Origin of the sequence: Desulfacinum hydrothermale DSM 13146 (genome assembly GCF_900176285.1) — a bacterium.
Lineage (GTDB): Bacteria > Desulfobacterota > Syntrophobacteria > Syntrophobacterales > DSM-9756 > Desulfacinum > Desulfacinum hydrothermale.
In genome coordinates, this window is the sequence record NZ_FWXF01000001.1 from 363,489 (window position 1) to 421,159 (window position 57,671).

Here is a 57,671-nt window from a genome sequence, read left to right on the forward strand (position 1 = left end):
GCTGGTAATCGGGGATTCTTCGGTACACATCCGGGTGGACCTCCACGTAGATCGCCCCGTCTTTTACCCCCAGCTTGATGGGCTCATAGATGATTTCCAGCCGCGTGCCGATCGGGACCTGGGGATAGAGCAGGGCGATGTGTTCCGGGTAGCATCGGATGCAGCCGTGGCTGATGAGGCGCCCAACCCCCCAGGGCATGCTGGTGCCGTGAATGCCGTAGGCCCCCAGAGAAAGTTTCAAGATGTAGTCCCCCAAGGGGTTTTCCGGGCCCGGGGGCATGGTCTTTTGCCCGTATTTTTCCTGGAGGGATGGGGGGATGTACCAGGTGGGGTGGGCCCTTTTTTCCGAAATGCGGCAGGTTCCCAGCGGGGTTTCCCAGCCTTCGTCCCCGATGCCGATGGGATAGGTCTGGACGGTCTTTTCCTTTTTGTTGAAAAAGTAGAGGCGCAGCTCCGGCAGATTGATCACCAGTTCTTCATGCTGGGTCGGCGGGAGCACCCACAGGGTTGGAACCATGAGGTTCTTCCGCTTGGGCGGCAGCCAGGGGTCCATGCGCGGGTAGAGGAGCACCATTTCGTTGTAGCCCAGCCCGTAGAGGCGGGCGATGTCCAGTAGCGTCTCCTTGGGTCGGACCTGGTGCCAGCGGGGGGCGCCCACGACGGTGAGGGATTCCAAGTCGTAGGGATATTTGACGATGGCAGCGGAAGGAAGTTCCTTTTCCTCCGCTAAAGCCGTAAGGTTCCATGCCAAAACGCCTGCCAGAAGGGCCGTGAAAAAGGCGGTCGCCATGCCGCCTGCTTTTCTTTTCGCCATGCCGCGTCGTCTGCTCCGTGACCGTTCCAGTCTGTGTCTTCTCAGCCGGTGCCGAGCCCGCCATGGAGGTTGTGCGAAAAAGGAATCCGGGGCCGTCCTTCGGAAATGGCTGTGCCATGTTGTCAGGTTCCCTAAAAAAGGCCCCACCCGGTTGTTTTCACCCATCCCCTGGGAGATTACGATCGATGCTTCGGCAATGCAAGCCGGTAGGCCCCTGTGGGAAGATCTGGAGGGTGCTTGGGTCAACCCGCCCCGACGCCCGGGGTCACCCGCGCTTCAGCCGCCACGGATCACGGATGACGGCTCCGTTTTCTTGAAAGGTAAAAGAGCACATCGTTTCGCCGGATCCTTTTTCGATCCAGCCGGGGCCACAGCAGGGGCATGTGAAGAGGTTGGTTCCAACCGGTGGCGATGGTCTCTTCATCACTCAGAACCCAGTGGACGCCCACGTCCGTTCTTTTCATGGGCAGTGGGGAAACGATCTGGAACGGAGCCACCACGGTGACGATCCGGGTGCCTTTTTTCAACCATCCCAACTGGGACAGGCAGGCGACCAGGAGGTCCAGGTGGCCGCTGCCGTCTCCCAGGCGGCTTCCGTCGCGGGCGACGGCCAGGCTGGAGGTCAGGATGAGATCCACGCGGGGAGGGCGCTGGGTCCGGTAGTCGATGCGCTGAGCAAAGGGATTGGACCGGTGCGGATAGACCGCCTGGGGGCGCTTGTGGGGAGGCACCGCGCGGGGATCCACCAGGGAGAAACCGCTCTGAAGCTGGGGGGTCGTCAAGATGAGGCGCTTGCCGTCCGTGAGGGCGTTCAGGGCGATCTGGCGAAACGCCTGGAGCGGAGGGATCAGAAGGCACGGGGCGGTCCGGTAGGAAGGCAAGCGCCGGAGCCGTTCCGCCGCCTTGCCCCATCGGGGCGGAGGCGCATTGTGGAAAGCCTCTGTCTGGAGCAGCTCCCGACGGATCTGTTCTTTTTGTCGCGCGATCGTGGTATCGTCCATGGAACAGACACTCCCGGGGCGGCGGGCCGCCTTGAAGTTTGGCAAAGGATTCTCTATAGATCAGAAGAGGGATGGAATGTCCAGACGTATCTATCTGGGAAAATGCACTGGAAGAGTCTTAGTCGAGAAGACAATCGGGGAGGAATGAAAAGATGAGCCGAAAGGATTACCGGCCTGAAAACGTAAAAAAACGTTTCCCTGACAGTGTGGTGCCGCTGGTGAACGGCAAGGCACTTCTCAAAGCCGCCAAGAAACACAAGGCCATGATCATGGCCACCAACATCCGGTGTCGGCTGCCCGTGGAAGGGATCGTGCGGGCGTCCATGGCCACGGGCGCACCGGTCATGTACGAGATCGCCCGGTCCGAGCTGACCTATACGGAATTCACTCCAGCCTCCTTTGTGGACTTCATCGTGAAGGAAAACGAACGGCTGGGTAACACCCAGGTGCCGTTCGCCATCCACGGGGATCACATCACGGTGAAGAGCCCCGAGGACAAGGAACCGGTGGCGGCGCTCATCGCCGAAGAGATGGAGGCCGGCTACACGTCGTTTGCCATCGACGCCTCCCACATGGAAAACGAACTGAACCTGGCGGCCACATCCGAGTTGGCCCGGCCCATCGTGGCGGCGGGGTTGAGCCTGGAGGTGGAACTGGGCGAGATCGGGGCCAAGAGCGGCAGCGCTGAAGGCTTCACTCAGCCCGACGAGGCGGAATGGTTCATCCGGAATTTGACGGAAAAGGGCGTCCATCCGGATCTTTTGGCCATCAACAACGGATCCATCCACGGGACCTACTTCGGTACGGCCCAGGAAGGGATCCAGCTGGACCTCACGCTGGAGATCTGGAAGGCCATCCAGCCTTGGGAGGTGGACATCGCCCAGCACGGTATCACCGGCACGTCCCTGGACAAGATCACCTCCTTCATCAACTACGGCATCCGCAAGGGCAACGTGGGCACCTTTTGGCAGAATGTGGCCTTCGGATTCGCCATGAACCAGAACGGCAACGCCATCACCACGGAAGACAAGGGGTACGTGAAGCGGCCCTATCGGGGCATCCCCGATGAGCTGTGGCAGGAGATGTGGGCCTGGGCCGTGGAGACGGGAAACGTGGGCGGCAACATCAAGAAGGCCAACCTGCCGTTTGCCGGCAAGCTCAACGCCATTGCGGCCCAATACAAGGAACGGATCACGGCCCACGCCTACGAGGAGGCCGTGCGGCTTTTCGAAGCCACCCATTCCATCGGGCTGGCCGACGCCGTGTGGGCGGAATTGGAGGCCATGGCCTAAAAGCCTGGCTGCAAACGCCCGGGTTGCTCTCTTCTTGTTGGGACGGAAGGTGTGGAACCGGCAGACGGGCCCATCCTGCCGGCCTGGAGTTGCTGCAGTAGGGGCGGGTGCGGAACCCGCCCCTACTCGTCCGGCCGGGAGCCAATCCGTCTTGCTCTTGATTCTTGTGGGAACGGATGCCTTTGGCCTTTTCCGTTCGACGGCCAAGGGGGCTGGAGGAAGACAAGCGAGGTGGATAGGGTGGTCTTTGACGAGGCGCCCAGGATCCCTGGCCCCGGTGAAATGGAAAGGGGACTTTCCGTCACCTTGAAAGCCCATGCGGATTTGGTGGTTTTCCGCTCCGGCTCGAGTCCTCTCCGGTATCAGATGCTTGGATCCATCAGTGGTCGTCGAACCGGTAGCCGAAAAGCTCGATGTCGCGTCGGAAGTGGCGTTCTACGAGCTCGGCCGTTTCATCTGTGTAGTAGACCCGGTAGTCCCTCCGATCCGTAGCCTTTCGCTTGTGGGGCAGCGCCGGCGTCCGGATGCCCATGCGCCGGCAGGCTTCGTGGAAGTCTTGTTCCAGTCGTTCGTAGCGTCCCACGAAATCCACAATCAGACTTCCGTCCAGATCCACCAAATAGTCCGACTGGCGTTCGATGGAAACGTCGAAGTGGAAGACGTAGGGGCGTTCCGGATCCAGCTTGTACTTGAGAAAATCTTCGAACGTTTCCAACCCCTTCATCAGATGGGGGCGTTCCCGGCGGATGTGATGGAACGAGCTGACCTGCAGATCCCAGGGGTTGCGCACGAAGGCGAACTTGAAGAGGCTTTGGAAATAATCGCGCGGTAGCATCTCCTTGGCGGCGATCACCTTGGCATGGCGGGGGAGTTTGCACGCCAGTCGGTGCCCCGAAAGGGCGCTCAGGCGGCTGCATACGAACATGGGGATCCGCCAGGGATCCTTCCACTTGTAACCCCTCAGGGCTACCCGGATGCTGGTTCCCCCCGTCTTGGGGATATGCACGAAGAGGAACTGGTATTTGGGCGATAGCAACACCGCTGTCATCCTTTCGAAGTACTCGTTGAAGGCGACCACGATCGTCAGATCGGTCTTTTCAGCAAGACCTCCAGATAGCGTCGCGCGCTGTTTTCCGCCGTGTAAGGCGCCGCAGCCTCCTGCAACCGCTCCTTATGGGGCGGATGATCCAGCATGTCAAGAACGGCCTGAGCCATGGCATGGGGGTTGCGCATGGGAACCAGCGGCGCCACCCTTCCTGCTTGAAGGATTTCCCGGGGACCGCTGGGACAGTCCGTGGCCACCACGGGAGTGCCCAGGGCCAGGGCTTCCGTGAGCGCATTGGGAGATCCTTCCCAGATGGACGAAAGCACAAAAACGGACGCCTTCCGGAGAAAAGGGTAGGGGTTGGGGACGAATCCGGGCAGATCCACGTCCTCTCGGATTCCCAGCTGGGAGGCCAGGGCCTCCAGGCTCACCCGGTCCCGGCCTTCGCCCAGGATGACCAGACGTGACAGTCGGCGGGACCTGACGATCTGGAACGCTCGCAGAAGGGTGGGAAAATCCTTCTGTCGCGTGAGCCGGCCCATACCCACAAGGACCGGTGTCTCGCCGCCGTTGAACCAGGGATGGGATATGGGTGCTGCCGCCGACTCAAAGAGTTGGGGGGCGATCACCGGGTTCGGAACGACCGTGAGGGTGTCTTCCGGGATACCGGCGAAACGGACCAGATCTTTGGCCACTCCGCGCGAGACGGCCACGATGGCATCCGCTTTCGGGTAGAGCCATCGGATGGGCAGGGCCCATGCCAGCCGGTGGATCTGCCCTTTGGATTTGAGCGCTTCCGATACCGTGGTGCCCATGCGAACGACCACCCGCGTGTCCGTTTTCGCCATCATGCGAGCCAGAATCGCCGTCTGATTGGCTCGGTCCTTGGCGGCCAGAAGGGCCGTGGGTCGATGGGTTTTCAGGTAGCGCACGAGTTCTGGTAGTGCGGAATAGGTGTGCTCGGTTCCCAAGGGAACCGAGCGGACCCGAGGTGAAAGTTGTTGAAGGTAGGAGCTCCGAGTCTTGACCATCAAGAGATCCACCGCAAAACCAGATTCGGCCAGATAGGAGCACAGGTGGCTGAGCATTTTCTCCACACCCCCATGGCCCGAAAACGAAGCAAAAACGGCAATCAGAGGTCTTCCGGCGTTGTTCACTTCACTTTTCCTTCCAGAAAGTGCCAGGAGCTTGTCCGAAACCGTGCTTCCGGAAATGCGACTCCGCTACGCACGCTCTCTGTAGGGGCGATCCGCCGGGTCGCCCCTGGAAACCAGGGCAAAGCCTGCCGACCTCAGGCCGGCAGGGCGCTGTGTCATGGCAGTCCCAAACGGCGCGGTTCGAACGAAAAGGGATCAACTGGTCCGTTCTCACACAAGCAACTGCTCCGGCATGTCTTTTCTCATGTCCACGGATGGAAGAAGTATACTTCACGCATCCCTCATCCCGGTGGCACCGCGTCGGGTCTTGATCCCCAACGCTGTCATGTAACGGGTTGCGCAGTGATGGACATGGTAGCGTTCAGCCGCCCGGCGGAGTTCCTGGGGCGATGGGGCCGAGCGCAAGGTTCGTCGAATGGCGTCGGCCAGACGCTCGGGATCACCCACCGGCACAAGAGGCCCATATCGGCCGTCTTCCAGTATTTCTCGAGGTCCACTGGGACAGTCCGTGGACACCACCGGAACGCCCAAGGCCATGGCTTCGGCCAAGACGTTCCCAAATCCTTCCCATTTGGAACTCAGGACGACCAGGTCCGCTTTGGCCATTTCCGCAAAGGGATTGGAAACGAAGCCGGGGAGACTGACCTGGCCGTTCAATTCCAGGCGGTGGATCAGTTCTTCAAGACGAGCGCGGCGTCGTCCTTCGCCGAAGATGACAAGTCTGGATGGAATGTCTTTTTGCACCTTGACGAAGGCGCGAATGAGCGTCTCAAAGTCCTTCCTCGCGCACAGTTCTCCAAAAGCGGCAATGATCCGAGTCCCCTCTTTGTGTGCCAACCATGGATGAGATGCTGGCAGGCGGGCCGAATCGAGGATGTCATCGGTGAGGATGGGATTGGGTATTACCCAGAACCGATCCTCGGGCATTCCTGTGATAGAAGCAAAGTCTTGGGCGGCACCTCGGGATGGAAAGATGATCCCGTCGGCGTGGGGGTAGAGACGGCGCATGGATAAGAGCTGGATGGATCTGTCCACGACGCCTCTGGAATGGAGGTTGGTGCTCACGGTCGTTCCCAATCGCAACATGACACGGCCGGAAAACTTGGCAAGGCGGGTTGCGACAATGCAGGTCCTGTTGACGCGGTCCTTGTCCGTGAGGATCGTCCCGGGCCGAACCCTTTTGAGGTACTTCACCAAGTGAGGCGCACAGGACAACACATGGCTTACGGGAAGCTCCAGCGTTCGAATGTTTGGATGGAGCTTGTGCAGATAAGGGCCATGATTCCTGATCTTCAACAGATCAATGGTGACTCCCGCTGATGCCATCGCCGGCAACAGGTTGGAAAAGAGGCGGTTGACCCCGCTGTGCGGCGATGTGGCGCAAAAGACGGCAAGATCCATGCCATTGCGGCCTTCAAGTCCCGCCGGCGGGGTCGAAATCCTCGGGTGGGAGCGGCTGCTTTGAAAGGTGTTCATGCAATTCGTCCTTTCATTTCCCCGACAGGCCCAAGGCCTCTAGATATCGAGGAGCCATCTTCTCCACCGTATAGCAAGATACCGTTCGTTGGAGAACGTCCTGATCCGGTGGGTTTTCCATCACGTTCATCATGGCCGATGCCAAGGCTTGCGGGTTCCCCACGGGAACCAGCGGGGCGGCCGTGCCCTCTTGTGTGATTTCTCGGGGACCATTGGGACAATCCGTTGCCACCACGGGGGTTCCAACGGCCATGGCTTCAACCAACGCGTTGCCAAAGCCTTCCCATCTGGACGATAGGACGAAGAGCGCCGCCCGTTTCATGTAGGCATAGGGATTGTCCACATGACCCGGCATACTGACATGGGAGTCGATATGAAGGCGTCGTGCAAGATCTTCAAGGGAGGCGCGTTGATTGCCCTCTCCCAGAATAACCAGCCGGCATGGTCTCTTTTCGCTCACGATCTTGAAGGCGTGCAGAAGCGTGGGAAAATCCTTTTGGGGTTCCAGTCGTCCCACTCCAAGCACAATGGGAAGGGAAGGATTTTTGAACCATGGATGGTCGGGTTCTGCTTCGGCCTTCTTGAAGATGTCCGGGGTGATCACCGGGTTGTGCACCACTTTGACCCGGTCCCGGGGAACATCCAGCAGCTTCAGCAAATCGTCAGCCACCCCGCGGGAAACGGCCACAAAGCCATCATTGCGGGGGTAGTAATGGTGAAACCAGGAGGCATGTTTATTGCGCTTTTCGGGTCTCAGGTTGTCGATTTCTCTCGACATGTTGGTGTGGACGCCCGCATAGACCCGGGTCTTCACACAGGCTAGAGCCCGCGCTCGCAGGGCCGCCACGTTTACCCGGATCCGTTCCGTGACCAGACATTGGGGGTGATGTTGGCGAAGATACCAGGCCAAACGAGGTACGCTCAACAGGGCGTGAGAGCCCTTTACATGAAAGACGCGGACCAGGGGGTCCACCCGATCCAGGTACGGGCTGTCCATTCTGCCAAGCAGAAGGTCCACGCGCACTCCCTCGCGGACCAGTTCCGCCATGAGATTTGTCCAGATCTTGCCGATACCGCCATGGCCTAAAGACGCCATGAAGAAAGCAACATGCCCTTGAGGACCCACGGGTGCTCCTTTTGCTAACGAAGAGGGTAACCGAAAACTTCCAGGTACTTCTGGGCACTGGCCCGTAAGGTGTAGTCTTGAACCGCATCCTTGAGGAATGGTTTGGGAATCGGTTTTTCCAATGTCTCCAGGATGGCTGCCGCCATGGCTTCCGGGTTCCCACATGGGACCAGCCTTCCGTACTTGCCGTCGTGGAGGATCTCTCGCGGACCGCTTGGGCAGTCCGTGGACACCACAGGGGTTCCAACGGCCAAGGCTTCCGTGAGGACATTGGGAGATCCTTCCCGAAGAGAGGAAAGAACAAATACGGTCGCTCTCGCCAAATAGGCGTAGGGGTTTTGCACGAAGCCGGGAAAGGAAACCCAGGAAAGAACTCCCAGATCGCGTGCCAATCGTATGAGCTTATCTTTTTGTCGGCCCTTTCCCAAAATGATGAGAAGAGCCGGTGTCTTCTGGCGCACCAGCGCAAAGGCCCGGAGAAGTGTGGGAAAGTCCTTGGCCTTTCTCATCCCCCCCATCCCCACGATAACGGGGGTTTTTTCGTGCTCGTGAAAATAGGGATGGTCTAACGGTGCTTGCGCCAGAAGATCTATTTCCGGCGCGATGACAGGATTGGGAACCACATGGATTCGAGCCTTCCTTTTGCCGAGCAGGCGTTGGATATCCTCCGCCACACCCCGGGACACAGCAATCACCCCATCCGCTCGAGGAAGGAGTCGCTTTAGTTTCCAGGTGGTTCTCAACAATTTGAAAGGAGAACGGTTGTCTCGTGCCGAAAGGGTCGTGCCGATTCGGAGAAAGGTCCGTGTCTGGCCACGGGTGAGCGCTCCGGCGGCTACCACTTCCTCGTCACTTCGCTTGCCCGAGAGCAGAATCTGCGGTCTCGCCCCAGCCAGGTAGCGGCACAGGGCGGACATGCGTTCCCTGCTCGTCCGTGCCTGGATTTCAAGAACGTTCAGCTGGTTGCCAATCGTATGCACATAGGGACTGTCGGTCTTTGCCAAGAGGAAGTCCACGGAACAGCCCAGTTCTTCCAAACCCCTGGCCAGATGCACCAGCATCTTTTCGGTGCCGCCATCTCCAAAGGAAAAGGCTGTGATGGCTATTTTAGGAGGTCTCCACTTCAACACCATTCTGTGCCTTCTATTTTGAAACCTCCAGAGTGCTTTTCGCTGACGGCCGCAAAGCGGCGCCGCACAGCACTCCGGCAAGAAGATTCCAGTAGTATCGCCAATCGGGGTGGAGTGACCTGAAGTCGAACAAGGCCCAGAGGATCATATATGTCAAGGAAGATACGGCGAACAGGGTGAAGGATCGGTCCAAGCGGCCTTCCTTCCATGCATGCCATACCATCCGATAGAGACTGGCAATGAGCCAAGCGAACAGGGCATAGCCCAACAGGCCGTAATGGAAAAGGATTTCCAAGTGCGTGCTGTGGAGATGGTCCCACCATTGGGGTTCACCTTTCCAGTTGAGCACACGCAGCGTCTCTCGGCCGCTTTCCCGTATAAAGTAATAGGATTCGGCGGGACCGTATCCCCACAGTGGTTTTTGCACAACGGACTGCAGGCCGAAAAGATAGAGTTGTGCTCGACGGCCCACCGAAGTGGAAGTGGGTTTATCGAATTCAAAGTTGGGAAGTTGCAAGATGGTATTTTTTTCTTGGATCCACCTTCGTTCTATAAAAGACCAGTTGAACGCTGTGAATGCACATAGGAGCACGACCCCAATGAGTAGGCCGATTTTGAAACGGCGCATGTTATCTGCCATCCCGACAGGTCGAATCCAGTATGCTAAGAAAATCAAAAAAAGGGAAGTTGAGTAGAAGGCCAACAAGGCTCCTCTGGACTGCGTAAAAGCTAGTCCCTGTCCGAATACAGCAGTCAGCAACAACCAAAGAATTACCTTAATGAATTTCCATCTTTTAGCATTCCAGAATTTCGGTGCAAAACATACGAGTCCAAATAGGGTGGTTCCTGAATAAAGCGCAAAGGATATAATACGATGGTGGAAACCCGTTCTCCTTCCCTCCCAGGCCTTCGCGAGAGTTGCCATGTCACTGTTCATGATCATACCAACAAGGAGCCCGAGCATGGCCAGCCACAGCATGCGGCGGCATATCTTGACGTTGCCGGCGCACAGTAGTCCCACGGCGGGAAAGAGCAAGAGCCGGCTCCATTCCCAAGCTCCTTGAAGATGCCAGGGGGCGCGGCTTCCATCGAATAAAACCGCCATTCCAGTTCTCAATAAAATGAAGGAAAGCACCAGGATCCAGGAAAGAAAAAAGGTCCGGTTGCCCGTGGGGAATTGCTTCCACGAAGTCAATATGGCGACTCCAACGGTTATCCAAAAGCAAAGCGCGGCCAAACCGGTGCTCAGAAGGGAGAAGAAGGCAAAACCGTAGATTCCCGCAGCCGACAGCATCGGCAGGATTGCCTGGAGCTGAAACTGAGAATGGGAGTCAAAAAGCCTCATAGTGTGAGCTCCTCAGCCTGTTCTGTCTTTACTTTTCTTTTCGATGAAACTTGGCATGCGTCTCGGCACTTTCCTGATTTTGTGAAGCAGGTTGGTCAAAGCGGCATAACCCACTCCGGTATCGCAAAGCCATGTGTCCTCAGAAAGTGATCCATGATCGGCGAAAACCGCCTTCCATTTTTCGGGTTGTTTGGAGCCTATGGCAAAAACATAGACAGAGCTCATGCGGTGATCGTTATAGCTCAGGTAGAGGACTTCGAGGCCGTTTTTTTTAAAAAGTCTTCTTACGGCGAGAGGGGAAAAGCGCCAGTAGTCGCCATAGTTGGTATGATACGGCTGGAGAAAAGGGACACACACGATGACCACGTCCCGAGTCATCAGGCAAATGTTTTGGAACGCTTTCCGCGCATCGAAAATGTGCTCCAACGTGGTGTGATTGAAAACCACATCAAAACGGTCTAATAGATCGTGAGGAAGGTCCTGTTCCAGATCTAAAAATATCTCGTTCTCATATCCCTGAAAACCCTTGGCTTGGCTCTTCCAGTTGGTGATCCAATAAGTATTTGCTTTTACAAAGTAATCTCGGTAATGTGTACCTTCCTTGTCTTCATCTTTCCAGGCGCTTGCATTCACCACATGCCCTTCGAAAAGTGGGGCGAATTTGGCCAACTCCCTGTTCGACCAATATCGAGGAAGGCGAAATCTACGATCAATACCCAGTTTGTAGTCAAAGATCCTCAACATGTTAGGCTCCCGAATTTCTCAGAACAACATCACGGATCGTGCAGGCCCTGTTTTCCCAACTGTATGTGGCTGCATCGTTTCGCGCCGTTTGGGAAAACCGCAGGGCTAAATCAGGGTTGGCTCGCAAGGATTGGACCGCCGCCACCCAGCCTTCGGGGTCGTCGGGATCGACGCAGAGCCCGTTTCTGCCGTTTTCGATGATCTCGCGGATGGGCTTGAGGTCGCTGACGATGATCGGGCGACCTGCCGCCATGGCTTCGAACAATTTCATGGGGCTGATGGAAGCGGCGTGGGGCAGGTGCCGCTGGTAGGGCATGACCAGGATATCCGCCTCTTCCAAGTACTTGGGGATATCGCGATGAGAGACAAACGGCACCACCTGAATGGGCGAATGTCTCGGAGGGTCCTGCAGTTCGCCGACGACCGTGACCCGGCAGCAATCCAGCGTGCTCAGGCGTTCCAGGATATCCAAGCCCCGATCACGACTGATCCGGCCCACATAGACGATATGCGGGCTTTTGAGCCGTCTTGGATCGAATGGCTGGATCTTTCGGAACATCGCTGGGTCCACACCGCTGGGGCAGACATGGATCCGTGTGGGTTCCGCGCCATGTTCAATCAGCATTTGGGCGGCGGCTCGGCTGATGGAAAAGAGGTTTCGGACGACGCCTCGTCGATAGGCGGCCAGAACTGGTTCCAAGGCACCGGTTCTGTGGATGGCCGCCACATCGTGAATCTCGAGGCTGTGAGGTATCTTTCTGCGGGTCAGGGACAAGCTGATGGGCACGGACCGGGTGTAAACAGAGGCTGCGGTTTTCAAAAGCCGGCCGTAGATCCAGAAGAAAGGGGCGAAGTGGAAGGCTTTCCAATGGGATTTGAGCCACGGTGTGGCACACACATCCAGTCTCCTGAGAACTCCCAAATAGCGCAGTCTTTCTTCCAGGGATTCTTTCCCCTGCCAAGGCGGAACAAAGAGCCGCACTCCAACCCCTATTTTGTCGAGACCTTCCACTGTTTTGAGGGTTTGAATGACGTTGGCCCGCCGGCGATGAAGTCGGGCTCTGGCAACATAAACCATATCCGGTCTTGAGGTTTTCTTTGCGCCCAATCGTTTGCCTCTTTCGAATCCAGGGAGTCTCTTCCGCAACTCGACCATGACCTTTGCAGCCGGAAGGGTGGTGTCAATGATTCAAAAGCTCATTATAAACTGAAATATTCCCCCGAACCATGGCTTCAGGGGAAAAGTGTTCGCGAACAATTGCACGGCCTTGGGACCCCATCCGCTGGGCATCAAGGGGATGCTCCAAAATCCAGACAATCTTTTCGGATAATGCTTCCAGGTCTTTGGGATCCACCAGAAAGCCGTTTCGACCGTCCTGGACGATCTCGGGAATGCCACCCGCGGGCGACGCGACGATGGGAATCCCCGCAGCGGATGCCTCCAGGAGGCAGACGCCCAAGCCTTCCATGGTGGCCGGGTGGACCACCATGTCCAGGTTGGGCAGAATCCGGGGGAGATCCTCTCGGAAGCCGAAAAAGCGCATGTTTTCTGAAATGCCCAGGCGCGCTGCCAGCTCCTTGAGATCATGGATCATGGGGCCGCGGCCGAAAAGACAAAATCGCGCTTCCGGGTGGATTCGAACAACACTTTGCGCCGCTCTCAGAAGGAACACATGGCCTTTGCGGGGGATGAGCTGAGCAATGGTTCCGATGAGGCGACTGTCCTGGGGCAGACCCGCTTCCTGCAGAAAAAAGGGCTTGGAATAGGCTTCGACAGCCGGGTTGGGGATCATGCAGCTCTTAACACATCGGAGTTTACTTGCCGCAACCCCTGCCTTCTCCAGAACCTGGTATATGGCTCTGGAAATGGAGATGATGCGATCATAGAAGGCGTACTTGATCTGCGCAAGGTGCCTATTTTCCGGATTGTCCACGCGCCGGGTGACCACCGCGGGGACCGCCAACATGCAAGCGATCATCCCTCCCCACCAGTCGGCGCCGCGGCGGCTATGGACATGAATCAAATCCGGCCGGGTTTTCCGGATGATGCGATGCAATTGAACGGGGACGCGAGGGTCCACTTCCCCTTTCATCTCCAATGGTGCGACCCGGGCGAACGCGGTGGCGGCTCGAGCGATGGCACTGCCTTTGGGGCAAACCAACGTGTTCTGAAAACCGTGCTGCGCCAGACCCTCTAAAAGGATCAGAACTTGGCGAGCGCCACCATACAAGTGCCGACCCGTTTCAATGTGCACAATACGCATTGCTTGTCACCTCAGGGCCGATGAGAGGGGCGGCGGTTCGAATCACCTCCTCCACCGTGATGGACTTCATGCAGGGATAATCCGAATGGCACACGGGACTTCGCTTGCACGGGGAGCATGGAAGGCGGTGATAAATCACCCGCCCCTGGGTCCCGCCGGTGAAAAGATACGGGCACGTGGCTCCGAAAAGGGCGATGGCCGGGCGGCGTTGAACCATGGCCATGTGGGTGAGGCCCGTATCCACGCCGATCGTGAGGGAAGCCCCTGTGACGATGGCGAAACTTTCAAGCAGGCTGCTCTTTCCGCACAATATATGGATCTTACCTCGGCAGAGCTTTTGAATCCGTTGGGCCGACGGAAGATCACCCGGGCCGCCGAGCAGGACGGGCGGAAGACCAAAGTCCTCTCTCAGGGTGTCCGCCACCCGGGCCCAGCGGTCCTCGAGCCAGTGCTTCTGGGGTCTTGTGGTGAAGGGGGCCAAGACGCAGTAGGGGCCGTGAATACCTTCTTGCGCTAGGATTTTTTCAGCCTTTTCGGCCGCTTCCTTATCGATGGGAAACTTCGAATGGAGCGATGGCTCCAACCCGAGTTTGTCCAAAAGATATGTATATTCCGAGCCGATGTGTTTGGTGGAGGGACCTCGATCAATAAGATGGGTCATCAGGAACAAGTGGGGTTCCTTGGAAGTGAAGCCGATGCGATACGGTGCCCCCGAAAGCCATGCCAAAAACCGGCTTCGAAGCAGACCTTGCACATCCAACACGAGATCCGGCTCGATTTCATGGAGACGGCGTCGAAAGGCCTTGACTTGACGCAAAAAAGAGGTCCATCGCCCCTTCCTGATCGATTGGACCCATTCGTGTTTTGGCCAAATGATGATGCCGTCCAGATCCGCATGATGACGAAGAAGATCCGCCAGGGCCGGTTCCACAAGCCAGAAAATTTTCGCATGGGGAAACGCCTTCCGAAGTCGTGGGACCATGGGAGAAGCCATGACCACGTCCCCGATGGCGCTGGGGCGAAGGATCAAGATGCATCGCGGGTTGGCGATGTCGGGGAGTCTATTGTTGCCTTTGCACCGGAGCGGTCTCATCGCAGCAGCCTGTCATAAAGCGTCAGATACTGGGTCACGACGGCATCTTTGGTATAGTTTTCCTTAAATTGCCTATTGCCGCTTTCCGCCAGGAACCTTCTCAAGTCCTCATCCTCAAGAGCCTTTCTGATGGAGGAGGCCAGATGTTGCGGGTCAGCGATACGCGCCAGAATGGCCGTATCACCATCCGACGCGATCTCTGTCGGCCCGACGGTCTCCGTGGTGACCACCGCCTTGCCATGGCTCCATGCTTCCAGGATGACATTGCCCAATGGCTCATGACGTGAGGGACAGACAAAGATGTCGCCCATGGAAAAAAAGGGCCCCGGATCGTCCTGCCAACCCAGCCATCGCACCCGCGCTTCAATGCCCAGCTGATTGGCAAGGCGAAAGAGCCTTCCTTTCAATGGGCCGTCTCCCGCAATGGCGAGGAAGATGCGTTTCGACGAAATCTTTTCGGGTAGGAGAGAGAAGGCCTTCAAAAGGTCATCGAAGCCTTTCTTTTCGACGAACCTTCCGAGGCTGAAAAGAATCCAGGCCTCATCGGGGATTTTCCAACGTTTTCGCAAGTCCTTTCTCAAGGATTCCGGGATTGGGGCGGGCGTGTCCACAAAATTGGGAACATGATGGACCTTTTGGGCGGGCAGGCCGGAGGCAATGAGGTAGTCACAGATTCCCCTGGTGTTACCGATCCAGGCATGGGCGTGCGTGTAGTATCCTTGGATTTTGTAGTATCCTCCCAAACGCGCCACGTGCACAACATCCAATCCCTTGGGGATTCGTGTCAGCCTCGTGGCGCGCCCCATGTAGGTCTGCACGATGGGACAGGCCTCCCGTTCCACGAGTTTTCTCAGTTGAAGGGCGGACAGAATGTCCCACCCGTTTCTCATGGCCACGGTATGCACCGTGACGGATGAAGCAAGGTGGCGTGGCAGAGGGCTCTGCGGGCGAAGGACCGCCTGGACGGGAGCGCCTTTCTCCACCAGGCCGTTTACCAACCTGGCGAAGAAGCTCTCTGCGCCGCCCATGGCACGACTACCTATGATGTGCAGGGACGGTACCAGCTCCATGGGCATTTTCATCCTCGACGCCTGTCCCGCCATGCAGGATGACACAAAAGAGCCCGGTTCATGCCGGGCTTCTTCTAATCTGACACTATAACTTGTCCGACAATGGCCTTTCGGCTCAAGAATTCGGAAACTCCCTTTCCCTTTGTTCCCGCGGGCAAGGGCCATTGTTACCCAAGGAAATGGCGGCAACACCCGGTGGCCCATGCCACGTCCAAGGGGGATCTCCCGCAGTCTTGAAAGGCTTTGCCAGGTGAAATGGATTCATCCCCGGCGCTTTCCGGCGGGCCCCCAGGTGCCATTATGGCCGGGCCAGCTTCCAGCCTCCGTTCACCACGCGGACGATCACCAGCGAATCGGTACCTAAACCATTGTGATCCTGGGGTGTCAAGTTGTAAATGCCGCTGATGCCCACGTAGCCCTGGGTCTGTTCGATGGCGCTGCGAAGCGTGTCCCGGTCCGTACCCACCTGGCGCATGGCGTTGGCCAGCATCATGATGGCGTCCCAGGCATACCCGCTGTGGGTGTTGATGGGGTACTGGGCGTCGTAGTGGTAGGTGTCCTTGTAGAGGTGGATGAATTCCTGGATCACCGCCTTTTGGGGATCCGTGTCGGGAAGTTGGTCGGCCACCATGAGTTTGGTGGAGGGCATGAGGCTGCCTTCCGCGGCCGAGCCGGCCAGTTCCACGTACTTGGGGTCGGGCTGGCCGTGGCACTGGAAGAGGGGGATGGTCATGGCCAGCTGTTTCACGTTCTTGGCCACGCGCGCTCCGGCCGGGCCGATGGTCCAGCAGATGAGCGCCTGGGCCGGGCTGGCCTTGATCTTGACCAGCTGGGCGGTCATGTCCGTATCGCCCACCCCGAAGGCCTCTTGGGCCACGATCTGGATGCCGTACTCGGGAGCGAGGCGCTTCAGCCAGCCCAGGCCGTCACGGCCGAAACCATCGGTGGCGTGGAGAAGGGCCACCTTGGTCCAGCCCTTTTCCTTGAGGTAGCCGTAGATCTTTTTGACGGCCACGGACGTTCGCTGGGGCGTTTTGAAGGTCCAGGTGAAGGGGCCGAATTTACCGCCCGCGATCACCGGGTCTCCGCCCACGGTCATGATGGTGGGGATCTTGGCCTTTTCCGTGTAGGCCTTGACGGCCATGCCCGTACCGGTTCGGGTAGGACCGATGAGCGCCACAACCTTGTCCTTTTCCACCAGGCGCTTGGCCACCATGAGCGCTTTGGTGGGATCGCCTTCCGTATCCCCGATCACCAGTTCCAGCGGTCTTCCGTTGATGCCTCCTTCCTTGTTGATCTTGTCCACCACCATCTGAGCCACCAGCTTGGTGGGGGTTCCGATGGAGGAGGCGGGTCCCGAAAGGTCGAAGAAGGCGCCGATCTTGATGGGATCCGCCGCCCACGCGGGCCAAAAGCAAAAGATCGCGGCGATCAGGATGAGCGCCGCCGCAGCCGTCGACTTCAAAATGCTTCCGTGCTGTTTCATGGCAACCTCCCTTTTTGGGCTAAACCATCAAACGTCGACCATGGGGTCTGCGGCAGGAAGCGCCTTTCACGGCGCACCCAACCGGCCCCTACAAAAACGACCCCTGCGTAGGGCGTTCCCTCATCCATCCCCCGTGGTGCGCCCCCCCCAGCCCCCATGGTTGGGGCTGGGAAAGCAGCGGCGGCGGGCGCCCCCCTCCCATTTCCGAAGGAAGTGGCAAACCCCGAAGGCTCCATGAGTCGTTCGACCCTGGGGCCGGCGGGCGCCTATCCGTCTTCCCGGATGCGGTGGTCGAAGACGCGCTTGCTCTTTCGTTCCGTTCGCGGCAAGGACCCGTAGTCCACCACGTCCACACCGGCGCGCACCAGGATCTGGCGGCGGATCTCCGTGGCGATCCGCTCCTTGAGTTCCTGGTCCGCCTCCGGGGAGTGGCCCCGGGCCCGTTCCACTCGGATGATCATCATGTCCCGGCCGTCTTCCCGGTGGTGGAGGTGCACCTGATATTCGCTTCCCACACCGGGGATCTGGGAAAGCACATGATCGATCTGACCCGGGTAGATGTTGACGGCGCGGAAGATGAACATGTCGTCGGAGCGGCCCAGGAGGTGGTCGTGTCGCGGAAGCGGATTGCCGCAGGGGCACGGTTCGGGAAGGAGCCGCGTGAGGTCCCGGGTGCGGTAGCGGATGAGCGGGGCGGCCTCCTTTCGAAGGGTGGTGATCACCATCTCGCCCAATTCTCCCGGGGCCACCGGTTCCAGAGTCTCCGGGTTGAGAATCTCCAAGATGTAGTAGTCCGCCCAGTAGTGGATTCCCTGGTGGGCGGTGCATTCCAGGCCCGTGCCGGGTCCATAGAGTTCCGTCAGGCCGGGGATGTCGAAGATGTGTTCGGCTCCCGTGATGTCCTGGATGCGCTGTCGCATGCGCCGGCTGTGACGTTCGGCGCCGAAGATGATCTTTTTCAGGGCGATCCGGTCCCTGAGACCCCGCCGCTCGATCTCCTCGGCCATGAGCAGGGCCATGGAGGCCGTGGCGCAAAAGACCGTGGATTGCATGTCCACGAGCATCTGGCAGTGGATTTCCGTGTTGGCCGGTCCCACCGGAACGGCCATGGCTCCGAAGCGCTCGCAGCCCAGTTGGAAGCCCACCCCGGCGGTCCACAGCCCGTAGCCCACGGCGATCTGTACCCGGTCCTCGCGGCTGAGGCCCGCCATTTCGAAGCAACGGGCGAACATCATGGCCCAGTCGTCGATGTCCTTCTGGGTGTAGCAGAGCACCTTCCTCTTGCCGGTGGTGCCGGACGAGGCATGGATGCGCACGATCTTTTCAAAGGGCACGGCGCGAAGCGGGAACGGGTACCCGGCCTGGAGGTCGTCGGCGGTGGTGAAGGGCAGGCGACGCAGGTCGTCCAGTGTGCGGATCTTTGCGGGCGTCACCCCAGCGGCGTCCAGACGCTGCCTGTAGAAGGGTGAATGGTGGTAGGCATGATGCACGGTCCACTGAAGGCCCTGGAGTTGGAGGGCTTCCAGGTTTTCCAGACTGGACCGCACCGGCATGAAACTCACGCTCATGGACGGGCTCCTTTCCTGTTCACACTTTTTCTCGAAAAACGGTCTTGAGTGTCAATCCTTCCTGTGGCATTCGCTCGGGTGGGACCTCTTGCACCCGCACGCCCAGGCCCAATTCGCGGCGAAGACGGCTTCGAATCTCTTCCAGGCGGCTGGTATGCGTCCCGTCGGCCCGGCCGGAGACGATCCGGTGGGCGATGCGTACCTCCAGGGTATCTCCCAGGCCGTAGCGGGTGCCCACCACCAGGCGGTAATCGTCGATGGACGGGTCCACGGCGCGCAGGATCTTTCCCACCCGCTCGGGATAGATGGGGATCCCCCGCACGCTCACCCTGTTGTCGGTTCGTCGGATGACCGGGGACAGTCGCAGGGTGGCCTGACCGCACGGGCAGGGTCCCGCCTCTTGACGCACCACATCCCCCGTGCGGTATCGGATCAGCGGGTAGGCTTCCGCCGACAGGGTGGTCACCACCAGTTCCCCCTCTTCTCCACGTTCCACGGGAAGTCCCGTGACCGGATGGACCACCTCCAGCAGGAAGTGGTCTTCCGCCGCATGGAATCCGTCTTGAGTGGGACATTCCCCGGCGAGTCCCGGTTCCACCATTTCCGACACACCGTACAGCCCGTAGACCGGCAGTCCCAGTGTGGAGCGGATCCGCTGTCGAAGGCCTTCCGGTGTGGGATCCGGGCCCAGAATCATGAGCTTCAGGTGCAAGTCGTGGTGATTGCGGCCGGCCTCCCGGTCGGAGTCCAGGGTGTCCAGCAGATGCAGGGCGAAGGACGGGGTGGTGGCGAGCACCGTGGAACGGAAATCGCGCATGATCTGAAGCTGCAGGCGCGCGGAAACGGTGGCCGACGGTGCCAGGGTGGCCCCGATGGCCTCGGCCGCGTGATTGAAGGTGAAGGCACCGGGAAAGAGGCTGTAGTTGAAGGCCACCTGGACGATATCCCGGTCCGTGATGCCCAGCCGTCGAAAAAGGCGGGCCATGAGGGACTGCCAAAGATTTACGTCCCTGCGCGTAAAGCCCACCACGATGGGACGCCCGTCGCGGCTGGTGGCGATCTTGAGGCGCACCACGCTCTTGAGCGGAACGGCGAAAAGGCCGTAGGGGTAATGATCCGCCAGGTCCTGGCTGGTGGTGAAGGGAAACCGGCGCAAATCCGCCTCGGTTTCCACGTCTTCGGGCACCATGCCCAGGGAATCCATGCGGGCCCGGTAGAAGTCCACGTTCAGGTAGGCCCGGTTGAGGGTCATTTGGAGCCGTTCCAGCTGGATCTGGCGAATCTCCTCCCGACCTTTCACATCCCTTTCCTTTACGGCCATAGCCGTCTCCCCGTTGGAAGGAAACCATCTGGGCCGATGCCATGCGGCTGCAGGTAAGAATCTTGGCAAAAAACCAACGCCCGCAAAACGGCATCGGGTTCACAGGGCATTTGCAGGCGCTGGAGCCCCTTATTTAGGCCGGCTCACGGGCTACCTTTCCCACTTGTGCCGGTAGTCCCTGCCCAGGTAGGCCCGCTGCACCTCGTCGTGTTCGGCCAATTCCCGGGCCGTTCCGGACAGAACGATACGGCCCGTTTCCATCACGTAGCCCCGATGGCAGACGTCCAGGGCGCCCAGGGCGTTTTGTTCCACGAGCAGGATGGTGGTGCCTTGCCGGTTGAGCGCTTCCAATGTGGCATAGATCTCTTCCACAATCAAAGGGGCCAATCCCAGGGACGGTTCGTCCAGGACCAGTAGCTTGGGCCGGGTCATGAGGGCCCGGGCGATGGAAAGCATCTGCTGTTCGCCGCCGCTCAGGGTCCCCGCCTTCTGCTTCTGGCGATCCCGCAGGATGGGAAAGAGGGTCATCATCTCGTCCATGGTGTGGCGGAGTTCTCGCCGCCCGTGGATGTAGCCGCCCAGTTCCAGGTTTTCCCGCACGGTGAGGTTGGGAAAGAGCTGGCGGGCTTCCGGCACCTGGGCCAGCCCCATCCGCACGATCTCTTCGGGTTTTCTTCCCTGAAGGGGCGTTCCTCGAAAGTGGATTTCCCCCGCCGAAAGCCGGTGCATGCCGCTCAGGACTTTGAGCAGGGTGCTTTTGCCAGCCCCGTTGGCCCCCAGGAGGCACACCCGTTCGCCTGGGTCCACGTGAAGGGTCACCCGGCGGAGCACTGGAACGGTGCCATAGTGTGCGGAGACGTTCAAAACTTTGAGCACGGCGTTTCCTTATGGCTGGACGAAAATCGCCTCAGGGGTCGGACCTTAGCCACGCTGGGAGCGACCATGGCCCCGATGCGGGTCACGGCAGGGCGGCTGCCGTGGGTTGCGCCGGCGCCGTCCCCTTGTACCTTGGCAAAAGTCCCATCCCTTGCGCCTCATGACGTTTCACTGTCTTCCTGGTGATTGTCACGGCCTGATCCCGGAGCCTCTTCCCGCCATGTCTCTTCCGATCCCTTGCGCCGTCCCGTTCCCAGATAGGCTGCGATGACTTTGGGATCTTTCTGAATCTTTCGGGGGGAGCCCTGGGCGATCACCTGGCCGTGCTGCAAAACCACCACGTGATCGGCGTATTCCATCACCACGTTCATATCATGTTCCACGAGCACCATGGCCATCCCGGCCTTTCTGTGCGCGCCGATCCAGTCCATGAGACGTGCGCTTTCATTGGGATTGAGTCCCCCCACGGGCTCGTCGAGCAAAAGGAGCTTCGGCTCCAGCGCCAAGGCCCGGAGGATTTCCAGCACCTTCTGCTCGTAGAGGGACAGGGCGGCGGCGGGAACGTGGGCCTTTTCTTCCAGTGGAGTGCCCTGGAGGGCCATCCGGGCCCCTTCTCGGAGTGCTCTTTCTTCCCGGCGTTCCGCCGGCGTATGGCACAGGGCGGTCAAAAAACCCGCCCGACCGCATCGATGAAAGCCCAGAAGCAGGTTGTCCAAGACGCTCAGGTGGGAAAACATCTGGACCGTCTGGAAGGACCGGCCGATTCCCCACCGCGCCACCCGGTGTGCCGGAAGGCCCGTGATGTCCCGGTCTCCGGCCAAGATCCGCCCCTGGTGGGGGGGCACCAAGCCGGAGATGGCGTTGAGTAGGGTGGTTTTCCCTGCGCCGTTGGGCCCGATGAGGGCCACGATCTGTCCCGGCCGCACCCTGAAGGAGACGTCCTGAAGGGCCTGCAGGCCGCCGAAACGAACGCAAAGGTGCTGGACGGTCAGAGCGTCCAATGGGGCCGATGGTGTCGAATCGGCACGGGGCGGCCGTGGTCTGCCTGCTTGGCGTGCCGGATGGGAGATGTAATTCCCTGGACGAGGGGCTTTGCCACCGGTATCCGGCGGCGTCCCGCGTCGAAAAGCCGTCTTGGCCGCGGCGGCCACGGCGGGCGCCAGTCCGTGGGGAAAGAAGACCAGGGATCCCATGAGCACCAGCCCGTAGATGAGCACATGGAGGTCCTCAAAGTGGTGCAGCAGTTCGGGGAGGCTCGTGAGTAGGGCGGTTCCCACCAGTCCACCCCACAGATTTCCCATGCCGCCCACCACCACCATGGTGACCACCTGCACCGAATAGAAGATGTCGAAGGTCTTGGGGCTGATGAAGGTGACGTAGTGGGCGTAGCAAAAACCCGCAAAGGCCGCCAGGACCGCGCTGAGCACAAAGACCCCCACCTTGTAGGCGTGGGTGGGAACCCCCAGGGTGCGGGCGGTCAGTTCCTTTTCGTGGATGGCCCGAAGGGCCCGGCCGACGCGGGAATCTTCCAGGTTGAGAAAGAGGGCGAAGACCCCAAAGAAGACTGCCCAAATGAAGCCGTAGAACGCGCGGTCCGTGTCGATGGCCAGCGGGCCCACGTGAAGGGAAGGGATGCCCGGGAAACCAGAAGGGCCCCCGGTCAGTTCTTCCATTTGATTGAGGCAGATGCTCACGATGATATTGAAGCCCAAGGTGGCCATGACCAGGTAGTGCCCTTCCAGACGCAGGGTGGGCACCGCCAGCACCAGGCCCACCAAGGCCGCCACAGCCAAGCCGGCCGTCAGACCGGCCCAAAGGGGCCATCCCAGGGTTGTGGTCACGATGGCGCTGGTGTAGGCCCCCAGGCCGTAAAAGGCGGCGTGGCCGAGAGAGATCTGTCCGGCACAGCCGATGAGGAAGTTGAGACCGAGCACCACCAGGGCGTTCAGGGCCATGATGTTAAAGAGTACGAGAAAGTAGTCGTTGGGAAGCATCCGGGGCAGTAGGGCGGCGAAGACCATCAATGCCGCCAGGGGCTTCCAGTCCTTGGGGACAAAGGGCATGTGCTGGGCCATGGTATCAGAGCCTCCGGACCCGTTCGCTGCCGAAAAGACCGGCCGGACGAACGAAAAGGATGCCCAGGAGAATGAGGAAGGCAAAGGCGTCCTTGTAGGCGGATGACACGAATCCCGCGCCCAGGGATTCCAGAAGTCCCAGGAGGTATCCGCCCACCACGGCCCCCAGTGTGGAGCCGTAGCCTCCCAGGATGGCTCCCGCAAAGCCCTTGAGGCCCAGCATGAGGCCCGTACTGTAGCTCATGGTGGTCAGGGGGGTGATGAGCACTCCGGCCAGGGCGCCCACGGCACCTGCCAGGGCGAAGGCCAGGGCCACGAGCCTTCTCACGGAGATTCCCACCAGGGCGGCTCCGTAGGGGTTGTCGGCCACGGCGCGCATGGCCTTTCCCACCAGGGTGTGACGGTAGAAGAGAAAGAGGAGACAGAGCACGGCCAACGAGATGCCGATGACCCAGAGGGTCTGAGGAAGCACGGCCGCCGAAAGGACGATGAACGGTGCATCACCGCCCATGGCCGGCAGGGTGTGCACGTTTTTGCCCCAGGCCAGCATTCCGGCGCCGCGCAGGCTGATGGACGCTCCCACGGTGATCATCACCAGCACCAACACCTCCCGGTTTCGGGCATGGCGAAGCGGTCCCCCTTCCAGCGCCAGGCCCACCAGTGCGGTGAAGGCCATGGCGAGCACAAAAGCGAAAGGCAGGGGAAGACCCCAATCCTGAAAGAGGGAGACGGCCGTGAGGCCTCCCAGCATGACGAAGTCGCCCTGGGCGAAGTTGACGATACCCGTGGCGTTCTGAACCAGGCAAAACCCCAGGGCGATCAGGGCGTAGACGCTCCCGCTGGTGATGCCGGAGACCACGAATTGAGCCAGTTGCTGAATCAGTACCGAATCCATCAAGCCTTTTCCCGCCCGGCCCACCGGGCTGACACCGCCGTTTGCGGATGGCAGATGGCCGAATCAAAGGTCCTGCGTTCGGTCCGCCACTCCAGAGCAGGCCGCGTCCTGCTGATGGCGTACCCTGTACCCTGGACTAGGCATCCCCGATTGCGGCGGCCGATCCCGCCTCCAGGGCGGCCAGGTTGGCATCGCGGCGAGGTCCGCCCAGCCGCATCAGCACCTGGCGAAGATCGTCCATGGAGCAGAAAAGAACTCCGGACGCAGCGGCAAATCCCAGCAGCACCAGGTTGGCGGCCAGGAGGTTTCCCAGTTTCCGTGCGATTCCGGTGGCGTCCACATCCCCGGGCCCGGTCGGGGAGATTCGGTTGCACACCAACGCACCGTCCGGGCTCAAGAAATGTCCGTGGGCTCGGACCCCTTCTTCGTGCAACGCCAGCAGCACATGAGCGTGTCCGGGGCGGATGAGCGGGCTCACCTGCCAAGCGGGGTCCATCGCAACGTCCCCTTGGTCCTTTTCCCCTTGCCGGTCCATCACCTTCACGTGACTGATGACGTTTCCACCTCGTTGGGCCATGCCGTGGGTTTCCGACATGAGCACCGAAAGGCCCCGTGCCAGAGCCGCTTCGCCCAGGATTTTACTGACAAAGAGAACACCCTGACCTCCCAGGCCGCTGATGACGATCTGCTGTTTCATGAGTCCTTCCACTCCCTGCTCTGCTACGGTTGAGGTGCCATCTCGATGGCGCTGTGGGGGCAAACATGGATACAGACGCCGCAACCGGTGCACAGCGCATCGTCCACCGTGACCGCTTCTTCTTTTCCGTGAAAGACCAGAGCCGGACATTCAAAGTGCGTGATGCAAAAGCCGCATCCCTGGCATTTGTCGTTGATGCGCGGCGCGGGCCGGCGGGCCGGTTGGGCCTGTTTGCGGTCCATGAGGCACGGGCGGCGGGCGATGACCACGGCCATACCTCCGTTTTCCGGATCCCGGGTGTGTTCCCTGGCTGCCTTGAGCAGATCGGTGAAGGCCTGGAAGTCGTAAGGATCGCCCACACTCACATGCCGCACGCCGCAGGCGCGGGCCAGGTCCTCGATGCGCACCCTGGGGACGGTGCGCCCGTCCAGGGACCTTCCCTCGGCGGGGGTGGGCTGGTGGCCGGTCATGGCGGTGGTGGTGTTGTCCAGAACCACCACCACGAACCGACATCCCTGGATGACGGCGTTGATGAGCGCCGGGATGCCGGCGTGGTAGAAAGTGGAATCGCCGATGGTGGCCACGATGGGCCGGCTGTTCTGACCGGAGTCTCGAAAGGCGTGGTAGAACCCTGCGGCCTGGCTGATGGAGGCGCCCATGCACAGCACGGTGTCCACAGCCCCCAGATTGAGCCCCAGGGTGTAGCAGCCGATGTCTCCCGGATAGATGCCGCGCGGAAAGACCTTGCGGATGGCGAAGAAGGCGGCGCGGTGAGCGCATCCGGGGCATAGGGTGGGGCGGCGCCCGGGGGCGTTGGCCCCTTGGGAAGCTTCGGCTTGGGGCAGACCCGCGAAGGCGCGCACGATGCGTTCCACCGTTTCCGGGAGTAGCTCACCTTCCCGGGGCACATGCCCGGAAAGGCGTCCCAGCACCTTGGCGCGGTCCCGGAATTGGGCCTCCATCACCGGCTGTGTTTCTTCCAGGACCAGGATCCGGGGGGCGTTGTCCAGCAAGCCGGTCAGGAAATCCTCGGAAAGGGGAAACGGCATGGGGGCGTCATAGAGCGGGATGCTCTGCCACAGGCCCAGGTCTTTGAGGACTTCCGCCGTATGGGCGCAGACCGCTCCGGACGCCACAATCACCCCGCCTCCCTTTTCCGCCGATGCGCCGGGATTGAGCTGCACGGGCTGCAGTCGGGGATCCCGGCCGATGGCGTCCAGCTTCTCGTTGAGTTTTTTGTGGAGCAGAAACCGGAACTTGGGCGTGGCGGCCCATCGGGCGGGATCCTTTTCGAATTGGGCAAGGGGCGCGTCCTGGCGGAAGGGACGAAGGGGCATGTCCTGGCGCGCATGGCACACCCGGGTGGTGGGCCGGAAGAGCACGGGGATTTGGTAATCTTCCGAAAGGTCGAAGGCCGTTAAGAGAAGATCCCTGGCGTGGGCGGGACTCATGGGATCCAGAACGGGCACCTTGGCGAACATGGCGAATTGGCGCGTGTCCTGTTCCGTCTGCGAGCTGTGAGGGCCGGGGTCGTCGGCCACGATCACCACCAGTCCGCCCGTGACGCCCGTGTAGGCGGCGCTCATGAAGGGATCCGCCGCCACATTGAGTCCCACCTGTTTCATGGCCGCGGCGGACCGCCTTCCGGCGTAGCTGCTGGCCAGTGCCGTTTCCAGCGCCACCTTTTCGTTGATGGACCATTCCACGTGCATGGCGATGGTGCCGGATCGTTTGAAAGCGGCCAGGGTTCCCACGATTTCCGAAGCCGGCGTACCGGGGTAAGAGGCCGCCAGGGTGCAACCGGCCTCCAGAAGGCCGTGGGCCATGGCTTCGTTGCCCAGAAGAATCTTTCTTTCCGTCAATCCTTTCTCCTCTTCGCCAAAGTCCGTACGTTAACCCTTGCTGTCCCAAACGCCCTGAGGGCGGAACCCTCCTTCTGGAGGGCTCTCCTCAAGAGGAGCGGCCGTGGGCTCCATTTTCATCACCGGCCGGCTCCTGCCCAATGGGTCGGCCGTGATGGGAGTGTCCAAGCCGGCCATGAAAAAAGGCCGTGGGGGTGAAGCCGCCCACGGCCTTCGATTTTGCCTTCACATGATATCAGCGGTGGACGGACATCCCCTGCGGTGAACGCCGCCACCCAAACCATCGACCGGGATTTTCGAGAATCTGTTTTCCTGACATGGCCTATCCGAACGCAAAGACCTTTCCAAAGCGGTCCGTTTGTAGCAAAACCGGCATGGATCGGTCAAGCGCTTCGGCCGTCGTGGGAAGCGGTCGGCGGGAGATGAGGCGCTGGACCGGGTGGGCGATCCATTTGGCGACGGGCCTTGAAAATCCCAAAAGATGTCGCATGCTTTTCGGGAAGGACCACGAAAAAGGAGATGAAAGCATGGACCAGGCGGTACGAAGGAAACTGGTGGAGCGGGTGGAACGGGAGCCCTACGCTCAGCATCTGGGGCTTCGGCTCCTCCGGGTGGATGACGGCTATGCGCTCGTGGAGATGGATTTCGATGAGACGAAGCAGAACATCTTCGGAATGGCCCATGGGGGCGCCATCTTCTCGCTCATCGATGAAGCCTTCGAAGTGGCGTCCAATTCCCACGGGATCATGGCCGTGGCCCTCAACATGAACGTGACCTACATGGCTCCCCCCCGCCCGGGCGACCTCCTGCGGGCGGAAGCAAGCGAAGTCCATCGCACGGCCCGCACCGCCAGCTACCAGATCCGGGTGACGGGATCCGACGGCACCCAGCTCGCCCTCTGCCAGGCCTTGGTCTACCGCAAGAAGGACCGGGCGATCTTGGAGATGTGATCGCCGATGGCCAGGGAAGACGTGGCGGCGGGGGAGGGGGCGTTGAGCACGTGAATGGCCCCCGGGGACCGGACGATGGCGAAGTCGTCCAGAAGTGATCCATTTCGGTCCAGAGCCTGGGCTCTCACCCCGGCTCCCCCCGGAGCCAGATCTTGTTCGGCGATGTCCGCAATGAGTCTTCGCAGGGCCTGGGCAAAGAGCGTCTTGGAGTGGGATCGGGCCAATTCCTCCAGGCCCGGGCGCCAATAGCGCAAGGCCAGCCGGAGGAACCCCGGATAGCGAATCGTTTCCCACAGCTCTTCCGGCTTTACGGTCTTTTTGCTGTAGCCTTCTCGGGCCCAGGCCAGAACGGCGTTGGGGCCCGCTTCCACCCCTCCGTGGATCATGCGTGTGAAGTGGACCCCGAGAAAAGGGAACCTGGGATCCGGCACGGGGTAGATGAGATTGCGCACCAAGTGCCGGGCGGGACCACGAAGCGTGTAGTATTCGCCCCGAAAGGGTGCGATCTGGATGCCGGGGTCGATGCCGGTGGCTCGGGCCACGCGATCGGCATAAAGGCCCGCGCAGTTCACCGCCCCTTTGGCCGTCCATGGACCTTGGGAAGTGTGAATCTCCACCCTCTGCGCTTCCCCCCGCCGGGGCAGGAGCCGCAGTACCCGGGTTTCATATTGGATGCGGCCTCCCCGCGCTTCGATCCATCGGGCGTAGCCTTGCGCCACCCGGCGGAAATCCACGATGCCCGTGGTGGGAACCCACAGGGCCCGGGTACATCGAACGTGAGGCTCGATGGCGCGCACCTCGCGGGGGGTGAGCACGGCCATGCCCGGCACCCCGTTGGCTTGGCCCCTCCGGTGGAGCGCTTCCAGGCGCTTCGCCTGGGCGCCGTCCACGGCCGCCACCACCTTGCCGCAGATTTCGAACGGGATGCCGTGTTCCCGGCAGAAAGCGAGCAGGAGACGGGATCCTTCCAGGCAAAGGCGGGCCTTGAGCGATCCCGGGCGGTAATAGATCCCGGAGTGGATCACGCCGCTGTTGTGTCCGGTCTGGTGATGACCGGGACCGGCTTCCTTTTCCAGCACGATAAGCCGTGTGGAAGGGGATGCCTTGAGGATCTGAAGCGCCGTGGCCAGACCCACGATGCCTGCTCCGATGATCACCACATCCGCCTGGTTTTCTTTCTTCGGTGCCATGGCCGGATCCTCCGGGCTGTGTCGTCGACCGCAAGCCGTTGTCCCTGTCTATCCGCCTCTTTTCGAGGGATGGAGAGCATGTTTCTGTTCCCGCCGGCTTTCCGGCCCCTCATCGCCCGTCGTCTGTTGCCATGGCTCGCCCCTCATGCTTGGGGGTCCAGGCACGGGTTGAAGTAGCCGAATTGCAAGTGAGGGAACCGTTCCCGTAGGAGCTGCATCAGTTTTCGTATGCCCTGGGGCTTTCCGGAAGGTTTGTACCCGATGGCGGCCAGAATCCATTGGGGATCCGCATTGAAGTTTCGCATCTGGATAAAATCCAGTCCGGTGGTTTCCACAAGGCGGCACAGGGCTTTCACTTCTTGGGGGTCGTCCGTGAAGCCCGGAAGGACGAAGTAGTTGATGGAAACGAAGCCTCCAGCCGCCTTCATGGCCTGGATGGAGCGGATCACATCGTCGAAGCTGTAGCCCTTGGGGCGATAGTAGGCGTGGTAGTATTCGGGCCGGGCGGAGTTGAGGCTCACGCGGATGCTGTCGCATCCGGCCTGGGCCAGCCTCCGTATCACCTCGGGCAGGCTTCCGTTGGTGTTGCAGTTGATGGTCCCGCGGCTCGTTTCCCGGCGCATGATCCGTACCGCCTCTTCCAGGGTGGGGCCCTGCAGCAGGGGTTCGCCTTCGCAGCCCTGACCGAAGCTCACCACCGCCCGTGGGGCGTGCATCAGATGGGGCACGGCCACCCCGGCAATCTCGGCCGGGCTGGGCACAAAGGTGATGCGATCCTGGGTGGCGCACAGATCCTCGCGTTCCTGAAGGCTGATGCAGCCCAGGCAACGGGCGTTGCACACGGGGGACGTGGGAAGTGGGGCTTCCCAGCGGTTCATGAAGAGATTGCGAGCCGCCGCGCACCCGTAGGTGAGGGCGCATTTTCCCAGGTGCTGGATCAGGCGGTTGTCGGATTCTTGGCGCATGCGCCGCCGGGCGTTTTGCGCAATCTTTTCCGGATCGAAGTTGGAAAAATCCTGCCGGGGGTCCGGATCCACGCGGACGGCCGTGGTGAAAAAACGCCCGGCGTGCCAGCCCACGGCGGTGTAGGCGAACAGGGGCAGCAACGGGGCGTTGGGTTGAGCCTTGTAGGCCGCCGTATAGATTTGGGTGTGGGCAGGGGACACGAAGGCCGCCATCGCCTCCACCGTCTTGGATGGAGCGTAGGGGTCGCGGGTGAGGACCTGGAAGCGCCGTTTTCTCCGGTCATAGCCCACGGGGTAGCGGCCGGGGAGCCGGAAGAGTTCGCTTCCTTCCGGGAGGGGGATCAGATCGGCCGGGGCCGGTCGTTTCCAGCGTCCGGCCTGGGATCCCACCATCTCCAGATAGGGATGATCCAGGATGTCTCCGTTTTCGTTGGCGTAAAGCAGGGCGGGCCGTGGGTTCGTCATGGGGCGATGGCAACCTTTGGAAGCGTTCAGATGAGATCCGAAAGATGGCGGCAGGCTCGGGGCTGGTTCTGCCGTACGATTTCCAGAAAGGCATCCAGAAATTCGAAGGCGAAAGATGTCATCCGTTGATGGTGGATCATGATCCCCACGGGATCCTTGCGGGTCAAGGCGGCGGAGAGTTCCCTGAGGAGCTTGTCAAAATCCTCCTCCGGATCCGGGCCTTTACGGGTGTGCAGGTCCACGAAAATCCGCAGGTTGATCAATCCCTTGGCCGCCTTGGAGTTGCGCGGCAACGGTTCGGTCGTGGAAATGGCCTTGAATCCCAGCTGTTCCAGGACCATCAGGGTGGCCTCACTGAATCGGTTCCACGGGGGGGTGAACACAGGCAGGGTCCGCTCTCCGAAAATCTCCTTCATCTTGTGGCTTCCCTGCCAAATGTCCTTCCATTGTTTGTCCAGAGGGCGCTGTTCTCCGAATTCGGATTTCTTGCCCGTCTTTTGCCAGTTCACATGGCGCCAGCCATGTTGATGCCATCCCCAAAGATCCTCTTCCAGAGGCGCCGACTGGAAAAGTTGCTCCACCCGGGACTGGCTGAGCCATGCGGGCACCACGGCCAAGGCCAAGGGAACGCCGTGTTTTCTGAATAGATCGCACAGAGCGCGAAAAGCACGACCGCCCGCTCCGATGTCGTCGGCTCGGAAGAAGAGGGCAGGTGTCTGGCCGCTGCCGGAGAAGCGGCAGGCGGCTTCCAGCCGTGTTCTCCACTCCTCGGGTGGCTTGCGCCACAGGGGCGAACAGGTTCTTGGACGAAACGTACCGGCCCTCGAGGTTTGGATCTTCACGGAATGCAGCTCCTTTGGGAATTGCGCCCCTCTGATCTTGGGTGGATGGGATCTTGCCCTCCCGGCCCAGGCGGCTCGTGCACTGTGGTCCGGGGTGCCCTTCACATATCACGCACGGCGGATCACGGGCTCCAACGTACTGGATCTCCTTCCATGGCGCGGATCATGGATCGGGGAGTCCGCCCGAAAACGGCCATCCGGTCTTTTGTGGCTTTCTGACCAGTTGAAATTTCACCGGTCCCGTGGTGCCGTTTGAATTCTCAGACATCTTCATGGGGGCGGGCTCAGAACCCGTCCCTACTCCTGAAACGCCAGGCCGACAGCGCGGGCCTGCTGCCAGTCCCCAACCTTCCGTCCACACAAGAAGGGTGCAACCCGGGCGTTCTCGAACCGCCTCCTAGTGATTGACAGGATCCCTCCGGAAGGATAGGCATCCCTTTGGTTACCTGAGGCGATCGGAAAAGACAACGGCTTTCTGAACATCTGTAATCCATGGGGAAACGGACATGACTCCTGCCGGTGGGCCAAGTTCCCGACCTAAGGCCTTGGAACGAAGGATCCGGGCCCACATTCGATCTCAAGTGCATCGTTTCGCCGCGACGACTCCAAAGGAATTGATCGGCAGTTGTCGCCGGGAACTTAAGACAATGGGGGCACAGGTGGTGGAAATTTCGGAGGCCGGCGTGGAATTCGAAGGCAAGCTGGAGCTTTGCTACCGGGCCAACTTGTGGCTTCGGACGGCGGGACGCGTTCTGTGTCGTCTGCCGGGCTTTCGCGCCGGTTCCCGGGAAGAACTCTTCGCCAGGGCGTGCAAGATCCCTTGGGAGCTGTGGCTTCCGCGGGATCTTGCCCTGGGGGTCCAGGCCTATGTGGTCCGATCCCGACTCCGCCACACGCAACGGGCCGCCCAGGCGGTGAGGGATGCCATCAGGCGGAGGCTGGAGGCCATGGGCCTGGAGGCGCGCTTCGCTCAGGAGGCCCCATCGGCGGATTCGCCTTTGGACAGTGCTAAGCCTGCGGCCAAAGAGTGGGTTCAAAGGATTTTTGTTCGGATTGAAGACAACCGTTGCGTCATCAGTCTGGACACCACGGGACCTCACCTGCATCAACGGGGCTATCGGATTCGTCATACCGGCGCGCCCTTGCGCGAGACCCTGGCGGCGGCCATCCTTCAGCGGGCGGGCTGGGACGGACGGCGACCGCTGGTGGACGGCATGTGCGGTTCCGGGACCCTGGCCATCGAAGCGGCCTGGATGGGGCGGGGGGTGGCGCCGGGTCGCAACCGGGGTTTTCTCTTTGAAAGGTGGCCGTCCTTTCAGCAAAAGACGTGGAACTACCTGCTGAAAAAGGCGGACGAAGCCGTCGATCGATCCTTGGAGATGCACATCGTGGGAATCGATCGCCATGGCGAAGCCTTGCGTACCGCGGCCGACAACGCGCGCCGGGCCCAGGCGGACGGGGACATCCGTTGGGTGAAGAGGCCCTTTGAAAGTTTTCGCCCTGAGGATTACGGCTTGTCCGGCGGCCTGGTGGTTCTCAACCCGCCCTACGGTGTGCGCCTTTCCGGTGGGGACATGGAAATGTACCGGCGGATCCTCCATCACCTGGCTGCATGTTTTGGCGGCTGGGATGCGGCGGTGATCGCCCCCGTGCGGGAATTCCTCTCGGAGAGCGGGGTGCGACCGGACCGGGTCTGGAAGGTGCGCCACGGGGGATTGACCGTCCATGTGGGATTCTATCGACTTGCCCCGCACGGGAGACCGTAACAACGGAGGGGTGAGGATGGACGGGTCAGGAAGTGGCGGAAATGGTGAGAGCTTACCGCTTTTCCGGTTTGGTTGGGGCTGCCATGGCCCTTTTTGGCAGGGCGGAAGCCCCGCGAGTTGGAAGGAAGGGATGCGCCCGGGCAAAGCAGGACTTGTGGGACCCGAAAGCCTTGACTCTGATTCTCCGGGCCTGGGGAATCGCAACATCTGGAACCTCGTAGGGATTGGAAAAGCCCATGCAGCCACAGGTGATCTTGGAAGAATCGGCACCGAGGGACGGCCTCCAAAACGAAGCCCGCATCTTTTCGGTGGAGGAACGGGTGTGGCTGGTGGAAGCCCTGGCCGCCTGCGGGTTTCCGCGCATCCAGGTGGGGTCTTTCGTCAGCCCCCGGGCCGTGCCCCAAATGGCGGACACTGAAGCCGTCTATGGGCGGATCCAAAAGAGGCCGGGCGTGGTCTATTCGGTCCTGGTGCTCAATGAGAAGGGACTGGAGCGGGCCGTGGCCTGCGGGGTGGATCATGTGGCCGTCTTCACTTCGGCGTCCGAAACCCACAGCCGAAAAAACACCGGATGCAGCGTGGACGAAGGGCTCGGGCGTGCGGCCGCGGTGGTCCGCCGGGCGCTTGAGGCGGGTATGACCGTGCAAGCGGGCGTTATGAACGCCTTCGGATGCCGCTTCGATGGTTCGGTGCCTCGGGAGCGGGTCCGGAGCCTCCTTTTTTCCCTCAGGGAGGCGGGAGCTCAAGAGTTGTCCTTGGCGGATACGTCGGGCATGGCTCATCCCCGGCAGATGGAAGAGGTTCTGGAACCGCTTCTTGCGGATCTGGACGTGCCCCTGGCGCTCCACCTGCACGACACCTGGGGGTTCGCACTGGCCAACATCTACGCGGCTTGGAAAATGGGGGTGAATCGCTTCGATACGGCCTTGGGAGGCTTGGGGGGATGTCCCTTCCTTCCGGGTGCGCCCGGGAACGTGGCCTCGGAAGACGTGGTCCATCTCTTTGAATCCATGGGGGTTTGCACCGGCGTGGATCCGAAGCCGCTGGTCCGGGTGGTGAAGGACCTGGAAAGGAAGCTGGGGCGGGCCCTTTCGGGGCACTTCTCCAGGGTGCAGCCCACTGCGGCTTGTGAGGACGTGCGACCATGACGAAAGAGCGGAAGAGCTCGGGTGGACCCCTGGGAGGGGGTGCTTCGAAGGAAGAGACGGCCAAGGTCCTTCAATGGATGCTGGCGGCCGCCCTGCTGGCACTTTTTGCGGTGTGCCTGTGGCTCTTCTGGGATATCTGGGCGGCGCGAAAGGATCTGCAGGCTTTCGTCCACCAAAGGGCGGTGCCTTTGGGCGGCGTATCAGGTTCTCTTTTGGCCGAGTTGAGGGATTTATACCGCCAGGAGATCACACTCAACCTGATCCTGGCCTCCCTCATCCTGGTCATGGGAGTCCTTCTGGGCGGCTACGTGACCTACTGGGTCCGGTTGTCCGGGCGCATGCGGGACATCCAAAACATCGATCACTACATCCTCCAAAGCATCACGCGCGGCGTGATGACGGTGGACGAAAAGCAGCGGATCACCAGTTGCAACCAAGCCTTCGGCCGGATCTTGGGCCTATCGGCCTCTCATTGCATCGGAAGGGATTTTGCCTCCGTCTTTGACCCAGACAGCCCGTTTCGCCGAATGGTGGAGTGGGCCCTTCAAAGCGCCGGCAACATGGATGCGGAAGACGAAATCGTCCACCAGACTCCCGGTGGCGACGAAAAGCCCCTGCGCCTCACCACCTGCGCCCTGCGCAACGAAAAGGGGCGTCTCATCGGTGTCATCTTGCTGGTCAAGGATCTCACGTCCATCAAGGCCCTGGAAGAGCGGCTTCGCCGCCAGGAACGACTGGCCGCCATCGGTCATCTCACCCGAAGGATCCTCCACGAGGTGCGCAATCCCTTGAGCGCCATGGACCTGAACCTCCAACTGCTCCAGGAGCACCTGGAACGGCTGGGGGTTCACGATTCCAAGGCGGAGCGCTATCTGCGGGTGGTCTTTTCCGAACTCCGTCGCCTGGACAAGGTGGTGGGCGATACCCATCACTGCGTCACGCCACCTCCCGTGCACCTCAGGCCCGTGGTGGTGCAGGACGTATTGAATCAGGTGGCCGATGGGTTGCGCGCGTCTTTCGAACAAGGCGGCCATCGTCTGGAACTGGATTTGTGGCCGGACCCCTTGGAGGTTGCGGCTGACCCGGACCGGATCAAGGAGGTGGTGATCAACCTTCTGCTCAACGCCCTGGATGCGGTGACGGGCCGCTCCGGGCGCGTGTTCCTGCGCTGCCGTTGGGATCAGCGGACAAACCGGGTCGTGGTGGAGGTGGAAGACAACGGGACGGGAATTCCTTGGGAAAATCTTTCCAAGGTCTTCGATCCCTACTTCACCACCAAGCGGCGGGGTACCGGTTTGGGTTTGAGTGTGGTACACAACATCGTGAAACAGCACGGGGGCGAGATCCACGTCTCCAGTTGGGTGAACGAAGGGACGTTGGTCGTCGTTCATCTTCCGGGTCCCCAATCCAGCGAGATGGCGTCTCAGTGACCATGGAACCTTTTTCCATTCTCATCGCCGACGACGAGCCCAACATTCGCGAGGCGCTCCATGAGGCCCTGGCCGGTGAAGGCTATTGGGTGGCCACGGCGTCCAGCGGCCGCCAGACCCTCTCGCAACTGGAAGCGCGCCGCTTCCAGCTGGTCCTTCTGGACCTGGTGCTTGGGGATATGGACGGCATGGAGATCCTCAAGGCGGTCAAGGAGAAGTGGCCCAGGACGGAAGTGGTCGTGATCACGGCCTACGGCACCATCGAAACGGCGGTGGAGGCCCTGCGGGAGGGGGCCTACGACTACATGACCAAGCCGATCAATCTGAAGCGATTGAGAAGCTATGTCCAGAAGATCTGTCGGGCCAAGCGCCTGGAAGATGAAAATATTCGCCTCCGTGAGGAACTGAGCCGCGAGAGGCAGTACCGAAACATTGTGGGCTGCAGCGACGCCCTCATGGAGGTCCTGGATCTGATCGACCAGGTGGCGCCCACCGACGTGCCGGTACTGATTCTGGGGGAGACGGGAACGGGAAAGGAACTGGTGGCCCGGGCCATCCACCAGCGAAGTTTCCGGTCCTCCGGTCCTTTCATCAGCCTCAATTGCGGGGCCCTTCCCCCCGATCTGTTCGAAAGTGAGCTGTTCGGCTACGAAAAGGGGGCCTTCACAGGGGCCCATAACCGAAAGCCGGGCCGCTATGAAATGGCCCACGGCGGGACCCTCTTCCTGGATGAGATAGCGGAAATGGCGGCGTCCAGCCAGGTGGATTTCCTGCGGCTGCTGGAAGAGGGGGTCGTGCACCGACTGGGATCAACCCGGCCCCTGGAGGTGGATGTGCGGGTGTTGGCCGCCACCAACAAGGACCTGGAGGCACTGTGCCGCCAGGGGCAGTTCCGCGAAGACCTCTATTACCGCCTCAACGTGGTCTCCATCACCCTGCCCCCTTTGCGGGAAAGGAAGGAGGACGTACCGGTTCTGGCGGTCCATTTTCTGGAAGAGTTCAAGGAAAAGTACCGACGCCCCGAACTGGTCTTCGATCCCGGTGTGTTGGAAGATCTCAAGGCGTATTCCTGGCCGGGGAACATTCGGGAATTGCGAAACGCCGTGGAACGTGCGGCCGTTCTCTGTCGGGGGAACAAAATCACCCGACGGTTCTTTCCCTTTCTGGCCGATGTGTCAGGCCCCCCAGGGCCTTCTTCGGAAACGGTCCAGGAGCCGGCGGGTTACCCGGCGCCCTGGACTCTGGCGCAAGTGGAAAAGGCGCACATCGCCCGTGCCTTGGAATTCCACGGCGGCCACCGGCGAAAGACGGCGAAAAGCCTGGGGATCAGCGAACGGGACCTGTACTACAAAATCAAAAGATACGGGATCTCTGCCTGAAAGCCTACGGGGCAACGCCTCCTCCATGGCCCTCCCTGCTGAATGCCCCTCCCAGGGATGCTCCACTCTTTTGGGACACGCTGCCAAGAAGGTGCCCGGGAGCGGAACCCCCGCCTTTTTTCATTGGACGGGCGGGTTTTTCCGCGTCGTGAAAGGTCGTCTGCAAAGAGTGCGGCCGATTCCCCGGTTTCCCACCGCCCATACTGCAAGGTTTGCAGTCCCTCCGTTGCTGTTTCTTCGTGAACTCTGTAACTGGATGAATCCATAGACAAAAAAGATTCTTTCCGCCTGGCATGGGGATTGCTCCCTCAATAGGCCGTCGTCAGCGGCAACCCATCCGTGGAGAAGGAGGAAAGGATGCATTTGTGGCGTTTTTTGGATGACGATTTGGTGGTTCTCGATCTTCAGGCTCGGGATCGCATGTCGGCCCTGCGTGAGATCATGGAAAAGATCCCGCAAAATGGGAGGATTCGAAACAAGGAAAAGGCGCTGCGGGATCTTTTGGACCGGGAGGCGCTTTCCACCACCGGGATCGGTGGAGGCTTTGCTGTTCCTCACGTTCTGAGTGAAGAAGCCAACCTGCCCACCCTCCTCTTTGCCCGATCCGAGCAAGGGGTGGATTTTCAGGCCAAGGACGGCCAACCGGTCCATTTGATTCTGGTGGCCTTCGCCAATCCGCGAAAGAAGAACTTTTTCGTCCAGTGCCTCTACCATGCCGTTCAGATCTTGAAAGACCCCGAGCAGTTCCAGCGTCTCATGCAGGCGGCCACACCGGAAGAGGTTCTGAGCGTTCTGGGCCGTCGGGAAAAGCCCTTGGACAAGGCCCTGCTGCAACCGGCGGTCACCATCCCGGAGGACGATCCGCGCTGGAAGTGGCTCGATCCTCGACGGGCGGTGGGCGGTTGCCTGGCACGGGCGGCTTCGGAAGTTCTGGCCTGAAGACGGGGTGGTTCGATCTATGAGGCGGTACCTGGATTTCGCGCGTTTTTTGCGGCGGTTTCGTGTCAGTGACCAGACCTTTCTGATCGCGGTGGCCGTGTTGATCGGTGTGGTGGTGGGCTTCGGCACCTATGTCTTTGAGTGGATGCTCAAGGGGGCCGAACTTTTCTTTTTCCATCTGCTTCCGGCCTGGTTGGGACGGGGACGTCACGCTCTGGTGCTGGCGCCGGCGCTTGGCGGCATATTGCTGGCGCCTTTCATCTTGGCCTTTCCCAAGGAAGCCACGGAAGACGGTGTTCCCGCCACCATGGTGGCGGTGGCTCTGCGAAACGGCTTCATGAAATGGTCCCAAGCCCTGCTTCGCATGGTCATGTCGGCCCTTACCCTGGGTTCCGGGGGATCAGCGGGAAGCGAAGGGCCCATCATCCAGATCGGCTCGGCTCTGGCTTCCGGTATCGGCCAGACCTTGCGGGTTTCCGGCAATCGGCTGCGCATTATCGCGGCGTGCGGGGCCGCGGCAGGACTGGCTTCGATCTTCAATGCACCCATCGCCGGGGTTCTTTTTGCCCTGGAGGTGGTCCTGGGAGAATTCAACGTCTCCTCCTTCAGCCCCATCGTGATCGCCTCGGTGGTGGCCACGGCCTTCTCCCGGGGCTTTCTCCACGAAGAATCCCTGCTTCACCTGCCGTTTCACGAAAGCTTTCGAGCGGCCGAGATTCCCTTTTACGCTCTGCTGGGAGTGGCCGCCGGCATCGTCTCCGTGGTCTTCACCAAGGCCATGCACGGCATGGAACATTTTTTCCATCACCGTGTGGGCGGCCCCAGGGCGCTCAAGCCCGCTTTGGGCGGCTTGGTGGTGGGCCTGATCGGGCTGGGATGTCCGGAGGTCTTCGGATATTCCTATGAGCCCATTTTGCGGGCCATCAACGGCGAGATGCTCTTGACCACCCTGGCTCTTCTGGTGGTGCTCAAGGTGGTGGCCACGGCCTTCACGCTGGGCTCCGGAGGATCCGGCGGGGTCCTCTGCCCGTCCCTCTTCATCGGGGCCACCCTGGGAAGCCTCCTGGGAGGGCTTTTCCAGCAAGTGTTTCCCGGGCTGGTTCTGAGCCCCGGCGCGTATGGGGTCGTGGGCATGGGGGCCTTTCTGGGGGCGGTGGTGCAGGCGCCCATGATGGCCATCATCATGGTGTTCGAACTGACCAACGAATACACGGTCATCCTGCCCATGATGGCCGCCTGCATCATTGCGGCCTTGGTGCACAAGGGGCTGGTCCGCGGATCCATCTACACCCTGGGACTGGCACGCAAGGGCATCGACATCAACGCCGGCCGGGAGATGGGCATCCTTTCCAGCCTGACGGTTCAGGACATCATGGAACCGGAGGTGGTGACGCTTCCCGTCACGGCATCCTACGACGACGTGCTCCAAAAGCTGATGAAGAGCAACGGCAATTATGTGTATGTGGTGGACGAAAAGGGGTCGTTGGAAGGTGTCATCTCCTTCACGGACCTCAAGGAGTTCGTCTTTGAGGAGGGACTGGAGGAGGGACTGAAGGGGTTGGTGCTGGCCAAGGACCTGGCCAACAAGGAACTGGTCTTTGTCACTCCGGCCGAGACCCTGGCCTCGTCCCTCAACAAATTCAGCTTCATCGACATGGAACAGCTTCCGGTGGTGGAAGTGAACGGCTCCCGGCGACTCCGGGGCGTCATCACACGAAGCCGGCTGCTCAAGGCCTACCAACAGGAGATGCAAAAGAGGTTGCTCATGCAGCCGATGGATCAGCCGGAAGAGAGCACGACCCGGCAGTCCACGGCAAAGCAGCCCTGGTCGTTGGCAAAGACCGGATTCAAATCCAGCTCGGCGATTTCGGGATGATCCATTGCCAGGCGGGAAAGGGCCAGGAGCGTTTCCGTCACGGCGGAAAGGTCCACCGGGGCCTCGCTCCGCACCCCTTGGAGAAGCGGATAGATGCGAAGAGACCGGAGCAACCTGTCTGCTTCTTCCCGTTCCAGCGGAGCGATTCCCCGGGCCACGTCCCGGAAGACCTCCGTGTAGATCCCGCCCATGCCCACGAGAACCACGGGGCCGAACTGCGGGTCCCGACTGATACCCAAAAGCAACTCCTTTCCACTCAGCTGTTTCTGTACCTGAATGCCGACCAGGCAGTCGTCGGGTGACGTTTGCCGAAAGCGTTCCAAGAGATCGGAGAAGGCCCGTTCCAGGGACGACCGGTCGGTGATGCCGGTCACCACACCCCCGCGGTCCGACTTGTGGAGCCACTGGGGGGAGAGGATCTTGAGCACCACCGGATATCCCACCGATTCCGCCCACTGTGCGGCTTGCGACGCATCTCGGGTGACAAGGCCCGGAGCGGACGCGATCCCGTAGCTGCGCAGGATCTTTTCGGCCTCCGTTCCCGTGACAATGCCTTCCGGTGCCTCAAGACGCGCCGCCCCCGGTTCTGATCTTTCTTCCAGCATCTCCACACGCGGGGGATTTTGCTGGATTTGTCGGTAGCGGTAGGTGGCCGAAAGACCCAAGACGGCCTCGTCGATGCTGGCGAAACAGGCCACTCCCTCCATGGCGTCCAGCCTGGGGGCCTCGTCCTGGGCCCCGTCGCCGTACAGCCAAAAGGCCAGCGGTTTCTTGCCGGTATTTCGCTCCTGGATGCGCCGGGTGGTTTCGGGAAGGTGCAGGTTATCGTGGAGCGAGGAGGCCATGACCGGTGCGATCACGAGGATCCCGTGGACGTGGTCGCTTTCGAAGAGGGCGTTGCAGGTCTTTTCCAGTACCTCCGTAAAGGATCCGCCCACCATGCCCAGGGGCCAAAGATCCACCGGGTTTCCCAGCCGGTGCCAGGCGATCCTGGGATTTTCCAGTGCCGATCGGGCCGATTCGGGAAAGGGCGCCGGCTGGAGTCCCTGGTCCTCGCAGGCGTCGGCGGTCATGATGCCGCAGGCCCCGGTGGCCGTGGCCACGCCCAGCGCCGGTCCTTCCATGGGACGAAAGTTCAAAAACGCCTTGCACGCGGCTCGCAGCTCCACCATATTGCGAACCCGCACAAGACCCGCCTTCCGAAAGGCCGCATCAAAGACGGCGTCTTCGCCCACCAGCGATCCCGTGTGGGATAGGGCCGCTTTCGCTCCGGCTTTGCTCCGGCCCGTCTTGAAGACGATGATGGGCTTGCGGCCGGCCATGCGGGCGGCGGCTCGCAGAAATTCCCGGCCCCTCTGGATCCCTTCCATGTGCAGTACGATGATTTCTGTCTGCGGGTCCCGCTCCAGGTAGGGCAGCACGTCGGCAAAATGCACGTCGCAGCCGTTTCCGATGTCGATGGCCTTACCGATTCGCCCCGTGAAGGATTCGATCCCCACCTGAAGGACGCCCGACTGGGCCACCAGGCTGAGGGGGGGAGGGGACGGGTCCTTGGGAAGGTCCAGGAAGGCGGTGCTGAAGTGGGAAAAGGCGTTGAGAACTCCCATGGTGTTGGGCCCCAGTACGCGTACGCGGAACCGACGAGCCGTCTCCACCAGCTCCCTCTGAAGCTCCGCTCCCGCCTCGTCGGCATCGGCAAATCCCTGGCTGATCACGATCACGTTCCGGATGCCCTTTTGGGCACACTGCTTGAAAACGGGAAGCACCCGGTCCCGTCCCACGGAGATGACCGCCAGTTCCGGGACCTCGGGCAGGGCCTCCACGGAGGGAAAGGTTGGGAAGCCCAAGATGTTCGGCACCTTGGGGTGGATCACATGGATCTTTCCCTGGTAGCCGTAGCGGAGCATCATCTCCAGGTTGTTGTAGGCGCCCACGCCCGACTGTCTGGGTACGCCGATGAGAGCCACCGATGCGGGATTGAGGAATCCGTCCACAGTCACCTCCTTGGGGATCGAACCACGGTCAGTCCAGTTGAGCGACGCCCGGAACCTTATCCGGTCGCCATGGGGGAAAGGATCGCCATTGGCGCATGTTTGAACTCTTGAAACTCTTTCTAGATGGCGGCCCGAAGGCTGTCAATGGGGAGTCCGCGACCGGGTGGCAATCGGCCTTCAGGAGGCCATAGAGCCGCTATCCCCTTGGGTTGGTTCCTATCCGTGGACCGTGGCCTTTCCCCCAGATCCCATGGGGGCCAGACAGCCCTTGCGGGGCGACATCTTCGGTTCAGCCCCATGACGCGTCTTGCCTCGGTTGTTCAGGTAACGTTGTGAAAAACTTCATGCTTGACTTGGCCTGAAAAATCCATTTTGCTGCATGTTACCGCTTGGAGGCGTCCCGCCATCGACTACCCCCGATGGAAAGAGCCTCCGACTCGAACAATCCCACGATCACCTTCACGACTGCGGAACCTGTACCAATCTCCTCTGATTCGTGCACCATCCAGGAACCTGATCCTGCTTTTCAAGAACCTGCCGGATCCGGGTGATCGCCTATCTATTCTCTTTGAGGGGCGTTCCTGTGCCGTGCCGACGAGGCCGGGGCGCCCGGTTTGTCATACGGAAGCCTGGGCTGTGGGGCAGGAAAAATGACAGGACCGGTGAGAACATGGATCGGGAGTTTGTTCGAAGCGTGCTGGCAAGAGCTTTCCCACGGTGCCCAAAGCACCGCCTGGAGCCTGGTTCGAAACGACGGGGCGCGGGTCCTCTCGCTGGTCAGGGATTCGGAGCGTTTCCGAGTGGTTCACATGGAGCCTGTTTCCGCAGGCCTGTGGATCGGTCTTCTGGGCGTGCGTTACGGGGAAAGGATCCGCTCCGGGGAGTCCGGGGGAGACGTTCGCTCACTGATGGAACAGCACGGGGACGACGGCCGCTGTTGGGTCTTTCTGCTGCAGACGGGGAGGGGCAAACGGCAATGGCTCCCGCTGGCCACTTTCCTGGAGGATGCCGAGGGTGATCAGCATCTGCTGGAAACGGCCGTGGCGGTCTCCCCGCAGGTGGCCCCGGTTTTCCTGGGTGCTCTTCAGCTTCTGGTCACCCGGCCCGTGGATTTTTCCCGGTTCGATGCCCACGGGGACTTTCTGGTGCCCGGGGGGCACAACATCGTGGAACGCCACAGCACGGAAAAACGCACCCGCCACCTTTCCCGCCGGGTCCAATTGGATGCGGCACGATGCACCCACTGTCTCCAGTGCGCCACACTGTGCGGCGAGATGAAGGTGCAGGTGGGTCCCCAGGGAGCCCGCCTGCTCGGGCCCGTTCAGGACCATTGCACCGATTGTGGGCTGTGTCGCATGCGCTGCCCTTATCTCATCTCCGTCGCCAGGCAGGAAGAGCAACTCCCGATTTCCTATCGCCGCGTCCTGCTCCAGCGAGGGGTGGGAATCCATCTCTACGGCCCCGAGGCCGAACAGTGGAAAGAGGCGCTCCATCGGTTGGAAAGGGAGCCATCGCATCAGGTGCCCATCCGGTGCACGACCGTCTTTTGCCGGGACGGCGATCCGAGTCTCTTTCCTGCGGTACGCCAGACCCTTTTCCGGATCGATCCCGAGGAATCCAGCCGGGATTCCGTCCTTTCCCGGGGACTGCTCATGACGGAACGGGAAGAGGGAACGGCCCCTCGGCTGATCTTTCGATCCCGGACCGTGGCGGGAATCCTGTGCGCCACCGATTCGGGTCGGGTGGAGCGGGATCTGGTAGGGGCGGCCCAGGGGCTGGGCTGTGAAGTGCGGGCAGCGGCCTTGCCGTTCGTTGCGGAAGATGAGGACGAGGGCGAAAACGGAAGGCCAGGACTCGAGCGGCGTTTGCGCTTTCCTTCCAACCACGTGGTGCGCGGCCTGATCCGGGCCGGGCTCTGGGACGATCGCCCCATGGAGCGGCTTTGGGAGGCGGGAGAAGTGGACATGATCCTGGCGCCGTCTTTCGACGACGTCTCGGCCGAGCTGGGACGCGCCGCGATTCGAGAGACCGGCCGCGATGCCCTTGTCATGGCGCCTCACGTGCCGGAGCGCCTGCCCGTGACACAAAGCCCCTTGTTGAACGCCCTGGCCCGGGAGCTTCGCCGGATCTTTCCGGCCCATCCCGAACTCCTGGAACGGGAGGCCCGGTTCGCCCGCCGTCTTCTTTCCGATGTGCGGCGCCATGCGTCCCTCATACACGCCCGTTACCGGCCGTTGGCCTTTGCCGGGGGGCATTCCGCCTGCCCTTCCTGTGCCGAAGCCCAAGTCTTGGCCATTCCCGTCACCATGGCCCTGGCCATGAGCCTGGCCCGGGGTGAAATTCCCCAGGTGGCCTTCACGTGTGAGACCGGCTGCATGAGCGAGACCCTCAACAAGATGAACGAAGTGGCCCAGAAGGTTCCGGGGGGCCGCACCGTCTTCGGCGGAGGGTTCGCCTTCGGCGAGGCCATGGCATCGGTGTGGGACCGGGCGGTGCGCATGGGGCTTCTTCGCAAGGGACGTCGCTACGTGGTGAGCCAGGGCGGTGACGGCGGTGCGGTCATCGGACTACCGGCATGGCTGAACGCCTTGCGCCAGCAAGCGCGCCTCATCCCGGGCCGGCATGCCAACACCCTGCACTTTGTTACCATCACGGACACCCAGGTCTATTCCAACACCGGCGGGGAGAGTTCCGCCACATCCATGCTGGGCATGGGGACGCTCACCACACCCATCGGCCGGTTTCTCCTGGGTAACCAGCGCATTCAATGGAACCTGATCAATCTGGCTTCCGAATTTCCCGGCGTGCTGGTGGGGCTGGGCCACAGCGCCGGCCGCACAACCAATCAGGCATTCTGGCACCTGGCCGATCAGCTGGGCATGTCGGCGATCCGCTGGGACGTGACCCCTTGTCCGGAGACGGGAAAGTTTTTCGGAGAGGACCCGGATGATCTGGCCCGAGTGATGGCCCAGGCGGGCCTGCTGCCGGAGGTGGTCTTCTTCGGCCGGTATCGCAAGCGGGTGGCGCCCTTACATCCCGAAGACGAGGACAAACCCTACGATCAGTGGTGCCGAACACCTCGGCCGATCCTGGACTGGATCTCCCGGGATCCCCGCTACAAGGCCCTCCTGAAGAAAAACCCGCTCACGGGAGAAGCCGAACCTCGAAATATCACGGCCCATTTCCTCATCCTGCAGCTGGAAACCTTCCGCAACCAGCTCAACTGGGAGATCGACCTGGAGACCCACCTGGTGCGCCAGGCCGAAGGCTGGGTGGACGGGTTTCTCCAAGAACTTCGCCGGGAGTGGGAGTCGGCCCGGGCCCATCCCCACGGGTTTCCCTACGGGTTTCTTTTCAACGAGCGGGGGGAATGGAAGCCGGAATTTTGCCACACACTTCGCCGAGACCTGATCGTGCGTGTGCTGGGCTGGGACGATCTCCGTCGGTATGTGGAGCTGCGGGACGCTACTTGGGACGATTCCGAGCGCCGCTGGCGGAGCGTCTCCCGGGCGCTGGAGCAACTGGAAGCCTATGAACGGGAAGCGCTGGGGGATCTGGAAGGTTCGGACCGTGCCCTGACACAGGCGGCCGCTCGGGCCAAGGAAGCCTTGACGGCGGTCCAAGGCGCCTTCCAGGAGCTTCGGGAAGCGGTGCGCCGCCAGATGGAAAAGGACTGGCTGGGTCGGGAACTTTTTGGGGGCGCTCCCGACCCGTCGGTGCGGGACGTGTCCCAGCAAAGGCGGCGTCATCTGCGCCGAACCCTGGATCGCCTGTTGGAAGAACGGGCGGTAGCCGTTTTTCACGAATTGCAACAGCATCGCTTGTCCCAACAACTGAAGAAGGAGTTTCTTGAATCCGGCGGGATCGTTCGGGCCGCCCACCGCACCGTTTCGTCGCCGGAGCGGGAAGAACTGCGCCGGAGGGTGGCTGCCTTCGGACCTTTTTCCATTGCGGTGGCCAGTCTGGCCGGGGACCGGGGGATCGCCATCAACCGGGTGTTCGCCCAATTCCTGGCAGCCCAGGGCGCCTGGGCGGGGATGGCGTGGCAGTTTGGATCATCCAAGCGGGGCACACCGGTGCTTTCGGCCACCTTCGTGGACAGCCGGCCTCTGGATCGCAAGGACGCCATGTTCGCCTTCCCGTGCGCGGTTCTGGTGAACACCAACTTCGAGGAGATGAAGCGGGATCCCGACCTGTTCTTTGGTCAGCTCCGGTTTGGGGGAACGCTCATCTTCAACCACACGGCGGATCCGGAAAAGCTGTGGCGGGAATTGGTGGGTTATTACCCGGAAGAGATCCGGCAGGTGGTGACGGCCCTTCGGGAGCAGGCATGGAGAGAGGGCGAATGGCCGCGGGAGCGCCTGGAGCGGGCCCTGGGCGAGGCCCTTTCCCAGATCCCTTCCGAAGGCTCCCTTCGGGATACCTGCCTGGCCATGGTTTCGTGCCGTGTGCTCAGTGTGGACATGGACGGCCTCATGGAACGCGCGTCGGGCCGAAGCGGCCTGGTGTCCAACCTGGTGGCCGTGGGGCCCATCTTCCAGGCGTTGGAAGATGGCGGATTTCCCCTGGACTGGGAAAAGGACCGGAAGCTGCTGATCCAGGGCTTTCCGGGAGCGGTCCTCAAAAACCCCCGGCTTCTGTCCCACTACGAAACGGCCATGGATTTGGCCCGCCGGGACTATCGTGAATTCCCATCGCCGGTGCGGGATATGTCCTCGACCGGGATGCCTTCGAAAACGGGCGGAGACGGTCAAAAAGAGCGGTGCGAGGCCGATCCGGGCGATTCCCTCATGATCATGGGCGGCACCCTCGCGGGCATGGTCCTTTCCCAGATTGCGCTTCCCGAGCACCCCCTCTTCTACGTGGGGTTTCCCATCACCCCGGCCGGAAACCCCTTTTATGCCATGGCGGAAGCCTTCGCCAACGGCCATCCTCACATTGTGGTGGACGAAAACAATCCGTCGGAAAAGGTGGCGGCGGAAAAGCTCCTGGGCGTGGCCCGAACGGGCTGTTTCCTGCCGGTCACCTGCACGGCCTCCCAAGGCTGGCGGCTCTTTACCGAGATCATCCCCCAGTTCGTGGGAGCGCGCCTGGAGGGGATCTTCGTCTTGGCCAAACGGGCCCTGGCGGCTCCCAACCTGAATATCGAGGAAAGTCACACTGATTTCATGAGCTTTCGGGACGACGGCGGGATCATGCTGGCGCCCAAAGGCATCCAGGAATATGTGCCGAGCCTGTATTTGGCACGGCTTCTGACCCATTTTGCCAAGCTTCCCGTGATCGTCTCCATCGGCGGGATCACCGACACCCACAAGATCGGCCTGGTGCGGGTGCCTTCGGACGTGCAGGTGCGCCGGTGGCTTCGGGCCACGCTGCGCGGATTCGATTTTCTTGAGGACCGCATCGTCAACCGCCAGGGAAGGCGCGTGGTCCATGGACCCAGCTGTACTGCCGCCACCTACCAGGAGACACAGTCCGAGCTGGAAAAGGCTCATGGGTTCGTCCGTTCCGTGTGGCCCCATGCGGTGAAAGCCGTGGAAGAGCTGACCGGTGTGCGGCTGGACCCCTTGGAGGTACGGGTGGCCGGGGGACCGGACGGCGCCCTTTCACAAGGGGCCCTGGAAACCCTCTTGATCCTTCAGGGATCCCTCGTTCCCAATGCCGTGGAGGCACTTCAGCAGCTGGAAGAAGAAGGCTGGCGCGGTCTGGCTTGCGTATCGGTCCGGCTCATGAACCCGTTTCCAGAAAAGGAATTGCAAGCGCTCATATCCCGCGCCTCCAGGGTGGTGGTGTTGGATCGATCCAACAGCTTCGGATCCGTGCCGCCTCTGGCATCCCGAGTCTTCAACGCCGTGGCCCGCATGGCGGGGGGATCGTCGCCAAAGCCGCTTCTTCGCTCCCTGGTGGGAGGTCTGGGAGGGCGGGAAATCACCGTGGAGGAGATGAAAGCCGTCCTGTTGTCCTCCCATCTTCTCCTGACCCCTTCCGAACCGTGGGAAGAAGAGCTCTTGAGCCAATGGGTGGAGTCGGATCCGGAGATCCGGGATATGGTGGAGGAATTGGTCGCCTTGGAGAGGCGATCCATCCGTCGTCACACCCGGGTGCCCAGGCACCTGCAGCCGGACCGGCACGGACCGGTGGAGCAGGAGCAAATCCGCCGGGCGCTCCAGGAAAAGATCCGAAAAAAGGATATCGTGGGGCTTTTGGCCCACTACGGCCAGGTGGAATTCGTCGCGCCCAGAGAGGTTCTGGGCGAAACGGAGCTGCGCCGCGAACTCGTCCTCTGTCTGGAGCGCCGCTTGGCCTTGGAAGCGTCGCAAAAAGGCCTCAAAGACTGGCGTCGGGCCCTCCTGCTGGCTCTTTACGGCAGGCCTGAGGATCTCCATGCGGCCAGAGAGCTGATGCCCCGCCAGGGCGGACTCCCCTGCTCGGCCCACCTTCTCAGACGTCATGGATTGGCGGAGGCGGCCTTGGACCGTGCGGATGGCAGCGGATCCACCCAAGTCTCTGGGCCAGGATTCCACCCGTCTGACCGTTCCGATACACCGGCGTCCTCCTTGGATGTTTGTTCCCTTCCTTCGGATGGGCCTTCTGAGGGAGACGAAGTCCCCGTCTTTGGGGTGGATGAGAGCGAAGCGGCTCGCATCGAGGCCTTGGTCAAGGCCTTGGTGCGGGATGGGGAAAGCCGTCCCCTGTTCTTCAATCCCGAGGACTACGACCACGCCGTGGTGGAAGGTCTGGCCAAGGATCCCTCTTCCCAGCTCGCCTCCCTGCTGGAAGGGGTGCGCAAGGGTTCGGAAGGTGATCCAGACACGGCGGAGCGGGAATGGGACGAACGGGTGCAGGGCTACCTGTGGGCCTATCGGGATGTGATCGATCATGCGGTGCAGCGGGAGGTGCTCAGCCGGACCTATGCTCCCGAATTGATCCAGCTCTTCGAGGGGGACGGACTGAGACGGCTGGAGTCCCTGGCCGAGGAACTGAAACAAGCGCCGGGCGTGGGGGATCTGTGCGAAGCGCTGGAGGGATTCCTCCGGGAACGCGTTTTTCCAGGTCTTCCCAAGTCTCCGGAATTTTATCTGGAATACTTCCGGACTTGGGTTTGGCCCCACCTGCGGGCCCAAGGCGTCCGCCCATGACCCGGGAGGCCGGCCCCGACCTTCTGGATCGAAACGCGGGCGATCCTTGTGATGGGTTTCACCGCTCGGACTCATCGGGACCGCACTAGGGCAAGCCTGGTCTCCGTGAGGGGTGAAACGAGCGGTCAGGAGCCTGACCGGAAGCGCCCAAGTTGCTCCCTTGTTGTACGGACGGAAGGTTGGGACTACCAGGCGGGGCCGTGCTGCCGGTCTGGCGTTTCAGTAGTGGGAGTGGGTTCCGAACCCGCCCCACCAAAGCTCAAAAAAGAGCCACAGGGCACAGTGGAATTTCAACCAGTTGGAAATCCCCCGAAAAGGCTGAAAGGCCATTGTCGGACAAGTCCCTGATGGACGTTCTGCAAAACCTCCTTTCGAAAAGGGAAAGGCCATGGATCGTTTGAGCACCCTGAAAAAGACCTTCGATGAGGTGGAACGTGGGCTTCCTGGAATGCCTTTCCGGACTCAACCGGTGGAGGATTCATGGGGAGACGCCCCCGCTTCTCAGGATCTCTCCTTCGAACAGTTCCTGGAAAGGGTGGGCCGAAACGGTCGGGCGGCCTTGGGCCGAACGGCCAGGGAGACGGCGGCGGTTCTGGGAAGAATTTTCGGCCTCTCCCGGGAAGGGGCGGCGCTGGTAGCCAGGGTGGAAGAGAGCCTGCGGGCTCTTTTTCAAACGGATCATGCCTTCGGGGTGGAGGAAGGCAACGGGGTTTCCTGGGCGTGCCTTCGGGACTTTCGTCGCCTTTGGTTTGAGGCCGTCTCCAACGGAAGGGAAGGGGAGCGGCTATTTCCCGGCCTGGCCCATGCCGCCCGAGTGGGTTTCTTCAATCGGGAGCCTGTGGATATCGCCCCATGGGTTCGGTGGATCCTTCAGGTGGAACACTATCACCGGACCGACCCGGCACGCCATGAAGACCGGCTCGATCGCTACCGCTTTCTGAGGCAGGATCGCCCCGATGCCCCGCTGGTGAGGGCGGAAGACCTTCTGGTGTGGACCGAACAGGAACTTTTTCGAGACTTTCCGGCGCGGCTGGAGGATAAGGCGCAGCTATGCGCCCGGTCCCTCCAACACCGCCTGGCCCCCGGGATCAGCTACCCCGAACCGCTCCCGGCCCTGATCTACCTGTTGCTGCGCTGCCATCGCTTCTGCCTCTCCGAGGTCCTGGATCCAAAAGGAGAAGAACGGGCGCTGGTGGTGGAAGCGTCCCGCCAGATCCAGTCACTGACGGATCTCATGCTCCTCATCTACCGGCGGTGTCTGCCAAGGGCCCCGCTGCCCGACGCCGTGAGCGTGCTGGAGGAGTTGGTGCAGGCCGGGTTCAACGTGGAGCATGAAACATTCAAGGATCCTTACGTGGCCTCCCTGGTTCCTCCCGATCAGACCCCCACTTTTGATGAGGCCGTCGTTCGCCTCTTGGTGGATCCCGAAACCCTGACGGGCGATTTGGATCGGGACTGTGGAGCCAGTTCCGCCTTCTGGTTGGATGCGCAGCGGCAGGCGCTGGAGGCGCTGGACAGGGAAGTGCGGGACATGCATTGCGCATTGGAGCGGCCTCTTCCCCGCAAGGATCTTCTGCGCCGCTGCCTTCGTTTCATGGTGAGCTGGTCGTTGAGCGGGCACCTGCGTGAGGACCTCCCCCAGGTGTCCCAGCTGGCGGGCAAGGTCCGCGCGTGCCTTCCGGAAGACCTGATCCGCTGCTTGGTGCGCCAGAGGCGGGGCTTCGAGGTGACGAGCCGCAAAGAGCTTCAGTCCCTGCTGGAAAAGGAGTGTGAACGGCAGTTGAGCGTGCTGGAAAAGGTCCTCTCGGATGGACGCCTGGAGGGGGAGGCGGATTTCCAGGTGATGGTTCGACTGGCCGCCCTTTCCAGCGTGCCGTTTCCCGAAAAGGAAACAGGTGAAGGGTTCCCTCTGGCCCGGCGTCTGGAGGCCGTTTTGAAACGACTGGGTTCCTTTTCCCGGACTTCGGAACTCCTCACGCGAGATTTCCAATTTTTCTTGGAAACCCCGTTTCCACCCCAGGGGACTCCTTTCGAAATGGTGGAGGCCGTTCGCTGCGTGATCCCCCGCGAGGCCGTCGTGGTGGGACTTGGCAAGGAGGGATTTTCTGAAAAAGAGGCGGCTGAGGCCTATGAACGCACCTTGTGGGATTTCGCCGGTGCCTTCCATCGGCTGACGGTTGCCTCCCGGAGCCCGCATGTCTCGTTCGACTCGATACCGGAACCCGAAGAGCTGCAGAAGCTGCTGGCGGTCCTGGTGGCTCCTCTCGGCGAACTGCAGGCGTCCCAAGAGACGGCGGCCTTGAAAGAGTTTCGGTCCAGGTTTTCCTTCTTTCTGCGCCGTCACGACGGTCAGCTTCTTCTGCGCGATCAGGAATGGGAGGTGGCCGCTGCCCACTGGGCCGTCACCGTTTTGGGGCCGGACCTGGACAGGGTGTGGGAAACCCGTCGGCCTGATGAGATCCGAGCCTGCCTGGAAAAGGAGGCGGGATCTTGGGACGCACCGGCGGACATCGCCCTGAGAAATCCTGTGGCTCGCCTGGTTCTGGAATGGATGGATCCCGGAGGCCAAGTGTCGGTGGATCCCGATCTGGTGCAGGCTCTGGTTGATCGACTGCCGGGCTTGGACTGCGGGTCCTGCGGGGAACCCAGATGCCGCCGGTTCGCCCTGGGGCTCCTCGCAGGGCGCTACCAGCCCAGCGGTTGTGGACACCTGACGGCCCCACGGAGCCGGGACTTGCAACAGAGGCTGCAGCAGATCCTGGCAGCAGCGGGAGCTTCCCGAGTGTCCCGGTCTGTCTTTCAACTGATGGCGGACCCGGGCATGTGGCGACGGATTTCCCGGCGCCATCCGCTCAAAAGGGCGGTCAAGAACGCACTGGGCGTGAAGCGCCAAAAGACGAGACGGATCTTGATGCAGAAACTGGAAGCCCTCTGGGACTCCATGGAGCGGAAGCCCGATATCTACCGCCGGCCGGACGTGGAATCCTTCTACCGGGCACTGGTGGAGACCGTGGGTTTTGAGGCCGCTGAAAGAATAACCGAAGAGGAGCGGCGCTGGCTGGTTCAATACGGCCGCAGAAGGGTGGATGCGGAATGGGCGCGCTTGGAGCTTCGGCGCGACTGGCTGAAGCTGAGCCGCCTCAAAGTGGCGAGCCGGCCGCGTCTGGAAGAAGCCGACCCGGTGTCCGTGGCTGAAAGGGCCTACGACAAACTATTCTACTTGAGCCAGCTGGACGAGGAGGACCGGCGCCGGCTGCTGCTCCGCAGACTGGAAGCCCACGAGGACGGTTTTTCCCTGTGGTGGAATCAGGACCTGATCTCCATGAATCATCCCCGGTACCTGATCGACAACTGGGAAGAGTTTTCCAAGGTGGTGAAGAACGCCTACTGGCACCAGGAGGATTTCCCCGCACCCCGCCGCCTGGCCCGTGAAATCTACCGGGAATGGTCCCACGGGGGGGAAGTGGAACGGTTGGCTGAAGACTGGATCGGCTTCACGGTCGAGAATGCGAGGCAGCGACTGGCAGATCAAGGGGCCGAACGAGGTGAGACCTCCAAGATGCTGAAAGATGTGTCGGATCTGCGACGGGTTTTGGAAGGTCTGGTGATGCGGATTGAAAAGGAAAGGAACGGGAACGGTTCCGGTCGGGCCGAAGGAGAGCCGAACCCACCGATCCGAGACGCACTGTGGCAGGCCTTTCAGCAGGGCGGCTATGTTTTCCATCCGGATTTTTCTGTCAGCCGAGAGGACTTGGAGCCGTGGGAAAGGGAGCGGCTTCAGAGCCGGATGGACGGATCGGGAGAAGTGTTTGCCGGCCCAATGCCCCCGGACACAGCGGCCCGGGTGCTGGTGGAGGCCACGGCCAAGAGGTATGAACGGCAGAGACAGGTGGCCGATTGGCTGGAAAAGACCCTTGACGACACCTCTCCACAAAACCTCCCGTCCGGTGCTCTGGAGTCGTGGGTTCAGGACATGCTCCGCCGGGGTGCGTCAACCCGGGAGGTGGCAGAGCGGATCCGGAGCTGGTTTGCGACGCACCCCGTGTGGAAGGAGGAAATTCTGGTGGAGTGGATCGGTCGTCTGACGGCCATGGCCCGATGGCAGGATCTGGTGTCCGCCTTTCCCGGCGTGGTCATCCAGGAACTCCACGTGCCTTTCTTGCAGCGCTTTGCCGATCTCCATCCGGAATGGTTCCAAAGGATTCAGGACCGGGTTCGGCGACATGGGGATTTCGACCGGGAGCGACTCCTGCACTACCTTTTTGTCCTGGCCAAGATGGAGGGAAACCTGGACGTCATCACGGGACTGCTCCGGGAAATCCGGGAGACGTCGGATGTGATCGAAGCGGCCTGGCTCCAGTTCACCAAGGACCGACTGGCCGAAGGGCCGCCGCCCGCACCGTCCAGGACCCTGCCAGCCGGCATCCCCCTTCTGGCGGGAAGGATCAAGGACAAAGAGGCCTTGTACCGCGCACTTACGGAGGGCGTGTCTCGCTCCGAAAAACGAGCCGTGGGCGACGCAGTGCGCGAACTGCTTCTCTTCATGCGGTTTCACATCGTCCAGCTTCCGGAAACGGTGGAGGATCCCGAGCTGGGGTTCCGGGCTTTTCTGGATGCCGGATACAACCTGGAGGGGCTGGACCCCGAGGTTCTCCATCGAGCCTTTGTCCGGGAATGGCAGCGCCGGTCGGCTCACGGGGACAACCGCATCTGGATCATGACCATGGCGGTGGCCAGGCGCTGCGCGGCGCTCAGCCCTGAATTGCAGGAGGCCGATCGGGCTTTCGTCAAGGTGCGCCAGCACCTCCTGAAAGAGGAAACGGCTCGCGAGGTGGATGCCATCTGCCGTGCCCGGGGCATCGCTCTCGGCAAGGTCAAAGAACAGGTCTATCGGGAGCTGTCCGAGTTGCTGGAGCGGGAGCGGCTGGAGTCTTTCCGGAAGAGAATTCGACAGATGGTCCAGCAACTGGACCGGAAGCGCCTGGAGATCGTGAAAAGCTGGGTGTGCGGCGAGATCAACCGTTTCAGCGTCTTCCATATCCTGCGGCAGCGCCAAAAGGGCGGACCTCCCCCCTCGTCGGCGGACTTTCGCCGTTTCATCGTCGACCAATGGATGGTGAAAGCCGAAGACCTTCGTTGGGGCGAAAAGGAAGATGCGCACGAGCGCCTTCAGGAGTTGGATGAGTCGTTCCAGGCGCTGCTGGGCGTGGCTCTTCTTGAGCTGGAAAAAGAGGCGCGGTCCGAGGCGGAACGGGCCCTGGAAGTGTGGCGGTCTGAATGTGAGGAGCGAATCCGCCAGGTGGTGGCTCGAGCCTTTATGGTGGCGGAAAACGCTTGGCAGTGAAGGGCGAGGGGAGGGGGGGCGCAGTGGCGCGTTGTGATGCCATGTCCAAAAGACGGTAGGCGGCGGCCGTCCGCGCAGGAAGGGCGGGTCGAAGTGCTTGGGCAGGCGCCTCGAGGCGACGGGGCGCTCGGCGCCCACTCCGGTCGCGTCGTTTGGATACGATTTTGGGTCAGGGGGAGTGCAAACCATGGAAGATGTGAGGCCATTGAATCCCTCGGTCCATCCGGACCCGGATTGGTTCCTCCAGCGTGTGCGGCAGGGGCTGGCCTGTCGCGGTCACGTGCGGGATACGCGGATTCCCGAAAGCCTGGCCGGCCTGGCGGGGGTGGTTTCCGTTTTGCGTGCCGTGGTCGATGAAGTGCGCGTTCTGCTCGGCGAAGACGGAGAAAAGACGCAGGGGTTTGTCCAGAGTGTGCGGGAACGGAAGGAGGATCCGTGGGGAAGGGATCCCGAGGGGCATTGGGCCGACTTTCTGACATGCGCCCTGGCCCGCACGGACTGGCGGGAACGGGATGTGGTGGAAATGGCCGTTTCCTACCTCCATTCGATTCGGGACCGGCTGAGCCCGGCCCTGGTGCACTCTTTGGCCGACTATGAGGCTCTTTCGAGAGGAAGAGGGGGCGAACGGGATCGTGTGATGGCCGGGCTCATCGGCGAATCCCGGGGCTGTCTGGGTGGCCTTTTGTATGCGTACGGGAAGTTGGAAGAATCGGCTGCGGCGCAACCCTTCCATGCGAGCCAGCTTGCCCGGTTGTGCCGGCTCATGGCCTGGATGCTGGGATGTGGGGAAACGATGGGCCCCGGCCCAGAGACATTGAACGAAGCGGACGACGAAGACCTCTGGCGGTGGATGCAGAAGCTTTTGGACGCCGCTTGGGCCGAGCGGGGTCTCCCGTTTCCCATTAAGGACCTGGAAAAGGCCTCCCTCTACCTTCTCGAAAGGTTTCCTGCCTCCAGCCCGCATCACGGACACTTCGTTCGGTACCTGCTGGAAGAAGACGCCGCCTATCGAAGAATCCTCAGGACCTTCTACGCACCTGGAGAGGTGCGACGCCAGGCCTTTCGCGATGAAGTGGCCCGCTTCAACAGGCTGCCGGAACATGCCGCCCATCGCGTGGTGTATGATCCCGAGGAAGAGGAGCCTCTGGTTCGGGCCCTCTTTTTCCGTCCCGACGTGGTGGATTGCTTCGTGGCCCGGGAACGCGCCAAGGAGCTCTACCGGGCGCTGCCGGGACTGGAGCCGCGAGCCTATCTACCGCGAGTGCTTCACGAAACCCAGAGCCTGTTCGGCTATGTGACGCCGGAGGCCTGTGAGCGCATCACCCAGTGCCTCCGGTTGGACATGGACGACGTCATTCGGGCCGTCGCGTCCTTCAAGCAATACGGTGCCGATCCTTCGGGAGATATTCTGATCTACGTGTGCAAGGGAACGGCGTGTTTCTTACGCGGACAGCCCCGTCTTTCCCGGCGTCTCGGACGGGAGATCGGGGCGGGGCGTGAGCAGATCGGCTCCCACGGCATCCAGTATGTGGAGATGGACTGCTTCGGTGTGTGCCACCTGGCGCCGGTGATTCGAGCCGGAGGCCGGTTCTACGGCAATCAGAGGGAGGAGGACATCCCGGCGTTGGTCAAGCGCCTGGTAACGGGACCGGACTATGACAACCGGCGGGTCTTCATCCAACGCCTGCTGGAAAAGCTCCTTTCCGAGCATCGGAGCGAGCCGGTGGGGGAACTCACGGTGTCCCGGGTGGGGATGGTGTCCAAGGAAGAGGCCCGAGGGCAGCTGCCCTTAAGCGCCTGGCGGGAGGAGTTCCGGGGCCGAGCGCTGCTATTGGACGGGATCGGACGGGTTTTCGTGGCGGCGGCCGACACGGAAGACACATCGGAGCGGTTTTTGGGACGGCTGGTGGAAGAGGCGGTCTGTTTTCGCTACGACGCTCCGTGGCAGCAGTGTGCCTACGGAGCCGTTCTGCCCGATGCGCACGGCATGGTGAGGGCGTGGGTCAACGTGCCGGAGCTTTGGGAAGAATCCTTCCTGGAAAGTACCGTGAGGCCGATGGTGGAGGTCCATGACGGGCGGGTGATTCTCAAGGCGGACTCAGAAAGGTTTGTTCTGGGTGAGCGGAAGGACCACGTACTCCTGGTCGAATCGGAGGAGCACTATGTGATGGTTGTCCTGGAAGACGACGCGGCAACCGCCTCCGTATCCGCGCCTTCGCCGCGGGAAGAGAAAGGACGAGAGGCGGGGGGCTTTCCGGCGGGTCAGGATCGCGTGGTGTTGGACTTTGCGCGCAAAGGGCGACCCGAGGACATGGAAGACTACATGGCGGCGGGGGGCTACGAAACGGTCTTTCGGGTCCTGGGATCGGGAGGCGAGGAACCCTGGCCGCCCGAGCGGATCGTGGAGGAGGTGTCTGCTGCGCGACTTCGCGGGCGGGGTGGTGCGGGATTTCCCACCGGGAAGAAGTGGGAGGCGGTGCGCCGGGCCGTGTGTCGCGTGGATGAGAGCGACGGCAACAAGGATTGTGTGAAGCTCATCGTGGCCAACGGCGACGAGGGGGATCCCGGGGCCTTCATGGACCGCACCCTCATCGAGGAAAAGCCCCATCAGGTGTTGGAGGGGATGATCCTGGCGGCCATTGCGGTGGGGGCCCGTTACGGGGTCATCTACGTTCGAAAGGAATACGAGGACGCCGTGCGGAGCTTGGAAAACGCTCTCTTCCAGGCGCGCCGAAAGGGTCTTCTGGGGCGAAACGTGCTGGGAGTTCCAGGACTGGACTTCGATGTGGAGATTCGCCTGGGAGCGGGAGCCTTCGTGGCGGGGGAAAAGCGGGCGATCATGCGGGCCATCGAAGGAAAGCCGGCGGAGCCCACCATCAATGCTCCATCCAACACCGTCCGGGGCCTTTGGGGCAAGCCCACGCTCCTCAACAACGTGGAAACCTTCGCCAACATCCCGGTGATCCTGAGTGGTGGGAGCCGTTGGTACGCGTCCTTGGGAACGGCGCGAAGCGGAGGTACCAAGATCTTTTCCGTGGCGGGGATCGTGAAACGAACCGGCCTGGTGGAAGTGCGCTTCGGAAGAACACTGGCGGACGTCATCGAGATCTGCGGGGGGATCCAGGAGGGGAAACATCTGGCCGGTGTGCAGATCGGCGGGCCGTCAGGGGCCATCTTGTCGTTGACCGGGCCTCGGGCCTACCTCCTCCACACACCCTTGGATTTCGACACGTTCAGCGAGGCGGGGGCCATGCTGGGCTCAGGCGGCCTGGTCTTCATCGGCGATGACGATGACGTGGTGCGCCTGGCCCGCCATTTCACCGATTGGCTCAGGGAGGAGTCGTGCGGCCAGTGCCCGGCGTGCTTTAGGGGAACGGAGGCCTTGGGGCGTGCCTTGGACAGGATCCTTTTCGGAGTGGGGACGGCGGACGACATCCATCGGCTGTGGGCCCTGGGTGATATGATTCAGGCGGGAAGCCAGTGCGGGCTGGGAACAACGGCAGCCAATCCGGTGACCAGCGCCCTGCGCTTCTTCCCGGCCGCCTTTCTCCATTACCTGTTGGCCAACCCGGAAATGGACCTTCGGAGTCTTTTCGAGTGCCTGGAGGCGCTGCGGCTGCTCACCCGCCAGGACGTGATGCGGGGGGCGGGCAGAAGCCGCCAGGTGGTGGGCCAGAGCTTTACGCTCCGGCGGCATTTGGCCCGCTTTCTGGTGGAGGAGCTGGAACGGATGGACCGCTGGCGACCGAGCTGGGAAAAGAGAACGGAGCGCTTCCTGGAGCTCCTGGGCCTGTCGCGATGGGAGGCGGGGGAGAGGGAAGTGAGCTGCCAGTGGACCGAAGCGGCTTGAGGCAGAGGCGGGCTCGGGATCCTGGGACCCCGGGACGTCCCCGCTGGACAGACGATG

The 57,671-nt window shown here is 61.4% G+C and carries 37 protein-coding genes (1 of these 37 only partly in view); 11 read left to right on the forward strand and 26 right to left on the reverse strand.

Features of this window, described 5'->3' with window-relative positions:
• Together B9A12_RS01760 and B9A12_RS01765 are read right to left on the reverse strand one after the other, a co-directional pair.
• Positions 1-814, reverse strand: the 5' portion of a protein-coding gene (locus B9A12_RS01760) for a L,D-transpeptidase family protein (protein ID WP_170920264.1). It extends 161 nt beyond the left edge of the window; 814 of the gene's 975 nt are visible here — the first part of the coding sequence; the start codon lies at positions 812-814; its stop codon lies off the left edge, out of view.
• A 290-nt stretch (positions 815-1,104) separates the two neighbouring features.
• Positions 1,105-1,815, reverse strand: a complete 711-nt coding sequence (locus B9A12_RS01765) for a 5-formyltetrahydrofolate cyclo-ligase (protein ID WP_084055815.1) — start codon at positions 1,813-1,815, stop codon at positions 1,105-1,107.
• Positions 1,816-1,967: 152 nt separating this feature from the next.
• Between B9A12_RS01765 and B9A12_RS01770 the strand changes: the two genes are divergently transcribed.
• Entirely contained in the window at positions 1,968-3,107 is a 1,140-nt protein-coding gene (locus B9A12_RS01770) for a class II fructose-bisphosphate aldolase (RefSeq protein WP_084055816.1), read from the forward strand.
• 379 nt (positions 3,108-3,486) lie between these two features.
• On the opposite strand, the gene B9A12_RS01775 is transcribed toward B9A12_RS01770, so the two are convergent.
• The 19 genes from B9A12_RS01775 to B9A12_RS01865 all read right to left on the reverse strand — a co-directional run bounded on the left by B9A12_RS01775 (position 3,487) and on the right by B9A12_RS01865 (position 26,337).
• On the reverse strand, positions 3,487-4,146 hold the full coding sequence (locus tag B9A12_RS01775; RefSeq protein ID WP_084055817.1) for a sulfotransferase family 2 domain-containing protein: 660 nt from the start codon (positions 4,144-4,146) through the stop codon (positions 3,487-3,489).
• A gap of 44 nt (positions 4,147-4,190) precedes the next feature.
• The gene (locus tag B9A12_RS01780) at positions 4,191-5,309 is read right to left on the reverse strand and encodes a glycosyltransferase (RefSeq protein ID WP_342752476.1); all 1,119 of its coding nucleotides are present in this window, start codon (positions 5,307-5,309) and stop codon (positions 4,191-4,193) included.
• Positions 5,310-5,579: 270 nt separating this feature from the next.
• Positions 5,580-6,785, reverse strand: a complete 1,206-nt coding sequence (locus tag B9A12_RS01785; protein WP_084055818.1) for a glycosyltransferase — start codon at positions 6,783-6,785, stop codon at positions 5,580-5,582.
• 13 nt (positions 6,786-6,798) lie between these two features.
• Positions 6,799-7,881: a glycosyltransferase gene (locus B9A12_RS01790; RefSeq protein ID WP_281247887.1), complete on the reverse strand. Its 1,083-nt coding sequence runs from the start codon at positions 7,879-7,881 to the stop codon at positions 6,799-6,801.
• Positions 7,882-7,925: 44 nt separating this feature from the next.
• Positions 7,926-9,044, reverse strand: coding sequence for a glycosyltransferase (locus tag B9A12_RS01795; RefSeq protein ID WP_084055820.1), 1,119 nt, complete (start codon positions 9,042-9,044; stop codon positions 7,926-7,928).
• A 10-nt stretch (positions 9,045-9,054) separates the two neighbouring features.
• Positions 9,055-10,386: an O-antigen ligase family protein gene (locus B9A12_RS01800; RefSeq protein WP_084055821.1), complete on the reverse strand. Its 1,332-nt coding sequence runs from the start codon at positions 10,384-10,386 to the stop codon at positions 9,055-9,057.
• A 12-nt stretch (positions 10,387-10,398) separates the two neighbouring features.
• Positions 10,399-11,130 carry a class I SAM-dependent methyltransferase gene (locus tag B9A12_RS01805; protein WP_084055822.1) on the reverse strand — a complete coding sequence of 244 codons (732 nt, stop codon included), beginning with the start codon at positions 11,128-11,130 and terminating at the stop codon, positions 10,399-10,401.
• A 1-nt stretch (position 11,131) separates the two neighbouring features.
• On the reverse strand, positions 11,132-12,028 hold the full coding sequence (locus B9A12_RS01810; protein WP_170920266.1) for a glycosyltransferase family 4 protein: 897 nt from the start codon (positions 12,026-12,028) through the stop codon (positions 11,132-11,134).
• A 283-nt stretch (positions 12,029-12,311) separates the two neighbouring features.
• Complete coding sequence (locus tag B9A12_RS01815; protein ID WP_084055824.1) at positions 12,312-13,394, reverse strand: glycosyltransferase family 4 protein; 1,083 nt, start codon at positions 13,392-13,394, stop codon at positions 12,312-12,314.
• The gene (locus B9A12_RS01820) at positions 13,375-14,487 is read right to left on the reverse strand and encodes a glycosyltransferase family 9 protein (RefSeq protein ID WP_084055825.1); all 1,113 of its coding nucleotides are present in this window, start codon (positions 14,485-14,487) and stop codon (positions 13,375-13,377) included. Before B9A12_RS01820 ends, B9A12_RS01815 begins: the two co-directional genes overlap by 20 nt.
• The gene (locus tag B9A12_RS01825) at positions 14,484-15,557 is read right to left on the reverse strand and encodes a glycosyltransferase (RefSeq protein WP_170920267.1); all 1,074 of its coding nucleotides are present in this window, start codon (positions 15,555-15,557) and stop codon (positions 14,484-14,486) included. Before B9A12_RS01825 ends, B9A12_RS01820 begins: the two co-directional genes overlap by 4 nt.
• A gap of 298 nt (positions 15,558-15,855) precedes the next feature.
• Positions 15,856-17,043, reverse strand: coding sequence for an ABC transporter substrate-binding protein (locus tag B9A12_RS01830; protein WP_084055827.1), 1,188 nt, complete (start codon positions 17,041-17,043; stop codon positions 15,856-15,858).
• A 266-nt stretch (positions 17,044-17,309) separates the two neighbouring features.
• A complete protein-coding gene (locus tag B9A12_RS01835) occupies positions 17,310-18,611 on the reverse strand; it encodes a phenylacetate--CoA ligase family protein (protein WP_084055828.1) in 1,302 nt (433 codons plus the stop codon).
• Between the two features lie 19 nt (positions 18,612-18,630).
• Positions 18,631-19,932 carry a phenylacetate--CoA ligase family protein gene (locus B9A12_RS01840; RefSeq protein WP_084055829.1) on the reverse strand — a complete coding sequence of 434 codons (1,302 nt, stop codon included), beginning with the start codon at positions 19,930-19,932 and terminating at the stop codon, positions 18,631-18,633.
• A 150-nt stretch (positions 19,933-20,082) separates the two neighbouring features.
• Entirely contained in the window at positions 20,083-20,808 is a 726-nt protein-coding gene (locus B9A12_RS01845) for an ABC transporter ATP-binding protein (RefSeq protein ID WP_084055830.1), read from the reverse strand.
• A gap of 158 nt (positions 20,809-20,966) precedes the next feature.
• On the reverse strand, positions 20,967-22,883 hold the full coding sequence (locus B9A12_RS01850) for a branched-chain amino acid ABC transporter ATP-binding protein/permease (protein ID WP_084055831.1): 1,917 nt from the start codon (positions 22,881-22,883) through the stop codon (positions 20,967-20,969).
• A gap of 4 nt (positions 22,884-22,887) precedes the next feature.
• Positions 22,888-23,778 (reverse strand): branched-chain amino acid ABC transporter permease, encoded by an 891-nt coding sequence (locus B9A12_RS01855; RefSeq protein WP_084055832.1) that lies wholly within the window; start codon positions 23,776-23,778, stop codon positions 22,888-22,890.
• A gap of 136 nt (positions 23,779-23,914) precedes the next feature.
• On the reverse strand, positions 23,915-24,475 hold the full coding sequence (locus tag B9A12_RS01860) for a 2-oxoacid:acceptor oxidoreductase family protein (protein WP_084055833.1): 561 nt from the start codon (positions 24,473-24,475) through the stop codon (positions 23,915-23,917).
• Between the two features lie 23 nt (positions 24,476-24,498).
• Complete coding sequence (locus B9A12_RS01865) at positions 24,499-26,337, reverse strand: thiamine pyrophosphate-dependent enzyme (RefSeq protein WP_084055834.1); 1,839 nt, start codon at positions 26,335-26,337, stop codon at positions 24,499-24,501.
• Positions 26,338-26,864: 527 nt separating this feature from the next.
• Here B9A12_RS01865 and B9A12_RS01870 point away from each other — a divergent pair.
• On the forward strand, positions 26,865-27,287 hold the full coding sequence (locus B9A12_RS01870; RefSeq protein ID WP_212636791.1) for a PaaI family thioesterase: 423 nt from the start codon (positions 26,865-26,867) through the stop codon (positions 27,285-27,287).
• Here the strand turns inward: B9A12_RS01870 and lhgO are convergent.
• The 3 genes from lhgO to B9A12_RS01885 form a co-directional block, all read right to left on the reverse strand.
• On the reverse strand, positions 27,251-28,477 hold the full coding sequence (gene lhgO, locus B9A12_RS01875; protein ID WP_084055836.1) for an L-2-hydroxyglutarate oxidase: 1,227 nt from the start codon (positions 28,475-28,477) through the stop codon (positions 27,251-27,253). The genes B9A12_RS01870 and lhgO overlap by 37 nt on opposite strands.
• A 143-nt stretch (positions 28,478-28,620) precedes the next feature.
• A complete protein-coding gene (locus B9A12_RS01880) occupies positions 28,621-29,907 on the reverse strand; it encodes a radical SAM family protein (RefSeq protein ID WP_084055837.1) in 1,287 nt (428 codons plus the stop codon).
• 26 nt (positions 29,908-29,933) lie between these two features.
• Complete coding sequence (locus B9A12_RS01885; RefSeq protein ID WP_170920268.1) at positions 29,934-30,749, reverse strand: polysaccharide deacetylase family protein; 816 nt, start codon at positions 30,747-30,749, stop codon at positions 29,934-29,936.
• A 506-nt stretch (positions 30,750-31,255) separates the two neighbouring features.
• Between B9A12_RS01885 and B9A12_RS01895 the strand changes: the two genes are divergently transcribed.
• The 6 genes from B9A12_RS01895 to B9A12_RS01920 all read left to right on the forward strand — a co-directional run bounded on the left by B9A12_RS01895 (position 31,256) and on the right by B9A12_RS01920 (position 39,287).
• Positions 31,256-32,515: a THUMP domain-containing class I SAM-dependent RNA methyltransferase gene (locus B9A12_RS01895; RefSeq protein ID WP_084055840.1), complete on the forward strand. Its 1,260-nt coding sequence runs from the start codon at positions 31,256-31,258 to the stop codon at positions 32,513-32,515.
• Positions 32,516-32,751: 236 nt separating this feature from the next.
• Positions 32,752-33,663 (forward strand): hydroxymethylglutaryl-CoA lyase, encoded by a 912-nt coding sequence (locus B9A12_RS01900; protein ID WP_084055841.1) that lies wholly within the window; start codon positions 32,752-32,754, stop codon positions 33,661-33,663.
• Positions 33,660-35,093 carry a two-component system sensor histidine kinase NtrB gene (locus tag B9A12_RS01905; protein WP_084055842.1) on the forward strand — a complete coding sequence of 478 codons (1,434 nt, stop codon included), beginning with the start codon at positions 33,660-33,662 and terminating at the stop codon, positions 35,091-35,093. The genes B9A12_RS01900 and B9A12_RS01905 overlap by 4 nt, the downstream gene beginning before the upstream one ends.
• A 2-nt stretch (positions 35,094-35,095) precedes the next feature.
• Positions 35,096-36,472 carry a sigma-54-dependent transcriptional regulator gene (locus B9A12_RS01910; protein WP_084055843.1) on the forward strand — a complete coding sequence of 459 codons (1,377 nt, stop codon included), beginning with the start codon at positions 35,096-35,098 and terminating at the stop codon, positions 36,470-36,472.
• A gap of 357 nt (positions 36,473-36,829) precedes the next feature.
• Positions 36,830-37,411 (forward strand): PTS sugar transporter subunit IIA, encoded by a 582-nt coding sequence (locus B9A12_RS01915; RefSeq protein WP_084055844.1) that lies wholly within the window; start codon positions 36,830-36,832, stop codon positions 37,409-37,411.
• 19 nt (positions 37,412-37,430) lie between these two features.
• Positions 37,431-39,287 (forward strand): chloride channel protein, encoded by a 1,857-nt coding sequence (locus B9A12_RS01920; RefSeq protein ID WP_084055845.1) that lies wholly within the window; start codon positions 37,431-37,433, stop codon positions 39,285-39,287.
• On the opposite strand, the gene B9A12_RS01925 is transcribed toward B9A12_RS01920, so the two are convergent.
• Both B9A12_RS01925 and B9A12_RS17730 read right to left on the reverse strand, forming a co-directional pair.
• Positions 39,191-41,281: an acetate--CoA ligase family protein gene (locus tag B9A12_RS01925; protein ID WP_139796437.1), complete on the reverse strand. Its 2,091-nt coding sequence runs from the start codon at positions 41,279-41,281 to the stop codon at positions 39,191-39,193. The two genes, B9A12_RS01920 and B9A12_RS01925, sit on opposite strands and share 97 nt — an antisense overlap.
• A 382-nt stretch (positions 41,282-41,663) precedes the next feature.
• On the reverse strand, positions 41,664-41,786 hold the full coding sequence (locus B9A12_RS17730; RefSeq protein WP_281247888.1) for a hypothetical protein: 123 nt from the start codon (positions 41,784-41,786) through the stop codon (positions 41,664-41,666).
• Between the two features lie 178 nt (positions 41,787-41,964).
• On the opposite strand from B9A12_RS17730, the gene B9A12_RS01930 reads away from it, so the two are divergent.
• From B9A12_RS01930 to B9A12_RS01940, 3 genes are all read left to right on the forward strand, one after another.
• Positions 41,965-48,420, forward strand: coding sequence for a hypothetical protein (locus tag B9A12_RS01930; RefSeq protein ID WP_084055847.1), 6,456 nt, complete (start codon positions 41,965-41,967; stop codon positions 48,418-48,420).
• A 388-nt stretch (positions 48,421-48,808) separates the two neighbouring features.
• Positions 48,809-53,764, forward strand: coding sequence for a (Fe-S)-binding protein (locus tag B9A12_RS17195; RefSeq protein ID WP_084055848.1), 4,956 nt, complete (start codon positions 48,809-48,811; stop codon positions 53,762-53,764).
• A gap of 187 nt (positions 53,765-53,951) precedes the next feature.
• Positions 53,952-57,614, forward strand: a complete 3,663-nt coding sequence (locus B9A12_RS01940) for an NADH-ubiquinone oxidoreductase-F iron-sulfur binding region domain-containing protein (protein ID WP_084055849.1) — start codon at positions 53,952-53,954, stop codon at positions 57,612-57,614.
• Positions 57,615-57,671: the final 57 nt, after the last annotated feature.

Bases quoted from the DNA above. Each gene is read 5' to 3' on its own strand.
- B9A12_RS01860 (WP_084055833.1), bottom strand. From the start codon at position 24,475: ATGAAACAGCAGATCGTCATCAGCGGCCTGGGAGGTCAGGGTGTTCTC.
- B9A12_RS01895 (WP_084055840.1), top strand. From the start codon at position 31,256: ATGACTCCTGCCGGTGGGCCAAGTTCCCGACCTAAGGCCTTGGAACGA.
- lhgO (WP_084055836.1), bottom strand. From the start codon at position 28,477: ATGGCACCGAAGAAAGAAAACCAGGCGGATGTGGTGATCATCGGAGCA.
- B9A12_RS01835 (WP_084055828.1), bottom strand. From the start codon at position 18,611: ATGAGCGTGAGTTTCATGCCGGTGCGGTCCAGTCTGGAAAACCTGGAA.
- B9A12_RS01790 (WP_281247887.1), bottom strand. From the start codon at position 7,881: ATGGCGTCTTTAGGCCATGGCGGTATCGGCAAGATCTGGACAAATCTC.
- B9A12_RS01855 (WP_084055832.1), bottom strand. From the start codon at position 23,778: ATGGATTCGGTACTGATTCAGCAACTGGCTCAATTCGTGGTCTCCGGC.
- B9A12_RS01815 (WP_084055824.1), bottom strand. From the start codon at position 13,394: ATGCGTATTGTGCACATTGAAACGGGTCGGCACTTGTATGGTGGCGCT.
- B9A12_RS01910 (WP_084055843.1), top strand. From the start codon at position 35,096: ATGGAACCTTTTTCCATTCTCATCGCCGACGACGAGCCCAACATTCGC.
- B9A12_RS01805 (WP_084055822.1), bottom strand. From the start codon at position 11,130: ATGTTGAGGATCTTTGACTACAAACTGGGTATTGATCGTAGATTTCGC.
- B9A12_RS01940 (WP_084055849.1), top strand. From the start codon at position 53,952: ATGGAAGATGTGAGGCCATTGAATCCCTCGGTCCATCCGGACCCGGAT.
- B9A12_RS17195 (WP_084055848.1), top strand. From the start codon at position 48,809: ATGGATCGTTTGAGCACCCTGAAAAAGACCTTCGATGAGGTGGAACGT.
- B9A12_RS01800 (WP_084055821.1), bottom strand. From the start codon at position 10,386: ATGAGGCTTTTTGACTCCCATTCTCAGTTTCAGCTCCAGGCAATCCTG.
- B9A12_RS01770 (WP_084055816.1), top strand. From the start codon at position 1,968: ATGAGCCGAAAGGATTACCGGCCTGAAAACGTAAAAAAACGTTTCCCT.
- B9A12_RS01870 (WP_212636791.1), top strand. From the start codon at position 26,865: ATGGACCAGGCGGTACGAAGGAAACTGGTGGAGCGGGTGGAACGGGAG.
- B9A12_RS01905 (WP_084055842.1), top strand. From the start codon at position 33,660: ATGACGAAAGAGCGGAAGAGCTCGGGTGGACCCCTGGGAGGGGGTGCT.
- B9A12_RS01850 (WP_084055831.1), bottom strand. From the start codon at position 22,883: ATGGCCCAGCACATGCCCTTTGTCCCCAAGGACTGGAAGCCCCTGGCG.
- B9A12_RS01840 (WP_084055829.1), bottom strand. From the start codon at position 19,932: ATGGCCGTAAAGGAAAGGGATGTGAAAGGTCGGGAGGAGATTCGCCAG.
- B9A12_RS01765 (WP_084055815.1), bottom strand. From the start codon at position 1,815: ATGGACGATACCACGATCGCGCGACAAAAAGAACAGATCCGTCGGGAG.
- B9A12_RS01880 (WP_084055837.1), bottom strand. From the start codon at position 29,907: ATGACGAACCCACGGCCCGCCCTGCTTTACGCCAACGAAAACGGAGAC.
- B9A12_RS01785 (WP_084055818.1), bottom strand. From the start codon at position 6,785: ATGAACACCTTTCAAAGCAGCCGCTCCCACCCGAGGATTTCGACCCCG.
- B9A12_RS01830 (WP_084055827.1), bottom strand. From the start codon at position 17,043: ATGAAACAGCACGGAAGCATTTTGAAGTCGACGGCTGCGGCGGCGCTC.
- B9A12_RS01915 (WP_084055844.1), top strand. From the start codon at position 36,830: ATGCATTTGTGGCGTTTTTTGGATGACGATTTGGTGGTTCTCGATCTT.
- B9A12_RS01795 (WP_084055820.1), bottom strand. From the start codon at position 9,044: ATGGTGTTGAAGTGGAGACCTCCTAAAATAGCCATCACAGCCTTTTCC.
- B9A12_RS01900 (WP_084055841.1), top strand. From the start codon at position 32,752: ATGCAGCCACAGGTGATCTTGGAAGAATCGGCACCGAGGGACGGCCTC.
- B9A12_RS01825 (WP_170920267.1), bottom strand. From the start codon at position 15,557: ATGGAGCTGGTACCGTCCCTGCACATCATAGGTAGTCGTGCCATGGGC.
- B9A12_RS01820 (WP_084055825.1), bottom strand. From the start codon at position 14,487: ATGAGACCGCTCCGGTGCAAAGGCAACAATAGACTCCCCGACATCGCC.
- B9A12_RS01920 (WP_084055845.1), top strand. From the start codon at position 37,431: ATGAGGCGGTACCTGGATTTCGCGCGTTTTTTGCGGCGGTTTCGTGTC.
- B9A12_RS17730 (WP_281247888.1), bottom strand. From the start codon at position 41,786: ATGGTGCACGAATCAGAGGAGATTGGTACAGGTTCCGCAGTCGTGAAG.